This is a genomic window from Gluconobacter aidae, assembly GCF_009547075.1.
In the GTDB taxonomy this organism is placed as follows: domain Bacteria; phylum Pseudomonadota; class Alphaproteobacteria; order Acetobacterales; family Acetobacteraceae; genus Gluconobacter; species Gluconobacter aidae.
Genome location: NZ_WIPH01000001.1, coordinates 112,328 through 169,998, shown reverse-complemented (window position 1 = coordinate 169,998; position 57,671 = coordinate 112,328). Strand labels below are relative to the sequence as shown.

General features: G+C 60.9%; 48 protein-coding genes and 2 tRNA genes (2 of these 50 running past the window's edge). 13 read left to right on the top strand and 37 right to left on the bottom strand.

The window, feature by feature from the left end:
* On the bottom strand, nt 1-513 hold the 5' portion of the coding sequence (locus GFJ39_RS00825) for a lipid A deacylase LpxR family protein (RefSeq protein WP_153429130.1). It extends 489 nt beyond the left edge of the window; the window shows 513 of its 1,002 coding nt (coding positions 1-513); it begins with the start codon at nt 511-513; its stop codon lies beyond the left edge, outside the window.
* Nucleotides 514-803: 290 nt separating this feature from the next.
* Here GFJ39_RS00825 and GFJ39_RS14475 point away from each other — a divergent pair, with 290 nt between their 5' ends.
* Nucleotides 804-1,490 (top strand): cold-shock protein, encoded by a 687-nt coding sequence (locus GFJ39_RS14475; protein ID WP_011251660.1) that lies wholly within the window; start codon nt 804-806, stop codon nt 1,488-1,490.
* A 145-nt stretch (nt 1,491-1,635) separates the two neighbouring features.
* Here the strand turns inward: GFJ39_RS14475 and smpB are convergent, their stop codons facing one another.
* From smpB to GFJ39_RS00800, 4 genes are read right to left on the bottom strand one after another with little or no spacing between them, the layout of a single operon-like run.
* Complete coding sequence (smpB, locus tag GFJ39_RS00815) at nt 1,636-2,130, bottom strand: SsrA-binding protein SmpB (RefSeq protein ID WP_011251661.1); 495 nt, start codon at nt 2,128-2,130, stop codon at nt 1,636-1,638.
* Between the two features lie 8 nt (nt 2,131-2,138).
* Entirely contained in the window at nt 2,139-3,032 is an 894-nt protein-coding gene (gene dapA / locus GFJ39_RS00810) for a 4-hydroxy-tetrahydrodipicolinate synthase (RefSeq protein ID WP_153429129.1), read from the bottom strand.
* 38 nt (nt 3,033-3,070) lie between these two features.
* Complete coding sequence (locus GFJ39_RS00805; protein ID WP_153429128.1) at nt 3,071-3,904, bottom strand: prephenate dehydratase; 834 nt, start codon at nt 3,902-3,904, stop codon at nt 3,071-3,073.
* On the bottom strand, nt 3,904-4,629 hold the full coding sequence (locus tag GFJ39_RS00800) for a 3-deoxy-manno-octulosonate cytidylyltransferase (RefSeq protein WP_194285250.1): 726 nt from the start codon (nt 4,627-4,629) through the stop codon (nt 3,904-3,906). Before GFJ39_RS00800 ends, GFJ39_RS00805 begins: the two co-directional genes overlap by 1 nt.
* 75 nt (nt 4,630-4,704) lie before the next feature.
* Here GFJ39_RS00800 and GFJ39_RS00795 point away from each other — a divergent pair, with 75 nt between their 5' ends.
* The 3 genes from GFJ39_RS00795 (at nt 4,705) to GFJ39_RS00785 (ending at nt 8,437) form a co-directional block, all read left to right on the top strand.
* The gene (locus GFJ39_RS00795) at nt 4,705-5,493 is read left to right on the top strand and encodes an inositol monophosphatase family protein (protein WP_153429127.1); all 789 of its coding nucleotides are present in this window, start codon (nt 4,705-4,707) and stop codon (nt 5,491-5,493) included.
* A 140-nt stretch (nt 5,494-5,633) separates the two neighbouring features.
* Complete coding sequence (gene serA / locus GFJ39_RS00790; RefSeq protein ID WP_153429126.1) at nt 5,634-6,884, top strand: phosphoglycerate dehydrogenase; 1,251 nt, start codon at nt 5,634-5,636, stop codon at nt 6,882-6,884.
* Between the two features lie 50 nt (nt 6,885-6,934).
* Nucleotides 6,935-8,437 carry a YifB family Mg chelatase-like AAA ATPase gene (locus GFJ39_RS00785; protein ID WP_153429125.1) on the top strand — a complete coding sequence of 501 codons (1,503 nt, stop codon included), beginning with the start codon at nt 6,935-6,937 and terminating at the stop codon, nt 8,435-8,437.
* A gap of 4 nt (nt 8,438-8,441) precedes the next feature.
* On the opposite strand, the gene metC is transcribed toward GFJ39_RS00785, so the two are convergent.
* Complete coding sequence (gene metC, locus GFJ39_RS00780) at nt 8,442-9,653, bottom strand: cystathionine beta-lyase (protein ID WP_153429124.1); 1,212 nt, start codon at nt 9,651-9,653, stop codon at nt 8,442-8,444.
* 2 nt (nt 9,654-9,655) lie between these two features.
* Nucleotides 9,656-10,492, bottom strand: a complete 837-nt coding sequence (locus tag GFJ39_RS00775) for a sulfurtransferase (RefSeq protein WP_153429123.1) — start codon at nt 10,490-10,492, stop codon at nt 9,656-9,658.
* 129 nt (nt 10,493-10,621) lie between these two features.
* Between GFJ39_RS00775 and GFJ39_RS00770 the strand changes: the two genes are divergently transcribed.
* Entirely contained in the window at nt 10,622-11,701 is a 1,080-nt protein-coding gene (locus GFJ39_RS00770; RefSeq protein WP_153429122.1) for an AI-2E family transporter, read from the top strand.
* Nucleotides 11,698-12,324 carry an endonuclease/exonuclease/phosphatase family protein gene (locus tag GFJ39_RS00765; protein WP_153429121.1) on the top strand — a complete coding sequence of 209 codons (627 nt, stop codon included), beginning with the start codon at nt 11,698-11,700 and terminating at the stop codon, nt 12,322-12,324. Before GFJ39_RS00770 ends, GFJ39_RS00765 begins: the two co-directional genes overlap by 4 nt.
* 4 nt (nt 12,325-12,328) lie before the next feature.
* Here GFJ39_RS00765 and cls read toward each other — a convergent pair whose 3' ends face one another.
* Complete coding sequence (gene cls, locus GFJ39_RS00760) at nt 12,329-13,741, bottom strand: cardiolipin synthase (RefSeq protein WP_153429120.1); 1,413 nt, start codon at nt 13,739-13,741, stop codon at nt 12,329-12,331.
* A gap of 155 nt (nt 13,742-13,896) precedes the next feature.
* Between cls and GFJ39_RS00755 the strand changes: the two genes are divergently transcribed.
* Nucleotides 13,897-14,619: an arginyltransferase gene (locus GFJ39_RS00755; RefSeq protein WP_153429119.1), complete on the top strand. Its 723-nt coding sequence runs from the start codon at nt 13,897-13,899 to the stop codon at nt 14,617-14,619.
* A gap of 19 nt (nt 14,620-14,638) precedes the next feature.
* On the opposite strand, the gene parC is transcribed toward GFJ39_RS00755, so the two are convergent.
* On the bottom strand, nt 14,639-16,846 hold the full coding sequence (gene parC / locus GFJ39_RS00750) for a DNA topoisomerase IV subunit A (RefSeq protein ID WP_153429118.1): 2,208 nt from the start codon (nt 16,844-16,846) through the stop codon (nt 14,639-14,641).
* On the opposite strand from parC, the gene GFJ39_RS00745 reads away from it, so the two are divergent.
* Nucleotides 16,823-17,299: a hypothetical protein gene (locus GFJ39_RS00745; RefSeq protein WP_153429117.1), complete on the top strand. Its 477-nt coding sequence runs from the start codon at nt 16,823-16,825 to the stop codon at nt 17,297-17,299. The two genes, parC and GFJ39_RS00745, sit on opposite strands and share 24 nt — an antisense overlap.
* Here the strand turns inward: GFJ39_RS00745 and recO are convergent.
* The 18 genes from recO to GFJ39_RS00655 all read right to left on the bottom strand — a co-directional run bounded on the left by recO (nt 17,293) and on the right by GFJ39_RS00655 (nt 38,808).
* The gene (gene recO, locus GFJ39_RS00740; RefSeq protein ID WP_153429116.1) at nt 17,293-18,060 is read right to left on the bottom strand and encodes a DNA repair protein RecO; all 768 of its coding nucleotides are present in this window, start codon (nt 18,058-18,060) and stop codon (nt 17,293-17,295) included. The genes GFJ39_RS00745 and recO overlap by 7 nt on opposite strands.
* Before the next feature lie 132 nt (nt 18,061-18,192).
* A complete protein-coding gene (gene tsf, locus GFJ39_RS00735) occupies nt 18,193-19,101 on the bottom strand; it encodes a translation elongation factor Ts (RefSeq protein WP_153429115.1) in 909 nt (302 codons plus the stop codon).
* A 101-nt stretch (nt 19,102-19,202) separates the two neighbouring features.
* On the bottom strand, nt 19,203-20,000 hold the full coding sequence (gene rpsB, locus GFJ39_RS00730; protein ID WP_041110487.1) for a 30S ribosomal protein S2: 798 nt from the start codon (nt 19,998-20,000) through the stop codon (nt 19,203-19,205).
* Nucleotides 20,001-20,194: 194 nt separating this feature from the next.
* Nucleotides 20,195-23,617 carry a DNA polymerase III subunit alpha gene (dnaE, locus tag GFJ39_RS00725; protein ID WP_153429114.1) on the bottom strand — a complete coding sequence of 1,141 codons (3,423 nt, stop codon included), beginning with the start codon at nt 23,615-23,617 and terminating at the stop codon, nt 20,195-20,197.
* A 68-nt stretch (nt 23,618-23,685) separates the two neighbouring features.
* Complete coding sequence (locus GFJ39_RS00720; RefSeq protein WP_153429113.1) at nt 23,686-24,381, bottom strand: ABC transporter ATP-binding protein; 696 nt, start codon at nt 24,379-24,381, stop codon at nt 23,686-23,688.
* Nucleotides 24,374-25,624: a lipoprotein-releasing ABC transporter permease subunit gene (locus tag GFJ39_RS00715; RefSeq protein ID WP_153429112.1), complete on the bottom strand. Its 1,251-nt coding sequence runs from the start codon at nt 25,622-25,624 to the stop codon at nt 24,374-24,376. Before GFJ39_RS00715 ends, GFJ39_RS00720 begins: the two co-directional genes overlap by 8 nt.
* A complete protein-coding gene (proS, locus tag GFJ39_RS00710) occupies nt 25,624-26,940 on the bottom strand; it encodes a proline--tRNA ligase (protein WP_153429111.1) in 1,317 nt (438 codons plus the stop codon). Before proS ends, GFJ39_RS00715 begins: the two co-directional genes overlap by 1 nt.
* A gap of 12 nt (nt 26,941-26,952) precedes the next feature.
* Complete coding sequence (locus GFJ39_RS00705; protein ID WP_153429110.1) at nt 26,953-28,611, bottom strand: ribonuclease J; 1,659 nt, start codon at nt 28,609-28,611, stop codon at nt 26,953-26,955.
* Between the two features lie 40 nt (nt 28,612-28,651).
* The gene (locus tag GFJ39_RS00700) at nt 28,652-29,464 is read right to left on the bottom strand and encodes a type III pantothenate kinase (RefSeq protein ID WP_325062759.1); all 813 of its coding nucleotides are present in this window, start codon (nt 29,462-29,464) and stop codon (nt 28,652-28,654) included.
* 16 nt (nt 29,465-29,480) lie between these two features.
* Nucleotides 29,481-30,212, bottom strand: a complete 732-nt coding sequence (locus GFJ39_RS00695) for a biotin--[acetyl-CoA-carboxylase] ligase (protein ID WP_153429109.1) — start codon at nt 30,210-30,212, stop codon at nt 29,481-29,483.
* 19 nt (nt 30,213-30,231) lie between these two features.
* Nucleotides 30,232-30,306, bottom strand: a tRNA-Val gene (locus GFJ39_RS00690).
* Between the two features lie 75 nt (nt 30,307-30,381).
* Nucleotides 30,382-30,666: an HU family DNA-binding protein gene (locus GFJ39_RS00685; protein ID WP_011251684.1), complete on the bottom strand. Its 285-nt coding sequence runs from the start codon at nt 30,664-30,666 to the stop codon at nt 30,382-30,384.
* A 141-nt stretch (nt 30,667-30,807) separates the two neighbouring features.
* A complete protein-coding gene (gene lon / locus GFJ39_RS00680; protein ID WP_153429108.1) occupies nt 30,808-33,372 on the bottom strand; it encodes an endopeptidase La in 2,565 nt (854 codons plus the stop codon).
* Nucleotides 33,373-33,524: 152 nt separating this feature from the next.
* The gene (clpX, locus tag GFJ39_RS00675) at nt 33,525-34,790 is read right to left on the bottom strand and encodes an ATP-dependent Clp protease ATP-binding subunit ClpX (protein WP_024717294.1); all 1,266 of its coding nucleotides are present in this window, start codon (nt 34,788-34,790) and stop codon (nt 33,525-33,527) included.
* A 194-nt stretch (nt 34,791-34,984) separates the two neighbouring features.
* The gene (locus GFJ39_RS00670; protein WP_011251687.1) at nt 34,985-35,632 is read right to left on the bottom strand and encodes an ATP-dependent Clp protease proteolytic subunit; all 648 of its coding nucleotides are present in this window, start codon (nt 35,630-35,632) and stop codon (nt 34,985-34,987) included.
* Between the two features lie 134 nt (nt 35,633-35,766).
* Complete coding sequence (tig, locus tag GFJ39_RS00665; protein ID WP_153429107.1) at nt 35,767-37,098, bottom strand: trigger factor; 1,332 nt, start codon at nt 37,096-37,098, stop codon at nt 35,767-35,769.
* Nucleotides 37,099-37,158: 60 nt separating this feature from the next.
* A tRNA-Leu gene (locus GFJ39_RS00660) sits at nt 37,159-37,243 on the bottom strand.
* Nucleotides 37,244-37,311: 68 nt separating this feature from the next.
* The gene (locus tag GFJ39_RS00655; RefSeq protein ID WP_228391724.1) at nt 37,312-38,808 is read right to left on the bottom strand and encodes an NAD(P)H-hydrate dehydratase; all 1,497 of its coding nucleotides are present in this window, start codon (nt 38,806-38,808) and stop codon (nt 37,312-37,314) included.
* Nucleotides 38,809-39,001: 193 nt separating this feature from the next.
* On the opposite strand from GFJ39_RS00655, the gene GFJ39_RS00650 reads away from it, so the two are divergent.
* From GFJ39_RS00650 to GFJ39_RS00640, 3 genes are all read left to right on the top strand, one after another.
* Nucleotides 39,002-39,454, top strand: a complete 453-nt coding sequence (locus tag GFJ39_RS00650; RefSeq protein WP_153429106.1) for a hypothetical protein — start codon at nt 39,002-39,004, stop codon at nt 39,452-39,454.
* A 186-nt stretch (nt 39,455-39,640) separates the two neighbouring features.
* On the top strand, nt 39,641-41,956 hold the full coding sequence (locus GFJ39_RS00645) for a DEAD/DEAH box helicase (RefSeq protein WP_228391723.1): 2,316 nt from the start codon (nt 39,641-39,643) through the stop codon (nt 41,954-41,956).
* Nucleotides 41,931-43,274: a class I SAM-dependent RNA methyltransferase gene (locus GFJ39_RS00640; protein ID WP_153429190.1), complete on the top strand. Its 1,344-nt coding sequence runs from the start codon at nt 41,931-41,933 to the stop codon at nt 43,272-43,274. The genes GFJ39_RS00645 and GFJ39_RS00640 overlap by 26 nt, the downstream gene beginning before the upstream one ends.
* Here the strand turns inward: GFJ39_RS00640 and GFJ39_RS00635 are convergent.
* The 8 genes from GFJ39_RS00635 to GFJ39_RS00600 form a co-directional block, all read right to left on the bottom strand.
* Entirely contained in the window at nt 43,219-43,575 is a 357-nt protein-coding gene (locus GFJ39_RS00635; protein WP_153429104.1) for a HesB/IscA family protein, read from the bottom strand. The two genes, GFJ39_RS00640 and GFJ39_RS00635, sit on opposite strands and share 56 nt — an antisense overlap.
* 16 nt (nt 43,576-43,591) lie before the next feature.
* Entirely contained in the window at nt 43,592-43,948 is a 357-nt protein-coding gene (locus tag GFJ39_RS00630; protein ID WP_228391722.1) for an SUF system Fe-S cluster assembly protein, read from the bottom strand.
* A gap of 8 nt (nt 43,949-43,956) precedes the next feature.
* Entirely contained in the window at nt 43,957-45,198 is a 1,242-nt protein-coding gene (locus GFJ39_RS00625) for a cysteine desulfurase (protein WP_325062758.1), read from the bottom strand.
* Complete coding sequence (sufD, locus tag GFJ39_RS00620) at nt 45,195-46,373, bottom strand: Fe-S cluster assembly protein SufD (protein WP_325062757.1); 1,179 nt, start codon at nt 46,371-46,373, stop codon at nt 45,195-45,197. The genes GFJ39_RS00625 and sufD overlap by 4 nt, the downstream gene beginning before the upstream one ends.
* A 14-nt stretch (nt 46,374-46,387) precedes the next feature.
* Nucleotides 46,388-47,158: a Fe-S cluster assembly ATPase SufC gene (gene sufC / locus GFJ39_RS00615; RefSeq protein WP_153429102.1), complete on the bottom strand. Its 771-nt coding sequence runs from the start codon at nt 47,156-47,158 to the stop codon at nt 46,388-46,390.
* Between the two features lies 1 nt (nt 47,159).
* Nucleotides 47,160-48,641: a Fe-S cluster assembly protein SufB gene (gene sufB, locus GFJ39_RS00610; RefSeq protein ID WP_153429101.1), complete on the bottom strand. Its 1,482-nt coding sequence runs from the start codon at nt 48,639-48,641 to the stop codon at nt 47,160-47,162.
* A gap of 12 nt (nt 48,642-48,653) precedes the next feature.
* Nucleotides 48,654-49,136 (bottom strand): SUF system Fe-S cluster assembly regulator, encoded by a 483-nt coding sequence (locus GFJ39_RS00605; protein ID WP_011251698.1) that lies wholly within the window; start codon nt 49,134-49,136, stop codon nt 48,654-48,656.
* Nucleotides 49,137-49,255: 119 nt separating this feature from the next.
* On the bottom strand, nt 49,256-50,479 hold the full coding sequence (locus GFJ39_RS00600; protein WP_228391721.1) for a DUF445 domain-containing protein: 1,224 nt from the start codon (nt 50,477-50,479) through the stop codon (nt 49,256-49,258).
* Nucleotides 50,480-50,673: 194 nt separating this feature from the next.
* On the opposite strand from GFJ39_RS00600, the gene GFJ39_RS00595 reads away from it, so the two are divergent.
* On the top strand, nt 50,674-53,451 hold the full coding sequence (locus tag GFJ39_RS00595) for a phosphoenolpyruvate carboxylase (protein ID WP_194285243.1): 2,778 nt from the start codon (nt 50,674-50,676) through the stop codon (nt 53,449-53,451).
* Between the two features lie 89 nt (nt 53,452-53,540).
* Nucleotides 53,541-55,124 (top strand): S10 family peptidase, encoded by a 1,584-nt coding sequence (locus tag GFJ39_RS00590; protein WP_153429098.1) that lies wholly within the window; start codon nt 53,541-53,543, stop codon nt 55,122-55,124.
* A gap of 168 nt (nt 55,125-55,292) precedes the next feature.
* Here GFJ39_RS00590 and fusA read toward each other — a convergent pair whose 3' ends face one another.
* Entirely contained in the window at nt 55,293-57,395 is a 2,103-nt protein-coding gene (gene fusA, locus GFJ39_RS00585; protein WP_325062756.1) for an elongation factor G, read from the bottom strand.
* 169 nt (nt 57,396-57,564) lie between these two features.
* Nucleotides 57,565-57,671, bottom strand: the 3' portion of a protein-coding gene (gene rpmB / locus GFJ39_RS00580; protein WP_146860249.1) for a 50S ribosomal protein L28. 196 nt of this gene lie beyond the right edge of the window; the window shows 107 of its 303 coding nt (coding positions 197-303); its start codon lies off the right edge, out of view — the gene reads right to left on this strand; its stop codon occupies nt 57,565-57,567.

The window sequence follows — 57,671 nt, the reverse complement described above, 5'->3', positions numbered from 1 at the left end:
CGCGAGCTGGTGTGACCAGCCCGTGCTCGGCGTATCGCTGATGGCCTTGTGAAAGCCGTTCTGGACCTGCCGCCCGAGTCCCGACGGACCAAGCATGCCGAACTGGATTCCCATTACGGTCCGGGAAAGATCCGTATCGTTGATGAGGTTCACGGTTCCCAGCAGCAGTCCGGCATAAGGGCGGTCACCCTGCGGCGGATTATCAGCCTGGGTGTCACGTGGCGTATCGATGATCTGCTGCAGGCCAATGCTGATACGCTGTACGCCATCACCCATCAGGATGTGGTTCAGCTTCGCGATAGGCCGCGGAAGATTGTCCGTTCCCGATGTCCAGTTGATGCGCAGACCAGACGTATAATACTGATCCGACGTCCCTTTCAGCGTGGAGATCGCGTCATTCTCACCCTGGACGGTCCAGGTTCCGTACGGATCCTGCAACGGCGTGGCCATGGCGGTGGAAGACAGCGCCAGCACGGCAGTGGCTCCAATGGAAAAAGTCAGTCGGCTTCGCATGGGCACCTCTGTTACGCGCTGGGTCGGGAACCACCAAATACTGGGTCCAAATACTGGGTAACGTGTGTATGTCATTTTCACGACCGGAATCAAAGTGTCGACGGGTCTCATCCCAATCTTAAAATTAGCGCGAGTTATGTTTCAGCCCCATATTCCCTGTGGCAGAGAAGGAAAAAAGCGTGCTAGGAATTACCACAGGAGAGAAACAGCGTCGTTTTTTTCCAAATTTTTGAAATTACGTCACGGCAGGGCCCGCCCTATCATGACACCCCAGTCTCGGGATTAGACCGTTGAGAAACAACAGAACCGACCGCAGCAGCTTCAACTCACCTCGCCGCGGCGGGTTTGACGACACATACTCGTCCCAGCCGTCCTATGGCGACCGTGGAGGCTTTGGTGGTGGAAATGGTGGTGGCGGCTACGGCGCGCCCCGTCGTAACAGCTTCGTCGCAGCTTCAGGCCCGGAAATCAGCTCCCGCGTGAAGTGGTTCAACACCGAGAAGGGTTTCGGTTTCGTTGAACTGTCCGATGGCTCGGGCGACATCTTCCTGCACGCCAACGCCCTCACCAATGCTGGTGTCAGCAACGTGAACCCGGGCGCGACCGTTGTGGTCCGCATCGGCCAGGGTCCGAAGGGCCGTCAGGTCGCTGAAGTCCTCTCCGTTGACGAGAGCACGGCAGAAGCACCGCGTCCCCGCGCTGCTTTCGGTGACCAGCCCCGCTTCGGTGGTGCACGTCCGGGCCGTCCGGCTCCGGACCTGTCCCGCGCTGAAGACATGCGTGGCACGGTCAAGTGGTACAACGCCACGAAGGGCTTCGGCTTCATCACGCCGGAATCCGGTGGCAAGGACATCTTCGTTCACGCCTCCGCTCTCGAGCGTTCGGGCCTGCCGACGCTTGACGAAGGCCAGACGATCAACGTCAAGGTTGTTCAGGGCCAGAAGGGTCCGGAAGCTGCTGAAATCAGCGCTGACTGAATGACCCGGACTTCGGTCTGAGTAGAAAAAGCCGCTGCCAGCTTCTGCTGCAGCGGCTTTTTTCATGCCGGCATTTCGGCCCCGGACAATAAAAAAGGCCGGAAGAATCCGACCTTTTCAATCCTCATTCCCAGAGCACACCGGCTCAGTAGTCCTTGCCACTGCTCCGGACCAGTCGCGCCTTGTCCCGCTTCCAGTCACGCTCGGCAATGGCATGCCGCTTGTCTTCCTTGCGGCGTCCCTGGCCGAGGCCCAGCGTCACTTTCGCCATGCCACGGGCGTTGAAATGAATATCAAGCGGCACCAGACTGGCGCCCGCACGGCTGACAGCACCCAGAAAATGCGCGATCTGCTTGCGATGCATCAGCAGCTTGCGCGGAGCACGTGGCTCAAACCGGGAGAGAACGCCTCCCTGATATTCCGGAATATAGGAGTTGAAGAGCCAGATCTCGCCGTCCCGCTCGGCAGCATAGGCTTCCGTAATCGTCGCCCGACCGAGGCGCAGGCTTTTCACTTCCGGCCCTTTCAGGACGATTCCGGCTTCGGTCGTTTCCAGAATCGTATAGTCAAACCGGCCCTTGCGGTTCTGTGCGGCCATGCCATGGGAAATCATGCCGCTCTTGGTTTTCTTTCCGGCCATAGCTGTGATCAGTCCAGAAGTTCAAGCGAGCGCAGGGCCGCATCGATGGCCCGACGCGTCTCTTCCTGCGGCTCTACGAGGGGCAGTCGCAACGTCGGATTGCATAGCCCAAGTCTGGACAGAGCGTATTTTACCGGACCAGGGTTGCTTTCCAGGAACATGGCGTCATGCAGCGGTGTCAGGTGATCCTGAATGGCGATTGCATCCTCGACCCGCCCTTCCTGCCAGGCCAGATGCATGTCCGCGCACAGATGCGGCACAACATTGGACGTCACGCCGATACATCCGTCGCCACCTGCGGCAAGAAAGGACAGGACACTGTTATCGTCACCGGAAAGCTGGTTGAACGGCTTGTCCACGGCACGACGCACCGCGATCGGGCGGGCCATATTGGCAGTAGCATCCTTGGTACCGACGATATTGGGGTGTTCGCACAGACGCGCCATGGTCGCTATCGAGATGTCCACGACTGAGCGGCCGGGGATGCAGTACAGGAACATCGGCAGAGGTGTCGCATCCGCAATCGTCATGAAATGGCGGTACAGCCCTTCCTGCGACGGCTTGTTGTAATACGGCACAACCACGAGCAAACTGTCTGCCCCGACGGAATGGGCATGCTTTGCCATAAGAACGGCTTCAGACGTGCTGTTGGAACCCGCACCCGCCATGACGCGCACGCGACCATTCGCCGTCTCGACACAATGCGCCACAACGCGACCATGTTCTTCATGCGACAGCGTCGGGCTTTCGCCTGTTGTGCCGGCCGGGATCAGTGCCGTAGTGCCCGCTTCGATCTGACGCTCGATCAGCTTTGCCGAAACGTCGAAATCGATCCGTCCGTCCGTATGCATCGGAGTGACCAGAGCCGTCAGCGACCCCTGATACATGCTCGTGTCAGCCATTGTTCCGCCTTCTGTCATGGGCTCTGCCTGTCCTGCCCTCACGCCCGGCGTGAGAGACTGCTTGGGTAAACACCCAGAATTCTCAGATCGTCGCTGACCTGCTCCAGTTCCGCGAGCGCCGCCGCCAGAGCGGCCTGTTCCGGATGTCCCTCGACATCCATCAGGAACTGCGTCGCCGTAAACGAGCCGTCCAGCATATAGCTTTCGATCCGCGTCATGTTGATACCATGCCGGGAAAATCCACCCAATGCCGCATAGAGCGCACCCGGACAGTTCCCGACCCGCATCAGCAGCGTCGTCAGCACATCTGTGCGCTCGGGCGAGGGAATGCAAGGCTTGCGGGCCACGCGATAAAAGCGCGTCGTGTTGTGCGAGGCGTCCTCGACATTGCTCCGCAGCACCGTCAGCCCGTTCAGCTCGGCCGCCAGGGAAGACGCAATCGCCGCATCTTCCCTGCGTCCCCACTGCGCCACCATCTCGGCCGCACCGGCGGTATCGAACTGCGTTACTGGCTCCACACCCAGTTGGCTGGTCAGTTTACGAACCTGTCCCAACGCAACGGGATGCGTGTGAATCCGGCGGATATCTTCGATCTTCGCACCTGGCACCCCCAGAAGGCAGTGCTCGACGCGCTGGAAATATTCCCCGACGATGTGAAGCCCGGCATCCGGCAGAAGCGAATGAATGTCCGGCACACGGCCGGCCAGCGTATTCTCGCACGCCAGAAGCGCCTCATCCGCCCGGCCGTCATGCACGGCGTCGATCGCATCGGCAAATGTCGGACAGGGCAGCGTGGTCCAGCCCGGCCGCGCCTGACGGCAGGCCAGATCGGAATAGGCGCCCGGGCGGCCCTGAAATGCAATGACCGGCATCAGACCAACCCTCTCACATGCTCAAGATCAGCAGGCGTATCCACGCCCTGAGGCGCATGGTCAATCCTCGCACAGCCAATCGTCATGCCGGCTTCCAGAGCCCGCAACTGTTCAAGGCTTTCCCGCCGCTCCAGAACTGAGGGGGCAAGAGCCACAAAATGCTCCAGCGCGGTCCGACGCCAGGCATATACACCCACATGATGCCAGTACGGCCCGGCACCCCATGGAATGGGCTGGCGCGAGAAATACAGCGCCCGCGTCACATCCGACCCTTCAAAATCACACGCAATCTTGACGACCTGCGAGGCATCGCGCTCGGCATCGCTCGTAACCGGAGCGGCCAGTGTTCCGATATCGACCGCTGGATCAACCAGTGGTTTCAGAACGGCAGTCAGGCTGGAGGGCGCAATCAGGGGCAGATCGCCCTGAAGGTTGATGACCACATCATGAGCGCCACCAGGATCCACATCTGTCAAAGCTGCATGGACACGATCGGAACCACTTGCCAGCTCCGAGTCGGTCAGCACACCTCTTACGCCGGGTATCCCTTTGACGGCCTCCAGAATTTCATCATCTGCCGCTGCCACGACCACCGGGCCGATCTGTGCGGCCAGAGCCTGACGGACAACCCGGACGATCATGGGCACGCCACCAATATCAGCGAGGGGCTTGCGCGGCAGGCGGGTCGAAGCAAGTCTGGAGGGGATAACGATGATCGGATGCATGGCCCCTCTGATGCCGCCCCCCGGAACGGGCGTCAATCTCATGCAGGGTCCACAGGACGGGAATAGACACAAATCATGAATGAAACCGTAGTGCAGACTGCTATTGTTGCCGCAACAGCCTGTGCGGATATCGCCCGCAGGACCGTCCTGCCCCATTTCCGGACATCCCTGCGCGCCGATGCAAAACCCGATGACAGCCCCGTCACCATCGCGGACCGTCAGGCGGAACAGGCCATGCGCGACATTCTTGCGGAATACCTGCCGGAACATGCCATTCTCGGGGAGGAAAACGGCATGAGCGGCGCGAATGGCGACTGGCTCTGGGTTCTCGATCCCATTGATGGCACCCGCGCCTTCCTGACCGGCCGCCCCACTTTCGGCACTCTCATTTCGCTCTTTCACCAAGGTCGTCCTGTACTCGGACTGATCGACCAGCCCGTGACCGAGGAACGCTGGATTGGTGTTTCGGGACGACCCACGCAGTTCCTGTCCGACCGGCTGCCCGGAATTATCGGCACGCGCCCGTGCCCGGAAGCGGCCGAAGCGGAACTGTCCTGCACGGCCCCCGAAATCATGACCGCGGAGCACGCCCCGCGCTTTGCCAACCTGCAAAAACACACCCGTCGCACGTCCTGGGGCGGAGACTGCTATGCGTACGGCCTTCTCGCTCTTGGTCAGATCGACGTCATTGCGGAGTGCACCATGAAACCCTGGGACTGGGGTGCACTCGTTCCGGTGGTGGAAGGCGCGGGAGGCCGCATCACGGACTGGCAGGGTCAGAGACTGACTCTCGAAAGCGATGGCACCGTTCTGGCCTGCGGAGACGCAACCCTGCTTCCCGAACTCGTCCGCCACCTTTCCTGAAACCCGCTGATCGGCTAGGGAGGAGGCCCCGGCGAACGTGGCGGCAGACATGAGCCGGGACCGGTCTGGTCACGGCCAGACCTGATGGAAGCAGTTTGAATTGAAACCGGAGCCTTCCGGTTCATGACCGGGACGGATTTATGGAAACGCAGTTCTCTCTCCCCAAGAACAAGATCCGCATTCTTCTTCTGGAAGGCATTCACGAAAGCGCCGCCTCCCATTTCGCCGCAGAGGGCTACACCGAAGTCACGCGCGTCAAGGGTGCGCTCGAAGGTGATGCGCTGAAGGAAGCCCTTCAGGGTGTGCACATGGTCGGTATCCGCAGCCGGACCCAGCTCACACGCGAAATCCTTGAATCCGCAGACCGCCTCATGGCCATCGGCTGCTTTTGCATCGGCACCAATCAGGTCGATCTGAACACTGCCCGCATGCTCGGCATTCCCGTGTTCAACGCGCCCTTCAGTAATACCCGTTCCGTGGCCGAACTGGTCATGGGCGAGATCGTCATGCTGCTGCGCCGCATCCCGTCGCGCTCGGAAGCCTGCCACAGGGGCGGCTGGGACAAATCCGCCACCAACGCCTGGGAAGTCCGCGGCAAGACGCTCGGTATCGTCGGCTATGGCTCCATCGGCTCGCAGCTTTCCGTACTCGCCGAGGCGTTCGGCATGCGTGTCCTGTATTTCGACGTGATGCCCCGTCTGCCGCACGGCAATGCCATCGCCGTTCCGACCCTGCATGACCTGCTGGCCGAGTCCGACATCATCAGCCTTCACGTCCCGCAAACGCCGGAAACCGATCTGCTGATCGGAGAAACGGAAATCCGGGCCATGAAGCCCAACTCCATCCTGCTCAACAATGCACGCGGCAACGTCGTGGATCTTGAAGCCCTCGCTGCTGCTCTGAAGGACGGCCATCTGATGGGCGCGGGCGTGGACGTGTTCCCCGTCGAACCCAAGAAAGCCGGCGAAGAGTTCAAATCCCCGCTTCAGGGCCTGGAGAATGTCATTCTCACGCCGCATATCGGCGGCTCCACCATGGAAGCGCAGGAGCGCATCGGCGTCGAAGTCGCACGCAAGCTGGTCGATTATTCGGACGTGGGCTCCACGATCGGGTCGGTCAACTTTCCAAGCGTCCAGCTCCCCGAACGCCCACGCGGCACGCGCTTCATGCACGTCCATGCCAACCGCCCCGGCATCATGCGCCAGATCAACGATCTGTTCGCGGCACAGAACTGCAACGTGACCGCCCAATATCTTCAGACGGATGGCGAAGTGGGCTACGTCGTTGTCGAAGCCGAGTCGGAGGGCCCTGACATGGATACGAAGCTGCTGGACGGTCTCAAGGCCCTCGATGGCACACTGCGTGCCCGCCTGCTGTACCAGCGTGCCTGAGACTCTTTCCGTTAACCAACGGTAAATAATTTCGGGCTAGGATTTGTCTCATGACGAGTCCCAGCCCGCATACACCTGCCCTCGCCCGCATCCAGAGCTTCGCCTTCTCGGGCATCGAAGCCGTTCCGGTCACGGTCGAGGTCCAGGTCTCCAGCGGCCTTCCGGCATTTCTGGTCGTAGGACTGGCAGACAAATCCGTCGGTGAAGCCCGCGAACGTGTCCGCGCGGCCCTGACAGCGATGGGGCTGGCCCTTCCACCCAAACGCATCCTCGTCAACCTCGTGCCAGCCGATCTTCTCAAGGAAGGCGCGCATTTCGATCTTCCCATCGCGCTCGGCCTGCTTTGCGCGATGGGCATCCTCTCCTTCGAGGCCGTTTCGGTCTATGCCGCTGTCGGTGAACTGTCACTGGACGGACGCATCAATCCCGTCGCAGGTGTTCTGTCCGCTGCCATCGGTGCCGTCGAGGGTAAGCTCGGACTGATCTGCCCGGCAGCCCAGGCGCTTGAAGCACGCTGGGGCAATGACAGCACGGACGTTCTCGGCGCCCCCACACTCGCAGCCCTTGTTTCCCATTTTCAGGGACAGCAGATCCTGTCTCCGGCCCCGCTCCCGACCAAACATGTCATTGAATACGGGCCCGATCTTGCGGACGTCAAAGGGATGGCAATCGGACGGCGCGCTCTGGAAATTGCCGCAGCAGGCGCTCATTCGATGCTCATGAGCGGGCCACCGGGTGCTGGAAAATCCATGCTCGCCAGTCGTCTGCCCGGTATTTTGCCCAACCTGACACGGGAAGAAGCTCTCGAAACAAGCCGGATTCACAGCGTCTCCGGCATTCTGCAGAATGGCAGACTGGTCGTCCGACCGCCCTATCGCGCCCCGCATCACAGCGCGAGCCTTCCTGCCATTGTGGGAGGCGGTGCAAAAGCCCGGCCCGGCGAAGTCAGCCTTGCCAATAACGGCGTCCTGTTCCTCGACGAGCTACCCGAATTTTCACGATCCTGTCTGGAATCCCTGCGCCAGCCCATCGAAACCGGCAGTATTTCCATCGCCCGCGCGGCCCATCACACGACCTATCCCGCACGCTTCCAGTTCATTGCCGCCATGAACCCGTGTCGTTGCGGCTATCTGGGCGATCTGGAGCGGAGTTGCCGCAAGGCTCCGCGCTGCGGCGAGGACTATACGGCCAAAATTTCCGGACCGATGCTCGACCGCATGGATCTTTGCGTGCAGATCGAGCCCCTCTCTCCGATCGACATCAGCCGCGCGCCCAAGGGTGAATGCAGCGCCGCCGTTCGTTCCCGTGTGGAAATCGCCCGCAAACGCCAGATCGACCGTCAGGGCGTTCCCAATTCGCAGGTCTCTCCGGACCAGCTCGATATGGACGACGATGCCCGCTCTCTGGCTGAGCAGGCTGCTGAAAAGCTTCGCCTGTCCAATCGGGGCATCACGCGCCTGATCCGGGTCTCCCGGACCATCGCCGATCTGGAAGGCACCCTGAGCATCCAGCGCCATCACGTCGCCGAAGCCCTGACCTTCCGCCGGCGATAGCAGTTCAGAACTGAAGGCTGTCCAGCCCGCGGGCCAGATCGGTCTTCAGGTCCTCCACATCTTCCAGCCCGATATGCAGACGGAATGTCGCGGATGTCGGGCCACCCTCACCCGTCACGCGCCGGATATGCCCCGTGGTCGGCAGAACCAGACTTTCATAGCCGCCCCAGGAGGCTCCGATCCCGAACAGGCTCAGTCCGTCGATCATGCGTTCGGTCGTCTCAACGGAAATTCCCGGCTGAAGCTCCACCCCGAACAGACCGCACGCTCCGGTAAAGTCGCGCTTCCAGAACTCATGCCCCGGACAGTCTTCCAGCGCGGGATGCAGAACCCGCGCCACTTCGGGGCGTGTCTTAAGCCACTGCGCGATTTCCAGTGCCGAGCGCGACTGATGTGCCAGCCGCACACCCATCGTCCGCAGCCCCCGCAGCGTCAGCCAGCAGTCATCCGGCCCGGCGCACAGTCCAAGCTGGATTGCGGCATCCCGCACTGTCTTCCAGCACGCGTCATCATTGACCGTGACCGATCCCATGATGACATCGGAATGTCCGGCGGGATATTTCGACAGCGCCTGGATCGACACGTCCACACCATGGGTAAAGGGCTGGAACACGCCGATCCCCCAGGTGTTGTCCAGCATCAGGAGCGCTCCGGCCTCATGCGCGATTTCGGCCAGCATGGGCACGTCCTGCACCTCGAAAGTGTGACTGCCGGGACTTTCCGCGAACAGCACCTTCGTCTCCGGTCGCATGAGCGCCAGAACTTCGTCATGGGATGCCGTGGGAGGATAATAGGTCGTCGTCACGCCCATGCGCTGAAGCATCGTGCCGGCGAAACGCCGCGTCGGTCCATAGACCGAGTCGGGAAGCAGAAGATGGTCTCCGCAGCCCAGAAACGCCAGAAGCGGCAATGCGCAGGCGGCGAGCCCTGAGCCGACGACCTGTGTATGGGTCCCACCCTCGATCCGGCTGAGCATTTCTTCAAGCTGGTGCTGGATCGGCGAACCCATGGCCCCGTAAACCACCTTATGGGCATGGCTGCGACCGTCCGTCCGGTTCATGGCTTCCAGCGACGGGAACAGGACCGTCGATCCCCGGCTGACCGGCGCATTCACGAATGTTCCCGATTCCGGAATCTCGTGTGGCCGTCCCTCACGCACCAGCATGGAGCCCATCCGGCTCCACCCCGCGCTCACCTGCTTTTCCAGATCGCTCATGCTCACGCCTCTCCCGTTACAACCGGGGCATCGGGATCACTGCCCCATTCCGTCCAGGACCCATCATACAAGGCCGCATCGCCATATCCCGCGATCGCCAAAGCCGCTACAATTGTCGCGGCTGTCAGCCCGGAGCCACAGGTCGCGATCACCGATTGCCCTTTTGCAGCGGCCAGAATCTGCTTCAGTTCTGATGCAGGCAGAAAACAGCCGCTTTCATCCACAAGACGCGTCCAGTCCATGCTCATTGCACCGGGCATGTGGCCACTCCGCACACCGGGACGCGGCTCCGGAACTGTCGCAGCGAAGCGTCCTGCACTCCGGGCATCGAGAACGAGACTATCCTCCCGCTCCAGCGCAAGCCGCACATCCCCCGAACCCGCCAGAAGCCCGTAGCGGGGACGGGTCCGAAAAAGGGCTGGCTCCTTTGTGGACGCTGCGCCCTCTTCCACCGGGCCGCCGGCCTTCAGCCAGGCTTCCAGCCCCCCATCGAGTATCCGCGCATTCCGGTGCCCGAACAGCCGCGCCAGCCACCAGCCCCGGCAGGCACCGACACTTCCGCGTCCGTCATAAAACACGACCGGCACATCCTCGCTCACTCCGAGCGCCCCCATCAGTCGGGCGAAGCGCGCGGCTCCGGGAACCGTGTGCGGAAGCGGGCTGTCCGGGTCTGCAAAGACATCGATATCAAATCGTCGTGCATCGAGCAGATGACGCTGTGTAAACGCAGCATCGGGGTCGCCTTTCTGCCCCGGCAAAAGCACGCTGGCATCAAGGGGAATGAAGCGGCCAACCTCGGAGATCAGGGTCGCGGCATCAACAAGTGGCGAGATCGTCATACCCGCACCATAGGTCGAGGGATGCGTCCGACGCCAGAGCGTGCCAATGTGTCACTCCATGAACACGCAGCCCACAGAGTCATGCCGGTCCGGGCACCCGTCCGGCTCCAGCCAGGAGAACGGCACCGCATGACGACCGAGCGGATTCTCCTTGGCCTCATCCTGGCCGGAATCGCCTATGGATGCGGGATCATCCTGTGGCCCTTCCTCTCGGCCATCCTGTGGGCCGCGATCCTCGCCTTCACGACCTGGCCGATCTACCGGCGTATGCGCAGGCACGTCCGCCCCGTGCTCGCCGCCCTCGCCATGATGGCCCTGAGCGCCTTGTTCATCGTCGTCCCCCTGGCCGTTCTGACCAGCGCGGGGATCAGTGACATCCCTGGCACGATTTCGGAAATCGACGCCCTGATCCTGCATGTCACCAGCGCAAACCCGCCTCCCGGCTGGCTGAACCGCATCCCGATGGCAGGTCCCCATCTCGTGGAGGCCTGGCATCATTTCAGCCATGACATTGGCGCCTTCGCGACCGAAGTGCTGCGTCCCTATGCCGGGCAGATCGCCCATCTCACGCTGACGGTCCTGCTTCGTCTCGCAGGGGGACTCGCCGAACTCATCATGGCGCTGTTCGTGGCCTTCTTTCTGTGGCTCAACGGCGATACGCTCGGCAACACCATCACGGCCCTGATCGACCGCATCGCCGGCCCCCACACCACGCCGCGCCTCATCAACATCATCGGCCGCACGGTCCGAGGCACGGTCTACGGCATCCTCGGCACCGCCCTGATCCAGGGTGTACTGACCGGCATCGGCCTGATGCTGGCGGGTGTTCCTTCGCCGGTTCTTCTGGCGGGCATTACCGCGTTCGTCGCGGTCTTCCCTATCGGCGCCCCGCTGGTCTGGGTCCCGGCCGCCATCTGGCTGGGCATGACACACCATTTCGGACACGGGCTGTTCCTGGCCATTTACGGCATTCTCATCATCTCTGGCGCCGATCACGTCATCCGCCCGGCCTTCATCGCCCGCGGCGCCCAACTGCCCTATCTCCTGACTGTCCTCGGCGTTCTCGGCGGCATCGTGACCTTTGGCGGCGTAGGCATTTTCCTCGGCCCCGTTCTGCTGGCTGTCGGCTATACCCTGACCAGCGAGTTCGCCGCTGGTCCCCATCACCGCGAACGCAATCCCCTCTATCTGCCGGAGTCTCCGAAATGACGATGTCCCTTCTGTCCGGAGCCTCTTTCAAGATCCTGAGCTGGAATCTCTACCGCTGGGACGGTGCCTCGCTCGAAGACGTGCTAACCGTCATCCGCACGGAAGATCCCGACATCGTCGTCATGCAGGAGGCGCAGACAGCGGTGGACGAACTCCCCGAAATCCTTGGCGGTTACTACGATCGCATCCCGCTTCCCGGCAGACCGCACGGGACCGCCTGCTGGAGCCGTCTGCCGTTTACACGGCCACCCTCATTCTGCCGCCTGCCGCGTGGTCTTCTGGTCAGGCGCACGGCGCAACTGATTGATTTTGGAAGTTTCTCCCTCGCCAACGTGCATCTGTCTCACGGGCAGATCCTCAATCGACGCCAGCTTCGCAGCATCAGCGCCAACATGCGCCACCGCGCCGTCATCATGGGCGATTTCAACCTTGTCGGCCCCGTCCTGCTCCCGGGCTTTCTGGACGTCGGCCCAAAGGAAAAGACACACCGGATGCTGAACCATGTTCCACTGAGGCTGGACCGCTGCCTCGTACGGGGCCTGTCCCGTCTGGAAGCGCGCGCCCTGCCACGCTTCGGCTCCGATCACCGCCCCATCTCCGTCACGCTGCGACTGGGCGCGTAAACCCTTACAGATAGGGCAGCAGCAGCCTGATCGCCGAATTGCGCATCCGGATCAGGAACGGCAGGCTGTCCAGATCATGATGCGTCATCCGGTTGCGGCGATGCGTCTGCATGAAAGTGGACAGGTCCTTCGCCACACCGGCGTCATAGATTTCCAGATTGATCTCGAAATTCAGCCGCAGGGAGCGCATGTCGATATTCGCACTCCCCACGAAGCTCCATTCATCATCCACCACCATCAGCTTGGAGTGATTGAACGGCGGATCGGCCATCCACACCCGGCAGCCCGCATCCAGAAACGGCCGCAGATTGGCATCCCGCGCATGGTCGATCAGGGCGTGATTGCTGCTCTTCGGTACGACGATATCGATCACCACGCCCCGAAGCGCGGCAAGAACAAGCTCCGTCGAGATACGGTCATCCGGCAGAAAATATGGTGTCATGACCCAGATATGCCTCCGGGCCAGCGCGAAAGCCTGCAACATCCCGTATTCGATCTTCTCCAGATCCATATCCGGCCCGGACGTCACGATCCGCATCGGTACATCACCCACCGGGGATGGCTCGGGCAGATAACGCTCGCCTTCGAGTTCCTCACCCGTCGTGAACGACCAGTCCCAGGCAAACGCCACGGCAAGCTGATGCACGACCGGTCCCTGAAGGCGGAAATGCGTATCCGCCACAGGGAGCTTCGTCCGCAGCCGGAGCATGTTCTCCTCACCGATGTTCAGGCCACCCATGAAACCGATGGTCCCATCCACCACGAGGATCTTGCGGTGATTGCGCAGATTGATGAACGGCATGCGCCAGGGCCAGACCGAGTGCATGAAGCGTGCGCAGGCCACACCCTCACGCCGCAGCCGGCGCTCGATTCCGCAGCGGAAATATCCGCTTCCGATCCCGTCCACCAGCACACGGACCTCGACCCCGCGCCGCTTCGCCGCCACCAGTGCCTCGGCAAAACGCTGCCCGACTTCATCATCACGAAAGATATACGAACACAGGATAACTGACGTTCTGGCCTGCCCGATCGCCTCCAGCATCACCGGATAGGCATTGTCCCCGTCATGAAGGCAGGTGATTGAATTGCCCCGCATCAGGGGCCGTTCCGTCAGACGCCCCAGCATCTTTGAAAGCGGCGCCAGATCGCCATCCACGGTCTGGCGATACTGCGCCAGCGGGTCGCGTCCTTCCCACAGATGCCGGTTGACCATTTTCTGCGCCCGGCGTCGGACACGATTGATCCCGAACATCAGATACAGCACCGTCCCCAGGAGGGGCGCAATCCAGCAGATGCCGATCCAGCCCGTGCAGGACGCCGTATCGCGCTTGTGCACCAGCGCATGGACCGTAACGAGCAGGGGCAGCGTCCAGCGCAGGGTCTGCATGAGAATGTGGAAAACGGTCCAGTGCGTCATAAGTCTCCCTGCGGCGGCCATCCTGTGCCGCAAACAGCACATCAGCCCCCGGATCTTCTCCCTTCATCCTTTCGCAAAGATGGAGGATGCGCCAGCCCCCGTCCTTGCGATAGGATCATCTTCCGGCCCCGTCTTTCGAAAAAGGAGAGCGTTCCATGCAACATCGCCCACAGCTCTTCTACACGACGGCTCCGGCCCCGTGCCCCTACCTGCCCGACCGGACCGAACGCAAGGTCCTGACCGAACTCGCGGGCCCTGACGCCGTAGCCCTGCACAACCGCCTGTCCCAGGCCGGCTTCCGCCGCAGCCATGCGATCGCCTACGCCCCCGTCTGCGTCGGCTGCCGCGCCTGCACGCCCATGCGTATCCCGGCCGCGACCTTCACGCCAACCCGCACCCAGAAGAAAATCCGCGGCCGCCACGCGGACCTTGTGGTGAACATCGCACCCCCGGTCCCCACGGACGAACAGTTCCGCCTGTTCGAAATGTATCAGACCGTCCGCCATCCCGATGGCGACATGGCCCATATGTGCTGGCGCGACTATGCGGAGCTGATCGCCAATACGCCGGTCGAGACGTTCCTGGCCGAGTTTCGCCGCCCCGATGGCACGCTTGTCTGCGTCAGCCTGATCGATCGTCTTTCGGACGGCCTGTCCGCCGTCTACACGTTCTATGATGTCAACGACCTGACGGCCTCATGGGGCACGTTCTCGATCCTGTGGCTGATCGAAGAGACCGCCCGCATGGGGCTGGAACACCTGTATCTGGGCTATTATGTCCCCGGAAGCCCAAAGATGGCCTATAAAGCCGCCTTCGGACCTGCGGAAGTTTTTCGTGATGGTCACTGGAATCTGTTGGCGGCATTATCCCCCGCCTGAATGGGGAGATAATCCCGCTTCAGTTCTTGCGGAGCATCCACTGCGGTGCCGCACGCCCCACGGCACCGCGGCGCCCCTCAAGCGGGAGCAGATCCGCCGTCGCGCGGACACGCTGGCCTTCCTGCCACAACAGACCTTCAGACAGGGTGAGCGTCCGGATATCGCGCAGCGTGCTATCGCCCAGCTTCTGGAACGCGACACCGCCGCCGCGCGTCATTTCCGGCACCTGCTCCAGCGGGAAGATCAGCGCGCGCTTGTTCTGCCCCAGGGTCAGAACATGCGTGCCGCCAACAGGAATGCAGGCAAAGACCTCGTCACCGTCCTTGACGTTGAAGACCTGCTTGCCCGTCCGCTTTTCCGCCACAAGCCCGGCTTCGGACACGATCATCCCGCGCCCCGATGCGGAAGCAATCAGGCGACGTCCTTCGTCCGAAACCGGAAACAGCGTCACAACCCGGTCTTCCTGCGGCACATCCACCATGGTCCGGAACGGCTGCCCGAACCCACGCCCGCGCGGCAGATCGGCAGCCTTGATGGTATAGGCCTTCCCGCTGCTGGAGATCAGGCACAGCCGATCCGTGCTCTGGCACTCCACCGACAGCCAGCCCTCGTCACCTTCCTTGAAGCGATGCCCCTGCGGATCGAGCCCGTGGCCCTTCATGGCCCGGATCCAGCCTTCGCGGGATAGCAGAATGGTCAGCGGTTCGCGGTCGATTTCCAGCGCTGCTGAAATATCAACCGGCTCCGGCGCAGCAGCGATCAGCGTGCGCCGGTCTCCGAGCAGGCCCGATCCGAACTTTTTGATCGTGCCGTCCAGATCCTTGCAGATCCGCGTCCAGCGCCGACGCTCCGAACCCAGCAGGGTTTCGAGCGCCTTCTGTTCGTCGGCGAGCTTGTCCCGCTCGCGCCGGATTTCCATTTCCTCCAGCCGCCGCAGAGAGCGCAGCCGCATGTTCAGCACCGCCTCGGCCTGCACATCCGTCAGGCTGAACGTCTCCATCAGGCTGGCTTTGGGCTCATCTTCCTCGCGGATGATGCGGATCACCTCATCAAGGTTCAGATAGACCGCAAGAAAGCCCTCAAGGATTTCCAGCCGCCGCAGCACCGCCGCCAGACGATGGTTCGAGCGCCGCACCAGCACTTCATGCACATGGTCCAGCCATGCGCGCAGAACCTGTTTCAGCGACAGCACACCCGGAACACGGTCTCCGCCCAGAACATTCATGTTCAGGCTGAACCGGTTCTCAAGCGCCGTGTTGCGGAACAGCGTCTCCATCAGGACTTCAGGCTCGACCCCTTTGGTCTTGGGCTCCAGCACGAGGCGGATATCAGTCGTGCTCTCGTCGCGCACATCGCCCAGAAGCGGCAGTTTGCGCTGTTCCATCAGGTCGGCGATCTGCTCGATCAGACGGGATTTCTGTACCTGATACGGGATCTCGGTGACGATGATGACCCAGGTGCCAAACCGCCCCTGCTCGACTTCCCAACGGGCCCGCGTCCGGAAACTGCCACGGCCGGTTTCATAGGAGCGGATGATGGAGTCGCGCTCTTCCACCAGAATGCCGCCCGTCGGGAAATCCGGCCCGGGCATCAGATCCACCAGTTCGGCGATCGTCACATCCGGCTTTTCGATCAGAAGCTTGGCGGCCCGACAGATCTCGGCGGCATTATGCGGCGGGATGCTCGTCGCCATGCCTACGGCAATACCTGCCGCTCCGTTCGCCAGCAGATTCGGGAACGTGCCGGGCAGCACGACGGGCTCATGATCTTCATTGTCGTAGGTCGCGCGGAAATCGACAGCGTCGTCCTGAATCCCGTCCAGCAGCGCCTGCGCCACTTCCGTCAGGCGGCTCTCGGTGTATCGCATGGCGGCCGCGCCATCGCCGTCGATGGACCCGAAATTGCCCTGCCCTTCGACCAGCGGATAACGGACCGCGAAATCCTGCGCCAGACGTACCAACGCCTCGTACACGGAGGCATCGCCATGTGGATGGAACTTACCGATCACATCACCGACGACACGTGCACACTTTTTAAACCCTGATGTGGGATCAAGGCGGAGCTGCTGCATCGCATAAAGGAGGCGGCGGTGTACCGGCTTCAGGCCATCACGCACGTCCGGAAGGGACCGCGACATGATTGTCGACATCGCATACGCAATATATCGCTCGCTCAGAGCCTCAGCGAGCTTGGTATCCTCGATATGACCCGCCAGATCCGTTCCCATGCATCTCCCCTCTTTCGTGCAGGACTTAGACACTGGCATGCCATCCTGTCCAGCGCTCTCCTCATCGGCACGACTGCCTGCTCACCCTATCGGCCCGTGCAGAAAGCGGAAGTATCCTTCGCCCTGGCCGGGTTCAGAGCGCACCCTGCCGATACGACCGCACGCTGGGCGATGATGAACCTGTTGCCCCCCAACACTCTGACCTACCGCATGCAGAACGGGCAGCCGGTCCTGCTCTATGCCGATCCCATCGCGTGCGGCTGCGTCTATATGGGCGACAAGATGGCCTATGCTGCCTACAAGGCCAGTCATCCGATCGATGGCGCGCAGGAACAGCGCATGACGGCCGAAATCAACCAGCATCCCGGCTGGGACTGGTCCGTCTGGGACAGCACGGCTGATGTGGACGTCGTCAACGGCCTACGCCCCGGCCCCAGCCACGTTTTCTACTGAGTGGAGTCCCCTGCCTTATCCGGGGGAGCGACCTGAAGCCGCTGCACATAATCGACCAGCCTTTCCCGCGCTGCCGGCAGAGGCTGATGTCGCACACCGAATACCCAGCGCGACAGGAAATGCCCTGTCAGCGCAAGGCCGTTTTTCCAGTCTTCAGGCGTCCCGTCCTCCGCCTCACTCATCATCAACGCGGGCATGGGCAACAGACGGTCCCGCCACTCTCCCGCGCCCTTCTGGCTCACGGCATGGCCAGAACGGGGAGAAACATACGCCAGATCTTCCCGCGAACCCGTCACAGCGCAGTCCGAAAGATCAAGCCCATAGCCCAATCCGGCCAGAAGCTGGCTTTCCCAACGCAGATAAGCACCCATCGGGGCTGGATCCGGGGCCACACTGATCAGCGTCAGAAGACGGACCAGCCGCATGAAAAGCTCCGGATGCGGCTCGCCCTGCGGTAACGCCCCATCGACCAGCGCGCAGGCACTGCTCACCATCTCAAGCTGCAACGGTGCATCCAGAATACGCCCCGCCACGCACTGAACCGGCTCAGCCGTCAGGGTTCCGAGCTGATCCGCGAGCCGCGCCCGCCAGCGCGCCATGACCAGATTGCCGGTCTGCCACAGGGAAGCCTGACGACGGGACGCTCCCCCGCGCGCCATGCCATGCGAGACTCCGTGTTCCTCGCTGAACAGGTGGACCAGCGCACTGCCTTCGCCATAAGGCCGGACCGACAGAACCAGCGCCGCCGCTTCCCATTCCATCGTCCATCCTCCCCGATCCATGCGCCAAAATGCAAAAAGCCCCCGCGCGCCGGAGCGCACAGGGGCCTTTCTACAGATTTTCGAGCACGACCTGAACCGGGCAGAGCCGGATCAGGTCAGAAACGGAAAACCTTACTTGGTGCCGGCGGCAGCGGCGACTTCAGCAGCAAAGTCGCTCTCTTCCTTCTCGATGCCTTCACCGAGCTGGAAGCGCTCGAAACCGACCAGCTTCGCGCCAGCTTCCTTGACGACCTTGACCACGCGGCTTTCGCCATCCAGAACCCACACCTGCTCCAGAAGAACGACTTCTTCATAGAACTTGCGGATACGGCCTTCGACCATCTTCTCAATGATGGCTTCCGGCTTGCCGGACTCACGAGCCTGCTCGATCAGAACAGCGCGCTCACGCTCCAGGGACTCCGGATCAACGCTGGCAACGTCCAGGGCAGCCGGACGGGTTGCGGCAACATGCATGCCGATCTGACGACCCAGCGTCAGCAGAGCGTCGGACTCGGACGGAGCTTCCAGAGCGGCCAGAACGCCGATCTTGCCAATGCCCGGACGCAGAGCGCTGTGGACGTAGCTGGCAACAACGCCGGACTCGACCGACAGGACCTTGGCGCGACGGATGGCCATGTTCTCGCCGATCGTGGCGATCAGGTGCGTCAGCTCGTCAGCGACCGTACGACCCGACGGAACCTTGCCAGCCTTGATGGCGTCCAGATCGTCGCCGACTTCCAGAGCAACGTGAGCGACCTGCTCGACGAATGCCTGGAATGCCTCGTTACGGCCCACGAAGTCGGTCTCGGCGTTCACTTCGACCATGGCAGCGCGGTTCTTGGCGGACGCAACACCGACCAGACCTTCAGCCGTCGTACGGCCGGACTTCTTCGCAGCCTGGGACAGACCCTTCGTACGCAGCCAGTCGATGGCGGCTTCCATGTCGCCGGCAGCTTCCGTCAGGGCCTTCTTGCAATCCATCATGCCTGCGCCGGTGGCTTCGCGCAGTTCGCGAACCAGGGCTGCTGTGATTTCTGCCATTTATCTCATCCCTCAAAAAAGATCATGCGGCCGGACGAACTCGCCCGGCCGCATGCCATGTTTCAGTTGCCGTTTTCCATGACCGGACCCCGGCAGTCTGTTCAGCCGGCGGAAGCGGGAGCTTCTGCGCCTTCAGCAGCGGCGGCTTCCAGAACAGCCGTCTCAGCCGGCAGTTCTTCAGCAGCACCGATGTCCTGCCCCGAAGCAGCCAGCTCGGCGGAAATACCGTCGAGAACCGCGCCGGAGACCAGGTCGCAATACAGGGTGATGGCGCGGATGGCGTCATCATTGCCTGGGATCGGATAGGTCACGCCAGCAGGGTTGGAGTTGCTGTCCAGAACGCCGATGACCGGAATACCCAGCTTCGTGGCTTCTTCGATCGCCAGCTTTTCCTTGTTCGTGTCGATCACGAACAGCAGATCAGGCAGGCCGCCCATTTCCTTGATGCCACCGAGGGAGCGCTCGAGCTTCTCGCGGTCACGCGTGATGTCGAGAACTTCCTTCTTCGTCAGACCCGTCGTGTCACCCGACAGCATCTCGTCGATCTGGCGCAGACGCTTGATGGAACCCGTGATGGTCTTCCAGTTGGTCAGCATGCCGCCGAGCCAGCGGTGGTTGACGTAGTACTGGCCGCAACGCTGTGCAGCTTCAGCAACATGGTCAGCTGCGGCACGCTTGGTGCCGACAAACAGGACGCGACCACCATTGGCGACCGTATCACGGACAACCTTCAGGGCGCGATCCAGCATCGGAACCGTCTGCTGCAGGTCGATGATGTGAACCTGGTTACGCACACCGAACAGGTACGGCGCCATGGCCGGGTTCCAGCGACGGGTGTGGTGACCGAAATGAACGCCGGCTTCAAGGAGCTGGCGCATGGTGAAATCAGGCATTGCCATGATTCGAAAATTCCTTGCGTCTGGTTGAACCTCCGCATGGCAACGTCCTGAGATCAGGACACCAGAAAACCCAGAGCCATGCGTGCGGATTGCTCTCATCGGGAGGAAACTCCTTAGAAGAACGGTCGCGATATGGCGGAAAATGCCCACAGACGCAAGACCTGTCAGCAGAGTTTCACACAATACTGGCCTCGTCAGACCTGTAAGGCCTTCTCAACCCCCCGCAATGTCCGCAGCCGCTCCGCAAGACGTGGCGTCACCCGGTAATGCCCCGGAAGGGAGATTTCGACATCCTGCGTTTCCTCAACGGAAGGCAGTAGTTTCACACGCCCGAAGCCACCCTGAACCTCTTCCAGCAGGGAGGCCAGATCCGGCAGGGACGCATCCTCCTTCAGCCAGACGCGGATTTCCGAACGCTCGGCCGCAGCCGCGACCTCCAGATCCATGACATTCTGCGCCGTGATCCGCAGCGCATCGCCATCCACCTTGAGTTCCGCCGTCACCAGAATGGCCTGTCCCGCCACCAGCAGATCCCGGCAGGATGTCAGCGTCTCGGAAAACAGCGTAACCTCACATCCACCACCGCTATCGGACAGATTGACCCAGGCCATTTTCTTGCCGGTCCGTGTCGGCCGTTCCTTGCGATCCACGACACAGCCTGCGATTTTGACGCGCGTAGTCCCTGTTTTTGCAACATTTTCCAGCGCATTGGATGGAGTTACTCCCAGTCGCCTCAGAACGCTGCGATACGCATCCAGAGGATGCGCGCTCATATGGAACCCGATAGCCGAAGCTTCCAGCGAGAGACGTTCAAAGTCGGGCCAGGGCCGACCTTCGTTCAGACGCAGAATCTCACGTTCCTGACCCGCACCTCCGAACAGTCCGGCCTGGCCCATCTGCTGCTCCTGCGCCCGCGCCTGAGCCCGGCGCAACAGAATGTCGGCACTCGAAAAAACAATATGCCGCTCCTTGAGAAGACTGTCGAAAGCCCCTGCTTTTGCAAGACTTTCCAGCTGGATCTTGTTCAGGCTCTTCGGGTCACAGCGCTCCGCAAAATCCGTAAGATCCTGAAACGGTCTGTCCCCACGGGACGCCACGACACTCTGCATCGCGGCCGCGCCCACACGTTTGATGGCCGACAGCGCATAACGGATCCCCTGACGCCCATCTTCCAGTGTTTCGATGGAAAAATCTGCCAGAGATTTATTAATATCAACGGGTAACACGGGAATCTTCATTCGCCGTGCTTCCTGACACAGAGCCGCCAGCTTGTCCGTCTTTTCCCGTGCCAGAGACATGCAGCCCGCGAGGAACGCGACCGGATGGTTCGCCTTCATCCAGGCCGTCTGATAGGACACCAGCGCATAGGCTGCGGCATGCGATTTGTTAAAGCCGTAATCCGCAAAACGAGCCATAAGATCAAAAACTTCGACTGCTTTTTCCTGAGGAATGCCACGCGCGGTCGCCCCCTCAGTGAAGATTGCGCGCTGCTTCTCCATTTCCGCTGCGATCTTCTTACCCATCGCACGCCGCAGCAGATCCGCGCCACCCAGACTGTAGCCCGCCATCTTCTGGGCGATCTGCATGACCTGCTCCTGATAGACCATGATCCCATAGGTCTCTTCAAGAATATCGCGGATTTCCTCGTGCGGTGGCTCCCATGGCTCGCCATGCTTGCGTCGGCAGTAATCCGGAATGTTTGCCATCGGTCCCGGACGATACAGCGACACGCCCGCAATCAGATCCTCCAGCCGACTGGCCGCCATCTGCTTGAGCATGTCCCGCATGCCCGCACCTTCGAACTGGAACACGCCGGCCGTATCGCCCTTGGCCAGCATCTCGAACGTCTTCGCATCATCCAGTGGAATACGTGAGAGATCGACCGTAATTCCCTGTTCTTTAAGGAAATCCAGGCCCCGCTTGAGAATTGTGAGCGTTGTCAGGCCAAGGAAGTCGAACTTCACCAGACCGGCCTGCTCGACATATTTCATGTTGTACTGCGTCACGAGCATGTCGCTCTTCGGATCGCGATACAGCGGCACCAGTTCCACCAGTTCGCGATCACCGATCACCACGCCGGCCGCATGGGTGGAGGCATGACGGTACAGGCCTTCGAGCTGCAACGCGATTTCCATGAGCCTTTTGAGCGACTCATCGCTGTCCCGCATTTCCTGAAGGCGGGGCTCACCCTCAATCGCATCCGACAGCGAAACAGGCTTGGCCGGATTGTTCGGGATCAGCTCGGCGACGCGGTTGACCATCCCATAGGGCAGTCCCAGCACACGGCCGACGTCCCGCACAGCCGCCTTGGCCTGAAGTTTTCCGAACGTGATGATCTGCGCGACACGGCTCCCGCCATATTCCTCGCGCACATATCGGATCACTTCATCGCGGCGATCCTGACAGAAATCGATATCGAAATCCGGCATGGAAACACGTTCGGGATTCAGAAAGCGCTCGAACAGCAGTCCGAATGGAATGGGATCGATATCCGTAATCGTCAGCGCGTATGCCACCAGCGAACCTGCGCCCGATCCACGCCCTGGACCCACCGGAATATCATGCGCCTTGGCCCACTGGATGAAGTCGGCAACGATCAGGAAGTAGCCCGGAAAGCCCATCCGCGCGATGATATCCAGCTCAACCTGAAGGCGCTCCGAGTAAAGCTTACGCTTGTCCTCATCCGCGCTGATCGCTTCAAGGCGCTTTTCCAGACCTTCCCAGGCCATGGCCCGCAGTGTTTCCTCTTCCGTCGAGCCTTCCCGGACCTTGGGACAGATCGGCAGAAGCGGCTTGCGCGTGCAGGCCGCCACCGCACATTTCTGCGCAATAATCAGCGTGTTGTCACAGGCTTCCGGAAGATCATGAAAGACGGCCCGCATTTCCGCAGGCGTCTTGAACCAGGCTTGCGAAGACACATGCCAGCGGTCTTCTTCCGCAATAGTCCGCCCCTGCGCGATACACAGCAGCGCATCATGCGCCTCATGCATTTCCGGCTTCGGAAAGAAGCATTCATTGGTCGCCACAAGCGGAATATCCATCCGATCCGCCATTGGGATCAGGACACTTTCGACTTCCTGCTCCCCCGCCTCGCCAAGCCGGTTCAGTTCGACCGCGATATTTCCCCGGAAGGCTTCTTCCAGACGGCTCAGAAGCGCCTGCGCTTCAGATTTCTGTTCCTCAAGGATCAGCCTGTTGATCGGTCCGCGATTGCCACCCGTCAGCAGAAACAGCCCTGCCGCATGCTGACACAGAAAGTCGATCGCAACCGAGGGATCGGCAGGATCGCCGTTCAGAAAGCCCTCGGATGACAGGATCTGGAGATTTGCCAGTCCTTCCTCGTTCCGTGCGAGAACCACCAATGGCTCGGACATCGCTCCTGGCTTTGTGCTGCGCGGAGGAAGCGAAATCTGGCAGCCGACTATCGGCTGGACACCGTTGCTGCGACAGTAAAGCGAGAACTCAAGCGCACCGAACAGGTTGCCGCTATCTGTCAGGGCGACGGCCGGCATGCCATTCCTGACTGTCAGATTCACGAGTTCCGGGATCCGGATCGCGCCCTGACTCAGGGAGTACGCGGAATGATTTCTGAGATGAACAAAATCGGCATGAGACATGCCCGCAGTCTATCAGGGACGGACAATGGATGCAGAAGATTTTGATACCCCCTGCTCCACATCATGCCTCAGAACGGAACGAGCTTTCCATTCCGCAGCGTCACGGTTCGGTCCATACGCGAGGCCAATTCGTCATTATGCGTCGCAATCAGCGCCGCCGCGCCCTCTTCCCGCACCACGCGCAAAAGTTCGCCAAACACATGATCGGCCGTGCCGATATCCAGATTGCCGGTTGGTTCGTCAGCAAGAAGCAGCTTGGGCCGATTGGCGAGCGCACGTGCAATCGCCGTCCGCTGCTGCTCGCCACCCGACAGACGTCCTGGTAGCGAATCAAGACGGTGCGAAAGCCCGAACCGGCCCAACAGATCCCTCGCCCGCTCCCGGGCCTTGCGCGATGCCACACCGGCAATGAGCTGAGGGAGCATGACATTCTCACACGCTGTGAACTCGCCCAGCAAATGATGGAACTGGTATACAAATCCGATCTGATCGCGTCGGATTGCCGTCCGGACCGTATCGCTTAGCCCACTGCCCGGACGATCTGCCACAAAGACCGTGCCTTCCGAAGGTGCTTCCAGCAGACCCGCCAGATGCAGAAGCGTGGACTTCCCGGTACCGCTTGGCGCTACGAGGGCAACGATCTCGCCGGCCCGAAGTTCGAACTCCGCACCACTGAGGATCTCCAGCGTTTCCTCGCCGGAGCGGAAACGGCGTGTCAGACCTTCAAGGCGCAGGGAACTCGCCCCGACTGATACTTCACTCATGACGCAGCGCCTCGATCGGATCGGTTCTCGCCGCCCGCCAGGACGGATACAGCGTCGCCAGCAGCGACAGGATCAGCGACATCCCAATCACTTCCCAGACCTGCGACCACACCAGCTTCGCCGGCAGGCGCTCCAGAAAATAGACTTCCGGATTGAACAGATTCGTCCCCGTGAGCGACTGAAGCCACTGGCGGATCCGCTCGATGTTCAGGGCAAACGCAATTCCCAGCACTGAGCCCGCCACAGTCCCCACAATCCCTACGGATGCACCGCACATAAGGAAAATCCGCATGATCGCACCGCGGCTTGCACCAAGCGTTCGCAGCACGGCGATATCCCGTGTCTTGTCCTTGACCATCATGATGAGCGAGGAAATCACGTTGAATGCTGCCACGAGAATAATCAGTGTGAGGATAAGGAACATCACGTTCTGTTCGACCGTCACGGCGCCCAGAAAACCATTGGCGCTCTGCGTCCAGTCCAGCACCCGCAGACGCGGATCTTCGAGACGCGTGGCGATGGCCTTGCGCGTCGGCTGGACGTTGGACGGATCATCCGTCGAAACCTGAATGAGCGAAACGGCAGACGTGCCTAGCATCAGAAACTTCTGCGCTGCGGGCAGAGGCATCAGAACGATGCTGGAATTATAGTCGTTCCAGTTGGCGTCGAAAATGACCGCGACATGATAGGTCTTGACCCTTGGCATCGTTCCGAACGGCGTTGCCTGCCCGTCCGGAGAGAGTAGCGTGATCGGAGACCCGATCGTCAGCCCGGCCCGGTCCGCCATTGTCGTGCCGATCGCCACCGCGTTATCACCGGTAAAATCGTTCAGACTTCCAGCAATGATGCCGCTGCTCAGCGCCTTCCAGTCCCGAAACGACTGCTGGGATACACCCTGCATTTCCGCGCCCGAAGAGAAGCGCCCCGCTTCCACCAGCACAGTCCCCTGAGCCATTGGAATGACGGATTTTACGCCGGGAACCTGGCGGATCGCAGCGACGTCGTTTTCGTAAGCTTCGATGGGGCGCCCGTAGCCGTACACGGTCAAATCACCGTGCAGCCCGAGAATACGTCCCATCAGATCGGCCTTGAAGCCGTTCATCACCGACATGACGATGATGAGCGTCGCCACTCCGAGCGCGATCCCGATCAGGGAGAAAATGGCGATGATCGAGGCGAAACGTTCGCCACGGCGGGCACGGAGATACCGTCCCGCCACCATGCGCTCGAAGCGACCGAACATTAGGCGGCTCCGATTTTGGCCAGAGCATCCTCGACTGACAGTTCGAACCGCTCTCCCGTGGCGCGCTGCTTGAGTTCGACCTTGTCTTCCTTGGCCCCTCGTGGCCCAACGATGATCTGCCAGGGATGTCCCATTAGATCCGCGTCGTTGAACTTCACACCGGCACGGTCTGAGCGGTCATCATACAGCAGGTTTTCGGGATCGGTGCCGTAGATACTCTCACAGATCGCATCGCAGGCTTCATCACCCTGACGCAGGTTCAGGATTGCCGCACGATATGGCGCGACCGATGCGGGCCAGATGATGCCAGCCTCATCATGCGACGCCTCGATGATTGCGCCAACCAGACGCGACACGCCAATACCGTAAGACCCCATCTGCGGATGGAACGACGCCCCATCAGAGCCGATCACTTCAATGCCCATCGATTCCGTGTACTTCGTACCGAAATAGAAGATGTGACCGACTTCGATCCCCCGGCCTTCGCGCTTGCGCTCCTCCGGGACCTTGGCCCATTCGGCCTCGTCGTGCTTCTCATCCGTAGCAGCGTAATGATCGGTCACGGTTGAGAAGAATGTGGCGAGACTCTCATGATCGTCACAATCGACCGGACGGCCCAGCCAGTCCTGCTCTTCGAGTGCGGCATCAAAGAAGACGCCGCTTTCACCCGTCGGGGCAAGAACGAGGAATTCGTGGCTCAGATCGCCGCCGATCGGTCCCGTATCGGCAACCATCGGGACGGCCCGAACACCCAGACGCTGGAAGATACGCAGATAGGACAACATCATCCGACGGTAGCTGGCGACGGCATCTTCGTATGTCACATCGAAGGAATAGGCATCCTTCATCAGGAACTCACGCCCACGCATCACGCCGAAGCGGGGACGCACCTCATCACGGAACTTCCACTGGATGTGATAGAGCGCCTTGGGCAGATCCTTATAGGACTTCACGGACGCTCCGAAGATGTCCGTGATCATTTCCTCGTTCGTCGGCCCGTACAGCAGATCACGGCCATGACGATCCTGAATCCGGAGCATTTCCGGACCATAAGCGTCATAACGCCCAGAGCGGCGCCACAGATCAGCGGACTGAAGCGTCGGCATCAGGACTTCCTGCGCGCCGATGGCATCCTGTTCTTCACGGACGATCTGCTCGATATTGCGCAGAACCCGCAGACCTGCCGGTAGCCAAGCATAGATACCCGAAGAGGTTTGGCGCACAAGGCCAGCCCGCAGCATCAGACGGTGAGACGCGATCTGCGCCTCGGCCGGAACTTCCTTCAGCGTCGGCTGAAAGGCTTTCGTCAAACGCATGGATTACTTCTTTCAGACGCGCAGCAGATGGACATCGACAAGCGGACGCTTCTGAAGCTTGCGCCCCAGAGCACGGCGCAGGGCCGTTTTGGCCGCATCACGGAAGGCCACATCGTCCTGACGCAGTTCGTCCGGGATCTGGTCGATGGAGTCAGCAAATTCCTCCTGGATCCGGATGCTTTCCGGATCATCCGATTCCAACAGACCCGGCGCACTGATCTTCGGCTCACCGATGACATAACCTTCGTCATCGACGGCGAAACTCGCCAGCACGATGCCGTTGAACAGCATCTTGCGACGGGCCGCGAGAACACCGCCCGTCATCGGAAGCAGACGGCCACCATCCAGTGCCAGACGGCCCGTCGGCGCCGTATCGACAACCTTCACCTCACCCGGAGAGAGGTTGAGGATGTCTCCATCTTCCAGCAGGATCGGCTCGGAACCCATTTCATGCGCCAGTGCGGCATGGGCCGTCAGATGACGCCACTCGCCATGGGTCGGAATGCTGTATTTCGGACGGACAACCCGATAGAGCGTACGGATATCTTCGCTGGTTGCATGACCGGACGTATGAACCTTGGCATCCTTATCCGTCAGGACCGTCACACCACGACGCGACAGATTGTCCTGCACGGCCATGACAGCCTGTTCATTGCCCGGGATCATCCGCGAGCTATAGATCACCGTATCGCCTTCGCCGAGAGCGATGTTCGGATGCGTGTCGGACGCAATGCGCGACAGGGCCGAGCGCGGCTCCCCCTGACTGCCCGTAATAATCATCAATAGGCTGTCATCGTCCACGTCCCGCGCGTCCTGCTCGGTCAGGAACGGCGGCAGGTCCTGAAAATAGCCGCATTCGCGCGCAGCTGTCTCAAGATTACGAAGCGAACGCCCGACGATCATGACCACACGCCCGGATGCCTGAGCCGCCTTGGCGATGCTCTCGACGCGGGCCACGTTACTGGCGAAGCAGGTGACGGCAATGCGGCCTTCCAGCCCCATGATCAGATCCGTCAAGCCCTTGCGCACATCCGCTTCGGATTCCGACTTGCCCGGCTTAAGCACATTGGTGCTGTCGCCGACCATAGCCAGGACACCCTCGTCGCCCAGCTTGCCGAACGTTTCGAGATCTGTCACCGGACCGACCAGCGGGTTCTCGTCCAGCTTCCAGTCGCCCGTATGCACGATCAGGCCATGCGGCGTTCGCAGTGCCACGGCCTGCGCCTCGGCAACGGAATGCGTGACGGAGACAAACTGAAGATCGAACGGCCCCACCTCGAAACGTGAAGCCGGACGGATGACGTGGATTTTCACCTGATTATTCAGATGCGCTTCCTGCAACTTACGCCGCAAAACGGCGGCCGCGAATGGCGTGGCATAGACGGGGCAGCGCAGATACGGCCACAGATGCGCCACCGCGCCCAGATGATCTTCATGCGCATGCGTGATCACCAGACCGCACAGGTCCCGCGCACGATCGGCGATGAAGGTCGGATCCGGCATGAGCACTTCGGCTTCAGGCGTATCGTTGCCCGAAAACCCGATGCCGCAGTCAATGGCAAGCCAGGTGTCGTGACCGTTCTTCGTCAGGCAGTAGAGGTTGAAATTCATGCCGATCTCGCCCGTCCCGCCCAAAGGCAGGAAAGACAGACCGTCCTGTTTTTCTGTCATGATTGTTCCTTGCAGATATGATGCATAATCAGAGTGATATTCATTGCCCGATGCCCTGTGAGCGCTCGGGGGAATAGGAAAGCGGCGGCCCCGTATTGCGGTCCGCCAGAAGGCGCAGGCCATCCAGCGTCAGATCGGGCGCCAGCACATCAAAAAGCGGCGTTCCCTCAGAGAACAGTGGGGCCAGACCGCCTGTTGCGATCACAGTCGGCTTTGCGTCCATTTCATCGGAAATTCGGTGGATCAACCCCTCGACGAGACCGACATAGCCCCAGAACAGACCCGAACGCATCGCCACGCTCGTATTGCGGCCAATCGCCGCCGTAGGGCGGCCGATGCTCATGCGCGGCAGGCGCGCGGCTGCACGATGTAGCGCATCGATCGACAGGTTCACACCCGGAGCAATCGCGCCACCACAGAACTGTCCTGCACTGTTTACGACATCAAAGGTCGTCGCGGTCCCGAAATCGACCACGATCAGCGGTGCGCCAAAAAGCTCGCGCCCCGCCAGGCCGTTCAGGCGACGGTCCGCGCCAAGTTCATTGGGATTGTCGACAAGAACGTCGATGCCCCAGTCCAGCCTTGCATTGGCGACCAGCGGCACCACATCCAGCCATTCACGGCAGAACCGGCGCAGTTCGTAAAGCGCGACCGGCACGACCGTCCCGATAATGGCCCGCGTGATGGTTTTTGGATTCACACCCACCCGTTCGAAGAGTGTCAGAAGCCAGGCCGCATATTCATCCGCCGTCCGTGCTTCATTCGTCGAAATACGCCATTGCCCCAGCCACGACTCTCCATCGTGTACAGCAAACACGATGTTGGTGTTTCCAGCATCAATGACGAGAAGCACGTTGCGGTCCGGTCCTTCAGTCCAGCAGGATATCGCCGGTTACAACCGGAATGGTTTCACCGTGGGGCAAGGCAAGCAGCAGGCGTCCCTGCGCATCGAGCCCCGAAAACGAACCTGTAATATAGGTTTCACAACGCTGAACCGCAAGCGGTGTGCCAACCGGGTGAGCCCGCGCCAGCCACGCGGCCCGAACCGGCGCGAACCCTTCTCGCTCCCGGATGGTGGTCCAGCGTTCGATCTGTGCCACCAGTACCTTTCCGAAAACTTCGGCAGACGGTGGATCAGTCGCTTCGGCGAGCGCCGCCAGACGACGACCTGGAATCTCGGGCGACTGCCGCAGATTGGCCCCGATTCCCACGACGACCCAGGGACCTCCCTGCGGACCACCCGTCTCGATCAGTACGCCCGCCATCTTTCGCCCGTCCATCAGAAGATCGTTGGGCCATTTGAGCATGAAGCGGGACGGCCCCGTCACAGCCGGACAGAAATGCGTTGCCGCCTCGAAGAGGGCTATGGCGACAACGAACGGAAGAGCCGCGATGAAAGCAGCCGGGTCAGCCGGACGAAACAGCAGCGAAATGGCAAGATTACCACCCGGATCGGTCCATGTCCGTCCGCGCGTGCCGCGTCCTGATGTCTGGGAAAAAGCCTGAACGGCAAGATGTTCGGGTTCACCGGCTTCGGCTCTGGTTTTGCACAGATCGGAAGTGGACCCGAGCGTTTCATGGTATTCGAAACGCCAGCTCATGGCTGCATGATGTTCTTTATGGTGGGCGATGACGGGATTGAACCGCCGACCCTCTCGGTGTAAACGAGACGCTCTACCGCTGAGCTAATCGCCCTCAGACTGTGTATGCGGTCTATATACACGGTTCCGGATGGCGGTAAAGCCACCCGGAACCGTTTTGGGAGCTTTCTCAGCTCACGGCGTCCTTCAGCCCCTTGCCCGGCTTGAAGCGGACAGAGGTGGATGCCGGAATGTCGATCTCTTCGCCCGTACGCGGGTTGCGGCCCTTGGCGGCCTTACGCGTTGCGGTCACGAAGCTGCCGAAGCCGACGAGACGGACTTCCTGCTTCTTGGCAAGCGTCGCTTCGATCGTGCTGAACACCGCATCGACAACTTCGCTGGCCTTGGCCTTCGGAAGATCGGCAGCGTCTGCAACGGCGGCGATCAGTTCCTGCTTGTTGAGGGGCTTCTCCATGATGTGCCTTTCTGGTGTTAGAGCGCCTGAGCCGGGCTCTGGTGAGTCCCTTCTGGCTCAGGCGCCTTGTTCGATCTGCGGCCGCACTATGAAGCGGATTTTGCCCGCGTCAACTGCTAGAATCGCAGAAGCGTGTCCGTGTCAGTGCGGAAGTGCCTGCGGAGCCGTCTTATCCACCGTTATTTCACCCACCGGGTCGACATTTTCATCCCATTCGATGGCTTCCGGCATACGAGTCAGGGCAATCTTGAGCACCTCATCCACATGGCTTACGGGAATGATCTTGAGAGCGTGGCGGACATTGTCCGGCACCTCCGCGAGATCCTTCTCGTTGTCCTTGGGGATCAGGACCGTCTTGATACCGGCCCGCAGAGCCGCCAGCAGCTTCTCCTTGAGCCCCCCGATCTCCAGAACGCGACCACGCAGGGTAATCTCGCCCGTCATGGCCACATCCTTGCGGATGGGAATCTGGGTCATGATGCTGACCAGAGAGGTTGCAAGCGCGATACCGGCGGACGGACCATCCTTGGGCGTCGCCCCTTCGGGAAGATGGATATGGATGTCCCGCTTCTCGAACAGCGGCGGACGAATCCCGAAGTCCTGCGCCCGTGAGCGGACATAGGACAGCGCGGCCGAGATGCTCTCCTGCATGACTTCGCCGAGCTTGCCGGTCTGCTTGACCTGCCCCTTGCCCGGAACCATCACGCTCTCGATCGTCAGGATCTCACCACCGACCGTAGTCCAGGCAAGCCCTGTTACCACGCCGATCATGTCCTCCTTCTCGGTCTCGCCATGACGGTAGCGACGGACACCCGCATATTTCTCTAGGTTTTCGGGCGTGATCTCGACATGCTTGACGCCGGTCGTGATGATTTCCTTGACCGTCTTGCGGGCGAGCTTGGCCAGTTCGCGCTCAAGGTTTCGGACGCCGGCCTCACGGGTATAGGAGCGGATCAGTTCGCGGATCGTCTCATCCGTGACTGTCCATTCATCCGGCTTGAGATTATGCGCCTCAGCCTGCTTGCCCAGAAGATGACGGCGCGCGATCTGCACCTTCTCGTTTTCCGTATAGCCGGACAAGTTGATGATCTCCATGCGGTCCAGCAGCGGCTGGGGCATGTTCAGGCTGTTGGCCGTCGTGACGAACATCACATCCGAAAGATCGTAATCCACTTCCAGATAATGATCGGCAAACGTGGCGTTCTGTTCCGGATCCAGCACTTCCAGCAGCGCGGATGACGGATCGCCGCGCCAGTCGGCACCCAGCTTGTCGATTTCGTCGAGCAGGAACAACGGATTGGACGTCCGTGCCTTTTTCATGCCCTGGATGATCTTGCCTGGCATGGAGCCGATATAGGTCCGGCGATGGCCGCGGATCTCGGATTCATCGCGCACACCCCCCAGCGACATGCGGATGTAGTTCCGCCCCGTCGCCTTGGCGATCGAACGCGCCAGAGAGGTCTTGCCCACACCCGGCGGTCCGACGAGGCACAGGATCGGTCCCTTGAGCTTCTGCGAGCGCGTCTGCACCGCCAGATACTCGAGAATCCGCTCCTTGACCTTCTCCAGACCGTAATGCTCGGCTTCGAGAACGTCCTCGGCGTGCTGGAACTCCCGCGTGATCTTGGAACGCTTCTTCCAGGGAATCCCCAGCAGCCAGTCGAGATAGTTGCGCACAACCGTGCTCTCGGCCGACATCGGGCTCATGCCGCGCAGTTTCTTCAGCTCGGCATGGGCCTTTTCCTTGGCCTCACGGCTCAGACGGGTCTTGTTGATCTTCTCTTCAAGCTCGGAGTTCTCGTCCTTGCCATCTTCGCCTTCACCGAGTTCCTTCTGGATCGCCTTGAGCTGCTCGTTCAGGTAGTACTCGCGCTGGGTCTTCTCCATCTGCCGCTTGACGCGGTTGCGGATGCGCTTTTCGACCTGAAGGACACCGATTTCGGTCTCGATATGCGCGAAAACCTGTTCCAGACGACGCGCAGCCGAGGCCGTCTCCAGAATTTCCTGCTTTTCGGAAATCTTGAGATTCAGGTGGCTTGCAATCGTATCCGCGAGCTTGGAAATGCCCTCGATCTGATTGATCGAAACCATGACCTCCGGCGGGATTTTTTTGTTGAGCTTGATATACTGCTCAAACTGCGAAACCGTCGAACGGCTCAGCGCCTCGATCTCACTGCCCGGTGCGGCATCCACGGCTTCTTCCGGGACTTCCTCGATTTCAGCCTCGAAATGCCCGTCTACATCGAACAGACGCGTGATGTGTACACGCCGCGTCCCCTCGACCAGAACCTTCACGGTCCCGTCCGGCAGTTTCAGAAGCTGAAGAATCGTCGAAACCGTACCATAGCGATAGATGTCATCGACGGACGGATCGTCCAGCGAGACATCCTTCTGCGCCACAAGCAGGATCTGCTTGCTCTCGCGCGTTACGGTCTCCAGCGCCTTTACCGACTTCTCGCGCCCGACAAACAACGGCACGATCATGTGCGGGAACACGACAATGTTGCGAAGCGGCAGAACCGCCATCACGTCATGGCGTACGGGCTGCTGTACCACAGGGGCCTCAGCTTCGGGCTCTGACTTGCGCGCCGCGGCACGTGGCTTGCGCGTTACCTTCTTCGGAGCCGCAGCAGCTTTTTCGGAAACGGCCACATCGTCTGTCTTCTTTGGGCGGCGGCGGGTTTTCGGCTTGGTATCGTCAGTCATTCACTTGATCTCCAGAGGGACGATCTTGCGACACCGGCCTGCCATGCAGCGCCGGTATCGCATTTCTTTCATGCGCAAGCGGCATGAATTCGGACAACCTCAGTCAGTTATGTCGAAAGCCGATGGGGCCAGAACAAGAGCCGGAACCATTTTTACGCAGACTGCTCGGCGGGTTCGGACTTGCCCTTCCCGTAGACATAGACTGGCTGGGCTTTGTTTTCCGCAACATCCCGGTTGATGACGACTTCTTCGACGCCTTCAAGTCCGGGAAGGTCGAACATCGTACCAAGCAGGATGCTTTCCAGAATCGAGCGCAGGCCACGAGCACCGGTCTTGCGCTCTATGGCGCGTTTGGCGATCGCTGCCAGAGCATCTTCCGTAAAGGTCAGCTTGACGCCTTCCATCTCGAAAAGGCGGCCATACTGCTTGATCAGCGCATTTTTGGGCTTGCTCAGGATCTGGATCAGTGCGGATTCATCCAGATCGTTCAGCGCAGCGATAACCGGCAGACGACCGATAAATTCGGGGATGAGACCGAACTTCAGCAGGTCTTCCGGCTCCACGCTCTGCAGGATCGCGCCAAGACGACGCTCGTCATCAGACCGCACATCCGCACCAAAGCCAATGCCCGATCCCTTGCCGCGCGCCGAAATGATCTTGTCCAGACCGGCAAAGGCGCCACCGCAGATGAAAAGCATGTTGGTCGTGTCGACCTGCAGGAACTCCTGCTGCGGATGTTTGCGGCCACCCTGCGGCGGCACGGAGGCCACGGTGCCTTCCATGAGCTTCAGCAGGGCCTGCTGCACGCCCTCGCCCGAGACATCACGCGTGATGGACGGGTTGTCGGACTTGCGGGAAATCTTGTCGATCTCGTCGATATAGACGATGCCGCGCTGCGCCCGATCGACATTGTAGTCGGCGGACTGAAGCAGCTTGAGGATGATGTTCTCCACGTCCTCGCCGACATAGCCGGCTTCGGTCAGGGTCGTGGCATCGGCCATCGTGAAGGGAACGTCCAGGATACGTGCCAGCGTCTGGGCGAGAAGGGTCTTGCCCGAACCCGTCGGACCGATCAGCAGAATGTTGGACTTCGCAATCTCGATGTCGCTGCTCTTCGCGGCATGGGCGAGGCGCTTGTAGTGGTTGTGAACCGCCACGGAGAGCGCACGCTTGGCCTCGAACTGACCGATCACGTAATCGTCAAGAACCTTGCAGATTTCCTTGGGGGTCGGAACACCGTCACGGGACTTCACGAGATGGGTCTTGTGCTCTTCACGGATGATATCCATGCAGAGCTCGACGCATTCATCGCATATGAAAACCGTGGGACCAGCAATCAGTTTGCGGACTTCGTGCTGGGATTTCCCACAGAACGAGCAATACAGGGTGTTCTTGGAATCGCCGGATTTGTTGCTCATTGCTGTTCCCTTTCCCTTACGCACGACCTGACCACATTCACGCAGCAGACATGCGAAAGAACTTTAACTTTAGGCCGAGGTCAGAGCCTTCGGCAACCCCGGAGCCCGAATGCCCAAGACACGAAAAGCGGCATATCGGAATGCCGCTTTTCTATTCCGGGAGGAGCATGGAACTCCTCCGGTCGGGAAACGTGTCAGCTCGGGTCGGGCGTGGTCTCATGCGGATTACGTTCAACGACCTTGTCGATCAGGCCGAATTCGCGGGCCTCATTGGCCGAGAGGTAGCTGTCACGTTCGAGCTTCTGCTCGATCTGCTCCAGCGTCTGACCGGTATGTTCGCGATAGATCTCGTTCAGCCGCTGACGGATGATGAGGATTTCGCGGGCCTGGATCTCGATGTCCGAAGCCTGACCCTGCGCACCGCCGGAAGGCTGGTGAACCATCACGCGGGCATTCGGAAGGGCATAACGATGCCCCTTCTCGCCACCTGCCAGAAGCAGGGAGCCCATGGATGCGGCCTGACCGATGCAGACCGTGCTCACGGGGCAGCGAATGTACTGCATGGTGTCATAGATCGCGAGACCGGCGGAAACGACACCACCCGGGCTGTTGATGTAGAACGAGATTTCCTTGGTGGGATTCACGCTCTCCAGATAGAGGAGCTGCGCGCAGATCAGGGACGAAACCTGATCGTAGACGGGTCCGGTCAGGAAGATAATGCGCTCCTGAAGGAGACGCGAAAAGATGTCGAAAGAGCGCTCTCCGCGGGCAGTCTGCTCGACCACCATCGGCACCAGAGAGTTGCTGAACACTTCGAGGGGATCACGATCCCGAATGGTCATGCTGTCTGTTCCTCAATGCCCGATGGGCTTTCTTCTGCACCCTAACATGGACCCGACATGTCGTTCCGTCAAAGGGAGCAGGCAGGAAAAAACGGGCACCCCGAAGAGTGCCCGCTGGTTCCCGCGCCGAAAGATCAGAGTTCGGCGGGCGGGATTTCGGCCAGTTCTTCCGGCGTCACGTCCTTGTCGGTGACGTCGGCCAGCTCGATCAGGTAATCGACGACCTTGTTTTCCAGGATCGGGCCACGGAGCCCTTCAACGGCCTGCGGGTTCTTGGAGAAGAACTCGAAAACCATCTGTTCCTGCCCCGGATAACGACGGGCTTCCTGCTGCATCGCACCAAGGAGTTCCTCGCGGGAAACCTGGATGTCCTGCTTGCGGCCGATTTCAGCCAGCAGCAGACCCAGCTTCACGCGACGCTCTGCGATGCGACGGTAGTCAGCCTTGAGGGTCTCTTCGTCCTTGCCGGCATCTTCCTCATCCAGACGGCCGGCCTTGCGGTCTTCCTCGACGCGGGCCCAGATCTGGTTGAACTCGGCGTCAACCATGCTGGACGGAGCTTCGAAGTCCGTCTTCTCGGACAGGGCATCCAGAAGGTCGCGCTTGATGCGCAGACGCGAGAGCTGCTGGTATTCGCCCTCAGCCTGCTCGGTGATGATCTTGCGGATCTGCTCGAGGTTCTCGAAACCGATCGTCTTGGCAAGTTCGTCATCGATCGCCGGATCAACGGCCTTCTTAAGGGACTTCGCCTTGATGTCGAAGGTCACGGCCTTGCCGGCCAGCTCTTCAGCCTGATAGTCTGCGGGGAACGTCACGTTGATGACACGCTCTTCGCCAGCCTTCATGCCTTCCATCTGCTCGGCAAAGCCGGGGATGAAGCCTTCGCCACCGATTTCGACATTCACGTCGTCAGCCGTGCCGCCATCGAACGGCGTGCCGTCCAGCTTGCCCACGAAGTCAACACAGACGACATCACCCTGAGCGGCCGGACGGTCTTCTTCGATCGTCTCGAACTTGCGGCTGCGACGGGCGACGTCGTTCAGGGCCTTCTCGACGGTCTCTTCGCTGACCTTGGCGCCAAGGCGCGTCAGCTTCAGGCCGGACAGGTCGGGAACTTCGATTTCCGGGAGAACTTCGGTCTCAACCTTGAATTCGAGATCCTTGCCGTCTTCGATGGCGGAAACCACCTCGACCTTCGGCTGCATGGCCGGACGGATCTTCTGCTCTTCGAACAGCTTGGCGGTCGCGTCGTTGACGGCTTCCTCAAGCAGTTCGGCGTTCACGGACTCGCCATAGCGCTGCTTGACGAGAGAGGCCGGCACCTTGCCCGGACGGAACCCCGGAAGCTTGATCGTCCTGGCGACTTCGGCGAGTCGTGTATCGCGGCGGGCCTGCAGGTCGGCAGACGGGACAACGACGGTGAAGGCGCGCTTAAGTCCTTCGTTGAGCGTGGGCGTAACCTGCATGAGCCAGGCGATCCTCTCGGTCGGTAGGTTGGTCAAATCTCTTTCTCGGGAAGCCGGGCTTGGTGCGGGCGGAGGGACTTGAACCCCCACGACTTGCGCCACCAGAACCTAAATCTGGCGTGTCTACCAATTTCACCACGCCCGCGGCGCTCGGCTTCCAGGCTCGTGTCACCGAACCTCGGAAGCGCGGCCTTTAGCGCATGAAACGCGACTTCACAACAGGGAGCCGGTCGCCTTTTTGTCTCCTGCCTCCCGCGCCAGACGCGTGGCGGCCGCCCGTGCCGGCCCCAGAGGCAGATCCAGATCCTCAGCCAGAGGCCAGCCGCCATGAGCTTCTCCGGCCTTGATTCCAGCTTCCCCGTGCAGCCAGACGCCCGCGCAGCAGCCTTCCCAGACGTCCATCCCCGCCGCCAGCAGGGCTGCGATCACACCCGTGAGGGTATCCCCCGAACCCGCCGTCGCCAGGGCGGACGACGCATGCGTATTGATGGCAAGACGACCATCCGGAGCGGCGATGATCGTGTCAGGCCCCTTCATGACCACAACAGCGTTGATGCGCTTTGCAGCCGCCAGCGCGGCATCCAGACGGCTGCCTTCAACGGGCCCGAAGAGTTTGCGGAACTCTCCGATATGGGGCGTGACGGCTGCGACCCCTTTCAGCCGCCCCAGATCCCGCGATCCCCACGCCAGCGCACCGGCATCCGCCAGTACGATCCGGTCAGCCTTGAGAAGCTGCGGAAGGGTCGCAGCAACTTCATCCTCAGTCAGACCGGGACCACATATCCAGACCTTGCGGCGCACATCGTCCAGAAGTTCGGAAAGCGGAGCGTCGTCCACGATCAGACCGGGATCGCCGAGTCGGTAGGCCGGAGCTCCCTCGCCCGCCGAGATCCGCACAAGACCGGCTCCGCTGCGGCGCGCCCCGCGAGCCGAGAGCCGGGTCGCGCCAGGCATTTCAGCCCCACCACACAGACTGACGACACCACGGCGGTATTTATAGTCCCCCTCACCCGAGACCGGCAGGCTCCACAGTCCGGGTTCGTTATGCTTCACCAGCGGCACGATGCCCTCCCATGCCGCATCGGGCATGCCGATATCTGCGCAGATCACCTCGCCGCACAGACCGGCGCCGGGTTGCAGGACATGCCCGGGACGCGGACGGACAAAGGTGACCGTAAGCGCACAGGCCCGGGCCTTGCCAAGGATTTCACCCGACGCTCCGGCCACACCGCTCGGCATGTCGATGGCAACGATCTCCCGGGCGGCCGCAAGAACAGCCGCCACGTCATCCGCAACAGGACGCTTCAGTCCCGAACCGAAAACCGCATCCACGACCAGATCGGCCTTCGCCAGTTCCTCAGCCGTGAACGGCACCATGGGACCGGTCCAGCAGGCAGCCATTTCAGCGGCGGGCGTTCCGGGTTTTGGTGCCGCGAGCGCGGCAACGCGGACAGACCATCCCCAGCGCGCGAGATTGCGGGCCACGACATAACCGTCCCCACCGTTGTTTCCCGGCCCACAGGCAACCGTGACACGACGCGGCGAAAAACGGTTACGGATGACCCGCGCCACGGCCCATCCGGCATTTTCCATCAGGCGCGTGGATGGGAGGAGGGCTGCGGCCGCACGATCCATGCGGTCGCTCTCCTCGGGAAGCAGCAGCGTGAAAGGATCGCGGAACGTAGAACAGGATATTTCAGGGCTGGACATCTCGGGCGTTCTCCTGCTGGGCTCATGACGGCAAGCATGACCGGCTGTTGCGTTGCCTCTTTCGGACTTCCTCAATTCCGCCTTCCCCGATCTCTCTTCCCTCTGGCGCGGATGGGGGCGAGTCAGGTATTCAGGGAATTGCTTTGGGAATGTTCTTCCCCCTTTTTTCCATTTTCAACCATGACGAGGATCAATGACAGGGTCGATCATCTGGAGCCTCGTGCTCGCAATCCATCTGCTGTGCATGACCTACTGGGTCGGCGGCTCGATCTATTCGACGCTCGTTGTCCGCTCCACGGTCGGGCTACTGGATCCGGGACCACGCAACTCCGTTCTGTTGCAGGGATACACGCGCTTTTTCCGGGGTCTGTACCAGGTGGTGCCGTTCTCGCTGCTGAGCGGCTGGGGGCTGGTTTTCCATGAAGGCGGATTTGCCGCCGTACCCTGGCCCGTCAATGCGATGCAGCTTCTGGGCCTCGCCATGGCGGTCATTTTCATCCTGACCGTCCAGGGCCCTTTCCGCCGGGCCCGTCGCGCCATGCGCCCCCAACCCGACCTGTTCGATACCCTGCGCAGCCGCACGGCCATGATGGCAGGGCTTGGCGTGCTGACCATTCTTGTCGCCTCAATGGCACGCGGCATCTGAAATCGTATGCGATACGTCTGTTTTATGGCCGTATCGCTTGCCATTTCCATCATTTGCCGATAACGCACCAGTTATAGCTGCGGGCAATTGCCCCGCCCTCAACTCCGGCCCTCATCCATTCGGGTGCGCGCCGTCAACGAGAGTCTCGAGAGTCATTTGAGCGCGAAAACGACCTCCGGTCCTTCCATGCCCCGTACGCCTGCCACGTCCAGGCGCGGACGCCCCCCGGCTTCGCGTGCTGCCGCAGCCGCAACTTCCCCGACGGTTGCCGATAAAGGCGAAACGTCTCCGGTAACAGAAACTCCTGCTGCCAAGGTACCGCGTACGCGCCTCACGAAGGCTGCGGCTCTGGCGACGGAAAAGACAGCAGAAGTGAAAGCTCCCGCACGCCGGCCACGCAAGGCGGCCACACCTGCAGCCGAATCCGCGACTGAAAGCGAAGCCCCCGCGCCGAAAACGACAGGACGCCGGAAGAAGGCTGTTACAGAACCGGAAGCCGTGACCGAACCTGCCGAGGCGGCTGCCGCCACGCCTGCCCCGCGTCGTCGTCGCTCCACAAAAGCAGCCGAAACCGTGACGGAAACGGTCGAATCAGCTCCCAGACGCCGTGGCCGTCCGCGCAAGACGCCGGTTGTGGAACAGCCCGCCGCTGAAGCCGTAACGAAAGAAACAGCGGAAGCTCCTGCCGCGCCACGTCGTCGTGGCCGTCCCCGCAAGGTGGATGTCGCAGCCGCAGAGGCCCCGGTAGAAGCACCCGTCGAAAAGAAGGCGCGTCCGTCCCGTCGCAAGGCCTCCGCCCCTGTCGTGGAAGCTCCGGAACCCGCTGCCGAAGAAACCCCTGCCGTTCAGGCCGAGCCCACGAAGAGTGAAAAACCTGCGCGTCGTCGCCGCACCAAAGCAGCCGCTGTAACGCCCGCCGTCGTTGAGGACCCCGTTGAATCGCCGGCAGTCGCTGAGACTGTCGTGATTGCCAAAGACGTTTTCGACAGGCCGCGCTTTGCCGATCTGGGACTGGGCGAACCGATCATGCGGGCCATCGAGGAGCTGGGTTACGAACACCCCACTCCCATTCAGGCCCAGGCCATTCCCGAAGTCCTGAAGGGCCATGATGTTCTGGGTGTCGCCCAGACCGGGACCGGCAAGACGGCCTCTTTCACGCTGCCGATGCTCCAGAAGCTGGCTGGCTCACGTGCCCGGGCCCGGATGCCGCGCTCGCTGATTCTGGAACCCACGCGTGAACTGGCATTGCAGGTTGCCGAGAACTTCAAGCTCTATGGCAAGTATCTGCGTCTGACCCATGCGCTTCTGATCGGTGGGGAGAGCATGGCCGAACAGCGCGACGTGCTGAACCGCGGCGTGGATGTTCTGATCGCGACTCCGGGTCGTCTGCTCGATCTGTTCGGACGTGGTGGCCTGCTGCTCACGCAGACCAGCACGCTCGTGATTGACGAAGCCGACCGCATGCTGGACATGGGTTTCATCCCCGATATCGAAAAAATCGTGGCACTGCTGCCCGCCCATCGCCAGACCCTGTTCTTCTCCGCCACGATGGCGCCGGAAATCCGCCGTCTGGCCGATGCTTTTCTCCGACACCCGGTGGAAATCACGGTGTCGCGTCAGTCTTCCGTGGCCACGACGATCGAGGAAGCCCTGGTCATCGTGCCGGAGGACGAGAAGCGTCGCACGCTCAAGAAGCTGCTGCGCCGTGAGAACGTCCAGAGCGCAATCGTGTTCTGCAATCGCAAGCGCGATGTGGACATGATCCAGCAGTATCTGACCAAGCATGGCATCGAAGCCGGCCATCTTCACGGAGATCTGGCCCAGTCCCTGCGCTTCTCGACGCTGGAGCGTTTCCGCTCCGGGGATCTGAAGTTTCTGGTCTGTTCGGATGTGGCAGCGCGCGGAATCGACATTGGCGGCCTGTCGCATGTCTTCAACTATGATCTGCCGTTCAACGCGGAAGATTATGTGCATCGCATCGGACGGACCGGTCGTGCGGGTAACGAAGGCCACGCCTTCAGTCTGGCGTCCCCACGCGATCGCAGACTGCTGGAAGCCATCGAGACACTGACAGGCAAGGTGATTGCCCGTCCGGATCTTGAGGGCATCACGACCGTTGACTGGGCATCGGAAGACGGTGAACGCCGGCCTGCCGAGACAGCACCTTCTGCTCCGCAGGATGGAACGGAAGAAGGAGACCCGCGCACGCGCAAGCGTCGCCGTGGCGGTCGCAAACGCAATCGTGGTGATCGCGAAGATAGCGAAACCATTCAGCAGACGCCTTCTGCCGCCACGGCTTCTCTCGCAGTGATCGAGGTGCCGGTCAGCCATCGGTCAGTTGAACTGGCCCCCGCTTTCGAGAACGATGGGCCGAAAATGGGCTTTGGGGGCGATACGCCGGCTTTCATGCTGGTTCCACGCCGTAAGAAAGTCGCAGTTTCCAACAGTCCCGATCCTGCCGCTCCTGTTCAGCATGATGGGCGCCATTACGGTAATGAATGAGACCTTGACCGGAGTTGCAGAACTCCGGATTGAAGGACTGGGTGCGGCAGGCGACGGCGTTGCGCATGTTGATGGTCAGAGCGTTTTTATTCCGGGTGCACTGCCCGGTGAAGACGTTCGGGCCCGCCTTGTTCCCGGCCATCCTGAACTGATCGAAATCGTTCATCCTTCCCTCGAGCGTGTGACGCCTCCGTGCAGCCTGTTTGGTGAGTGCGGAGGCTGTGCATTACAGCATCTTTCCCTTCCGGCTCTGCTGGACTGGAAAGCGCAGCGCGTCGTGCGCGCCCTGACGGCGGCAGGATTTACGGATCTTCCTCCGGCTACGCTGTATCAGACGAAGCCGCTGACGCGGCGACGCATGGACTTTGCGGTCCAGCGCGTACCGGGCGGTGTGGTGATCGGACTGCATCGCCGGAATGGTGATCCGGTGGACATGACGGAATGTCATGTCCTGCATCCCGATCTTTTTGCACTTCTGCAGCCTCTGCGTGAGGTTCTGGGAAGTCTGGGCGCACTGACGGGCCGCGGAAGCCTGATGGTCAACCTGCTCGATAGTGGACCGGACCTCACGCTTCAGACCCCTGCTCCACTAACGAGTGCCGACCACATCAAGCTGGCGGCCTTTGCCCGCGAGCATGATCTGTCGCGGATTTCCTGGCAGGATCCGAAAGATCTGGGCATTGAAACAGTGGCCCAGTCCGGAGCCGTCCGGGAAGATTTTGGTGGAGTGATCGTCTCCCCGCCCCCGTCCGCCTTTCTTCAGGCGACCGCTGATGCCGAGAAGGCCATTGTCACCGCTGTTGTGGACGGATTGCCGTCACTCAACAAAAAAGACGTAACGGTCGAACTGTTTGCGGGATGTGGCACCCTGACCTTTCCGATGTCCGAAAAAGGCCGGGTCATGGCCTATGAAGGCAATCTGGCGGCCGCAAACTGCCTGAAGGCCGCCTCCGGCGGACGCCGCGTGGATGGGTTTCATCGGGACCTGGGGCGTCAGCCGCTTCTGCCGCATGATCTGAAATCGACGCGGGCCGTGGTTCTGGACCCGCCCTATGCCGGCGCAGGCGCGCAGACCATGCCTCTGGCGAAATCGGCCGTGCCAGATATCGTTTATGTGAGCTGTAATCCGGCCGCGCTTGAAAAAGACGGCAAGGCTCTGTGGAATGCAGGTTTCTCGGTCATCGGCCTGACGATCGTGGACCAGTTTCTGTGGTCCACGGAAGTCGAGGCCGTGGTCGTGCTGTCACGGGACGTGAAGCGGATCAGACGTGAAAACTCTCGCCGCAGCCGCAGCGACCTTTCTCGTTCGGATTCCTGAACGTAAAACCGGATTCGAGGTCCTTGACCTCGTAATCCATGACAGTACCGGTCAGGAACAGGGTCGCCTTGCGATCCACCAGCAGGGTCACGCCCTGATCCTCGACCCACTCATCAGACGGCTCCGGAGCCGTCACGAAGTTCATTTCGTAAGACAGTCCCGAGCACCCGCGCGTTCCCACGCTGATACGCAGGAGCTGGCCCTGATGGGAGCCTGCGTAAAGAGCTTTCAGGCGCCTGGCCGCCTGATCGGACAGGGTCATGAGAGCAGGCAGCGGGCGGCGCGTCGCGACGTCGGACATGAAAGTTTTTTCCGGATCAGAACATGTTGAGGGCAAGACGGGCATCGTCGCTCATGCGGCTCATATCCCAGGGCGGATCCCAGACGATTTCCACCGTGGCCTGGGTGACACCCGGAACATGGGAGACAGCATCACGCACCATCTCCGGCAGTTCCTGCGCACTGGGACAGTTGGGCGCCGTCAGCGTCATCTCGATATGCACACGGCCGTCATCATGCAGATCGATCGCGTAGATCAGGCCGAGTTCATAGATATTGACCGGAATCTCCGGGTCATACACCGTCGCGATCGCCGCGATCACCGCTTCCTGATCGGGCGCTGTTCCCGTCACAGGAACGGTGGCTGTGTCTTCACTGGTTGTGATATCGGTCATGGCTTCACTCATGTGAGCATCATCCGGGCCCGTTCAAGGCCTTGGATCAGCGCATCGATCTCTTCAGTAGTGGTGTAGATACCAAAACTGGCACGCGCGGTGGCATGAACGCCAAGACGACGCACCAGAGGTTCGGCACAATGCTGCCCGGCACGGATGGCGATTCCAAGCTGATCCAGCAGTGTTGCCAGATCATGCGGGTGCGCACCGTCCATGACGAAGGAGATCACGCCCCCGCGCTCTTCCGGTTCGCCCAGAATGCGCAGACTGTTGATCCCGCGCATCTTTTCCAGTGCATAAGCGGTCAGCTCGGCTTCATGGCGTGAAATGACGTCATAGCCGATCTCTTCCACAAAGCGGACAGCCGCCCCAAGGCCGATCGTCTCCAGAATGGCGGGCGTACCGGCCTCGAACTTGTGCGGAACATGCGCCCAGGTAGCACGCTCGAAAGACACGTTCTTGATCATGTCCCCGCCCCCCATGAAAGGCGGCATGATGTCCAGCAGCTCCATCTTTCCCCAGAGCGCCCCGATCCCCGTAGGGCCATAGAGCTTGTGACCGGTGAAGGTGAAGAAATCCGCTCCGAGGGCCTGCACATCGATCTTGCGGTGAACCACCGACTGCGAGCCGTCCAGCAGAATGCGCGCGCCGTAAGCGTGGGCGATTTCCGTCAATGTCCTGGCCGGCGTGATGGTTCCAAGCACATTGGACATGTGCGTGACGGCAACAAGCGCCACCCTGCCATCCGAAAGAAGCGCTTCGTAAGCGTCCAGATCGATATCGCCGGCGTCATTGATGGGGGCGACACGCAACTCGATGCCGGCACGGTCCCGCAGCATGAGCCAGGGCACGATATTGGCGTGATGCTCAAGCTCGGAAATCAGGACCGCCTGCCCCGGCTTCAGCATGCTGCCAAAACTATGGGCCACCAAGTTGATAGCCTCGGTGCTGTTACGGGTGAAGACGATTTCCCGATGATCGGGCGCATTCAGAAGACGGGCCACATCATGACGGGCGCGCTCATAGGCTTCCGTCGTGCGCTCGCTCATCCAGTGCAGACCACGATGGATATTGGCATACTGGTGATACGCCGCGTCCCGCATGGCCTCGATCACGACATCCGGTTTCTGGGACGAAGCCGCGCTGTCGAGAAAGACCAGAGGCCGACCATGAACGGTTTCGTTCAGGATCGGGAAATGGGAGCGGATTTCCGACATATCCATCCCGATACGGCGGTCAGCGAGGGTCATGACATCATGCTCCGCAACAGCAGATCACGCAGACCTTCATCGAAAACCAGATCCAGCGCATCGATCAGGAAGGCACGCACAAGCATGTCCCGCGCATCCGCTTCCGCAATACCACGGGAACGCAGATAGAAGAGCTGCTCGTCATCAAGCGCGCCGACAGTGGCGCCGTGGCTGCACTTGACGTCATCGGCGTAGATTTCCAGCTCGGGCTTGCTGTTGATCTGCGCCCGCTCGGACAGCAGCAGCGCCTGGTTCATCTGATAGCCGTCGGTTTTCTGGGCCACGCGATCCACAAGGATCTTGCCCTGGAAAACACCCTGCCCGGCGTCGGACAGAACCGTCTTGACGGTCTGGCGCGAGCTGCCGTCAGGGGCGGCATGATGGATCATGGACGTCAGGTCGTTCAGACGCTGACCGTCAACGATCTGCACACCATTCACATGCGCCATGGCGTGAGGCGCGCCCAGTGTCACGACAGCTTCGTGACGCGCAAGGCTGCTGCCCTGGTTCAGGGTGAAGCTGTCATATTCGCCCTTCTCCGCCACATCGGCCGAGACAATAGCGAGATGCGTACCGGTCAGGCTTTCGCGCTGCACCTTGACGTGACGCAGGGTCGCTCCCTTGCCTACGACGATATCGAAACGCGGATTGGCGATATAACGCCCCTCACCTGCGCTGACATCATACAGTGTCAGAGACGCGCCGTCTTCCAGTACGATGCGGTGCTGAAGATGCGTCGAAACATCCTGCCCATCGGACAGGCTGACGAGCGTCAGAAGACCGGCATCCGTTCCAGCGGGAACACGAATGTCGAGACCTCTTTCACCGAGCGCCGTGTTCAGCGTCGCGGAAAACACTCCCTTAAGCGGAGAGACATTTTCCGAAGCCTGCCGAACGGCTTCCGGAAGAGCCGACAAGGCGTTCAGAAGCTGGCCATTGCCATAGACCACGCGCGCGCCCGTTTCAGGCAGAACCAGGCGGTCCAGCAGCGCAGTGGCGGTTTCGGTCGTCAGGGGCACAGCCTTCTGCCACGCCGTATCTGCGATCGAACGCAGCGGCGTATAACGCCAGGCTTCGACGCGACGCGTCGGCAGTCCCGTTTCGGCCAGAGCCGCACCCTGCCCGGCGGCACGCGCAACGAACGCCTCCAGAGCCGGAGCAGCGTTCTGCGTCACGGTTGGCGCTCCGCTCACGCTGCCGCCTCGAGGAACTGGGTATAACCCTGCTTCTCAAGCGTCTTGGCGATATCGGGACCGCCGCTATGGATGATACGGCCATGCGCCATGACATGCACACGATCCGGCACGATATAGTCGAGCAGACGCTGATGATGCGTGATGACCAGAGCCGAGAAATCCGGGCTACGCAGGGAGTTCACGCCTTCGGCCACGATGCGCAGAGCGTCGATGTCCAGACCGCTATCGGTCTCGTCAAGGATAGCAAAAGACGGCTGGAGCAGGCGCATCTGGAGCACTTCGTTGCGCTTCTTCTCACCACCCGAGAAACCGACATTGACCGCACGCTTGAGCATGTCATCGGACATGGACAGGTGTTTGGTCTCGGCACGGACAGCCTTGAGGAAAGCCACGGCATCCAGCTCGGCTTCACCACGCGCCCGGCGAACGGCGTTCACGGCCGTACGCAGGAAATTCGCGTTGTTCACACCCGGCAGTTCGACCGGCGACTGAAACGCCAGGAACAGGCCAAGCGCGGTACGCTCTTCAGGTTCAAGCGCCAGCAGGTCCTGCCCCTTGAACGTGACGGAACCGCCCGTCACTTCGTAGTCGTCACGACCGGCGAGCACGTAGGACAGCGTGGATTTACCCGAGCCGTTCGGCCCCATGATGGCGTGGACTTCGCCTTTGGGGACTTCGAGATCGAGCCCCTTGAGAATGTCCTTGGGCGTGCCGTCGGCGTCGATGCGGGCCTGAAGACCCTGAATTTTCAGAAAATCGCTCATATTAACCCACACTTCCTTCGAGGCTGATCTGCAGAAGCTTCTGCGCCTCGACCGCGAATTCCATCGGCAGCTCCTTGAGCACCTCGCGGCAGAAACCATTGACGATCAGACCGACTGCATCTTCTTCCGACAGGCCGCGCGAACGGCAGTAGAAGAGCTGGTCTTCGGAGATTTTGGACGTGGTCGCTTCATGCTCCACGCGCGCCGTCATATTGCGGCTTTCGATATAGGGCACCGTATGCGCGCCGCACTGATCGCCGATCAGGAGACTGTCGCACTGCGTGAAGTTGCGTGCGTTGCGCGCTTTCGGCTGCATGCGGACCAGACCGCGATAGGTACTGTCGGAGTGGCCGGCGGAAATGGTCTTGGCAATGATCGTCGAGCGCGTATTCGGCGCCAGATGGATCATCTTCGTGCCGGTATCGGCCTGCTGGTGATTATTGGTCACCGCAACCGAGTAGAACTCGCCAACCGATCCCTCACCGGCGAGCACACAGGACGGATATTTCCACGTAATGGCAGAACCGGTCTCAACCTGCGTCCAGGAAATCTTGGAGCGCGCACCACGGCAGATGCCACGCTTGGTGACGAAATTGTAGATGCCGCCACGGCCTTCATCATCGCCCGGATACCAGTTCTGGACGGTGGAATATTTGATCGAGGCGTCTTCCATCGCGACAAGCTCGACCACGGCCGCATGAAGCTGGTTTTCGTCACGCTGTGGCGCCGTGCAGCCTTCCAGATAGGAGACGGTGGCGCGATCTTCCGCGATGATAAGCGTACGCTCGAACTGCCCCGTATTGCGCGCATTGATGCGGAAATAGGTGGACAGTTCCATCGGGCAGCGCACACCCTCTGGAATGTAGACGAAAGAGCCATCCGTGAAGACGGCGGAGTTCAGGGCCGCAAAGAAGTTATCCGCCACCGGAACCACCGTGCCCAGATATTTCTGGACCAGTTCGGGATGCTCACGGATAGCATCGGAGATCGGGCAGAAGATCACCCCGGCTTCGGCAAGCGTCTTGCGGAAGGTCGTCGCGACGGAGACGCTGTCAAAGACAGCATCCACGGCAACGGGAAGACGCTCTTCTGCGCCTTCGACACCTGCAAGCAAAGCCTGCTCATGCAGGGGAATACCCAGCTTGGCGTAAGTTTTGAGCAGCTCGGGATCGACTTCGTCGAGGCTCCTGGGGCCGGGTTTCTTCTTGGGCTGCGCGAAATAATGCGCGTCCTGGTAGTCGATCGGCGGATGGTGGATATGGGCCCAGGTCGGCTCTTCCATTTCCAGCCACGCGCGAAAAGCCTTCAGGCGCCAGTCCAGCATCCACTGCGGCTCACCCTTGCGCTCGGAGATCAGGCGCACCGTCTCCTCGTTGAGGCCCTTGGGCGCGATATCCATCTCGATATCGGTTTCGAAACCCCATTCGTAGCTGGATTTCGCGAGCTTTTCGACTGTCTCGCGGGTTTCCGTCACGGCTGGCATGGTGTGTTGTCCTTAACTGACCGCGTCGGTCACGGAAGAAGTCTCCGCTCCGGCGGGGGCGACAGGTGCAGACGCGGGGCTGCGCCGTGGCAGGCGCTCCGCGTGACGGCCCATATCTGCCAGTGTGATGCTGTTGAGCGTTTTGAGGATGGCGTCATTTACGACATCCCACTGTCCGGACAGGCCGCACAGCGAACTGTGCTCGCACTCGCGTCCGTCACAGCAGGCCGTGATGGCGATCGGACCATCCACAGCCGCAATAACGGTTGCGACCGTCACGGTTTCAAGTTCGCTGGAAAGACGGTATCCGCCCCGGGCGCCACGATGGGACAGGACCAGACCACTGGATGCCAGGCCCTTGAGAAGCTTGGCGACGGTCGGTTCGGGAACGCCGGTTTCCACTGCAAGGGCTGCTGCCGTTGCCAGTCCTTCATGACGACCGAGATGGACCAGAAGGACAGTGGCGTAATCGGCCAATTTTGACAGCCTTAGCATGCTTGCACACTCACATCTTGTTCTAATTCAAGACTTGCTAAGTCCTGATTTGTTCCAAATGGCCCAAACTCGGGCAAAGGTCAAGGCTTCTGTAGCCGCCTATGTCCGGACATGGAATGTCACACACCAAAAAACAGTCGGGAAACGCCGTCGAGCGCTGCTCCGGCAAGAAAACCAACGACGGTGCCATTGATGCGGATATAGGCCAGATCACGACCAACCCGCGACTCCAGTCTGGCTGCCAGATCATTTCCGTCCCAGCCCGCCATGACAGCCGCGATGAATCCTGAAAGCTTCTCACGCAGGCCGGGCAGGATCCGCTGGACCGTACTCTCAACGGCCTGATTGACCTTCAGGCGCAGGGCCTCGTTGGAACGCAGGGCACTGGCGAGCTGGACAATGGCCGCGTCGACGACGGTGGCGCTCCAGCCGTCCTCGCGTCCGCTGTCTTCCTCGACCATGCGGCGCAGACGTTCCCACAGTTCCGAACTCCATCCCTTGAGGCTGGTATGCGTCAGAACGGATGTGATGGTATCCGCCATGTCCTTGCGCCGGGCAGGATCGTTTTCAATGCGATCGATTTCACCCCGGACCCAGGTGGTGAACCCGTGCCGCAGTTCCGAATCCATCGGATCGATCCGCTCAAACTCGGCATGAAGCGCCATGAGGACACGACTGGCGACAGACCCTCCAATAGCCCAGCCCAGAAAACGTCCCCCCTGCTCCCGCACGCGTTCTTCCACGAAATGACGCAGATCGGACTCACGGGAGGTCACGGTCGTCTTGATGCGCTCCAGCAGGAAAGACAACACTTCCTGATGCATCTCGCTGTCCACCATGGCCCGCATGCCCCGCGAAACGAGGGGAGCCATTTCCTCACCATTCAGCAGAACCGGAAGCGCGCGCGAAATAGCGGCCTTGGCGCGCCCGTCTTCCATCCGGTCGAACATCAGCGGAATGGCGGAACGCATGCTGGTCACGAGCGTCTGGCGGTTCGCCGGGTCGCTCAGCATGTCGGCAATCAGGCCGGAGAGGTCGATTTTCGACAGGGCGCGGCGGACATCGTCCTCAGTGAAGAACTGGCCGGAAATGAAGCGTCCCAGCGCCTGGCCGAGACGTTCTTTCTGCCGCGGCAGAATGGCCGTATGGGGAATGGGCAGCCCCAGCGGATGACGGAACAGGGCCGTAACCGCGAACCAGTCGGCAAGACCACCAACAACGCCTGCCCGCGAGCCTGCACGCAGCAGACTGAAGGCAAGACTGCCGTCCCCGATATGACGGGCGGCCGCAAGTGTCGTTCCCGCGGCGAGAACACCCATGCCGACGAGCAGGCCGCCGGCCATGAACCTGGGCGAGAAACCTGTGGGGCTGGATTTCCGGGAAACGGGTGGGGTCGTATCCGCGTGCATGAGCGCACCGATAGCATCATCCTGCCGTGCTGTCGCGTCCAGAGCAAGGTTGCGCTTGATGACAGGGCATGAAAAGTATTGCGCCCCGTCTTCGTCCCATTTTTTCCGCAGAAGCGAGACTGCTCCCGATGTCTGACTGCGCCTCCCGGCTCGATCCGTCCCTCCATGACCGTATTGACGTAATGACGTCCCGGCTTCTCCATGAGCGCGATGGCCTCGCAGACCTGATTGCATCCATTGGACAGGGCCTGTCGGACGACGACCGGAGCGACAGCAGGACGCAGCTGGACGAAATCGAGAATGTCGTCCGCGCCCTGCGTGACGAGCATTTCGTGGAACGGGCCGCACATCTGCGATCCTATGTCGGGCTTGATACCGCCGCCCCACAGGGCCGTCTCGAAGCCGTGGCGAAGCGCCTTGTCGATCAGGCCCCGGATGCCGTGTCCCTGACGGTACCACAGATCGCCGCCGTCTTTACCGCCCATCCGACCTTCGCACTGGCGGACGGCGTCTATGAAATCCTGACGCAGCGTGCGGAAAATCCGGAACTGCCGGTGCCCTGCCTGAAGACGCATCGCCGCCCGGCCCCCCCGACACTGGCGCAGGAACAGGCGCTGGCTCTGGCCGCCATCCTGCGGGGACGCGATGCTCTCGACGATCTGACAGAAGCACTGCTGCAGGAAATGTCCCAGCGCTGGTCCGGCGAAGCCGGTCAGGTCGATCCCTCGCCCGTCATCCTTGCAAGCTGGGTCGGGTTCGATACCGATGGACGCAACGACATCGGCTGGTGGGACACGCTGCGGATCCGCCTTGAGCTGAAATCGTCCCAGCTTCATCGCCTCACGGAAGGACTGGAGCGCCTGGGTTTACAGGACAGTGCGCTGGCCATGCGCGCGCGCCGGGCGATCGAGGCGGTCAAGACACAGCACGCCGCCTGCCCGACCGGCAAAGACGCGGCTCCGGAAATCATCAGGGATTTTGCCCAGACACTGATTGCCTGCCGGGACAAGGCACTGCTCGACGCCACCGAGCTTCTGCCGCTGTTCCAGGACGCGGCGGTCGGGCTGGATGATGAAGCAAGACTACACCTGCGGACCATCCGTGCCGGCTTCCTGAACCACGGTCTGGGGATCGCACGGATCCATACAAGGCTGAATGCCGCACAGATCTACAATGTGGCCCGCACCCGGCTTGGCCTGACCGATGATCCCGCCCTGCCCTCGCGTCGGCGCGTTCTGCTGGCCAGGATCGACGAGGCCCTTTCGGACCTGAAACCCCGTGCCGTGGATTTCGGGTCCCTGCTGGTCGAGCCCGCATCAGCCGCGCGGCTGATGATGACGATGGCGCAGATTCTCAAGCACATCGATTCCGGCTCGCCCATCCGTTTCCTCATTGCCGAGACCGAAAGCGGCTATACGCTGCTTGCAACGCTCTGGCTGGCGCGCCTGTTCGGGATCAAGGACCACCAGATCGAGATCTCGCCGCTGTTCGAGACGGAAAGCGCGCTTGAGAACGGCGAGACCATTCTGGAAGAGGCTTTCCGCTCCAACCACTGGCGCGATTACCTGCGGGCGAACGGCCGCCTGTCGCTTCAGTTCGGATATTCCGACTCGGGTCGTTACGTCGGACAGCTTGCAGCCACCAATCTGGTCGAGCGTCTGCGCATGCGGACCCTTTCCCTGCTGGCAGAGCACGGCCTTGAAGACGTGTCCCTGACGCTGTTCGACACGCATGGCGAAAGCATTGGCCGGGGTGCGCATCCGTTCAGCCTGCGCCAGCGTCTGGACTATTTCTCCCCCGCCCGCACGCGCCTTGCCATGCGCGAGGCCGGGATCGGCTGCCGGGTCGAAACCGCATTCCAGGGCGGGGACGGCTACACGCTGTTCGGCACGCAGGCAATTGCGGCCTCCACCATCGCAACGCTGGCGGAACATGTGGCCGATATCCCGCTGGACACGAAAGATCCGGTTTATACGCGGCCTGACTTCGCATCGGATTTCTTTTCCACCATCGCGCTCGACATGGGCGCTCTGGTCGATGATCCGGGCTATGCAGCACTGCTGAGCGCATTCGGTCCGGCCCTGATCGACAAGACGGGCTCCCGTCCCTCCGCGCGTCAGTCGGACGCGGCGACGGTCACGCGCATCACGCATCCGGGACAGCTTCGCGCCATTCCCAACAACGCCATTCTCCAGCAGTTGGGCTGGTGGGCGAATGTGCTGCATGGCCTTGGCAACGCGGCGCAGCGTCATCCCGAAACATTCGAGCAGTTCGCCACCGAATCTTCGCGTTTCCGCGAAGCCATGGATTTCGCCCGTCAGGCCCTGGCCCACTCGGATCTGGACGTACTGCGGACGACGATCCACCAGCTCGATCCCGGAACCTGGCTGGACCGTGCAGCGAAAGCCCGGAGCGATGAAGAACGTCAGAGCCTGCTGTGCATTTCGCACGGCCTGGAACTGCTGCGCTTCTGGGCCAGTGGTCCCGCCATGTTCCGGCGCATCCAGGCGGATCACATCGCCCTGCGTGCAGCCTGGCCGGATGCGCCCCGCATGGAGGCCCGCGAAAAGCTGCTTCATGCCATCCGTTTCGCTCTCATCGACCGGCTGTGGGCGCTTTCAACGCGCATCCCCTATTTCGGGCCGCGTAACAGCCTGACCCGCGAAGCGATCACGAATCTGATCCTCTGTCTCGATGTACCGCGCGCGCTGCATCTGCTGGAAGATCTGTTCCCCGTTACGGCTCCCAGCGTTGCCAATCTCGACTTCGGAGAACCGGGGGACGCCGCTGAAGCCGCTGGTTTCGCGCGCGAGCATGAGGAAATCTTCGCACCTCTGTCACGCTGCTTTGCACTGCTGCGTGAGATCGGCGTGGCGATCATGCATGCCAACCGGGCTTTCGGCTGAGGAATGATCCGCGACCGCAACTCTTGTCCAGTGCGGCCGCCTGCGGTTAGAAAACTCGCGTCATAATCTCCAACGGAAAGTTCCTCTGCATGCTTTGCAAGGCCCTTCTTCTGGGTACAGCCATGATGGCTGTGCCTGCTCTGGCGGCTGGCCCTGCCACACCGGCGCCCAATGCTGACAGCGTGACGAACGGAACCGTAACGGTCAATGGCGCGACCATCCCCTACCGGGCAGTTGCTGGCACCATTCTGGTCCATGGCGCCGACTACAACGATTCCGGCGATATCCTGGCCAAACGTGGCACCAAGCTCGATGGCGGCAAGGATGACGACAGCAAGAACGCGCCCGTCGCCTCCATGTTCTACACCGCCTATTTCAAGGAAGGTGTCCCCGCCGAAAAGCGCCCGATCACCTTCCTCTATAACGGCGGTCCGGGCTCGGCCTCCGTCTGGGTTCACATGGGTACCTTCGGCCCGCGCCGCGTGAACACGCCGGGTGACACCCATCTGCCGGCCGCTCCGTATGCGCTCATCAACAATCCGCAGTCCCTGCTGGACGTCTCGGACGTCGTCTTCATCGACGCACCGGGCACGGGTTTCTCGCGGATTGCCGGCAAGGATGCTGACAAGAAGTTCCTTGGCGTCGATGGTGACGGTGAAGCCTTCACCCATTTCATCTCGAAGTTCCTGGCCAAATATCACCGCTATAACTCGCCCAAATACCTGTTCGGCGAAAGCTATGGCACGATGCGCTCGGCCGTGGTCATCAATGACCTAGAGCAGGACGAAAACCTCGACTTCAACGGCGTGATCCTGCTGTCGCAGATCCTGAACTACGACAACAGCGATGACAGTCCGCAGTTCAATGCCGGCATGGATGATCCGTATGTGCTGGCGCTGCCCACCTACGCCGCGACGGCCTGGTATCATCACTGCCTGCCGGCCGAACATCCGGACCTGAAGGCTTTCCTGCATGAGGTCGAGCATTTCGCAATGACCGACTACACGCTGGCCCTGCGTCAGGGTGCGGATCTGCCGGAAGACCAGCGTCAGGCGATTGCGGCAAAGCTGCATGACTACACGGGCCTGCCGGTCGATTACATTCTGCGGGCGGATCTGCGCGTCAATGGCGGTGAATTCGAGCATGAACTACAGGCGAAGACCGGCATGGCGACAGGTCGTCTGGATACCCGCTATTCGAGCCCGACGATTGATCCGATGAGTCAGGAAGTGGATTACGATCCGCAGTCCAGCGCCATCAGCTCGGCCTATGTCACGGTCTTCAACGACTACGTCCGCAACACGCTCAAATACGGCACGGACGAGGATTATCGCCTCTATAACAGTCAGGGCCAGTGGGACAATCACCACCATCAGCCCGGTCACGGCTACCAGCCCAAGGGCGAACCGAACGTCATGACGGATCTGGCCATGGCGATGAAGACCAATCCGAACCTGCATGTCATGCTCAATGCCGGTTATTACGATCTTGCGACACCGTATTTTGAAGGCGTCTACGAGATGAAGCACCTGCCGATCCCGGCAAACCTGCAAAAGAACATCGAGTATGCCCAGTATCCCTCGGGCCATATGGTCTATGTGGATCCGACAATGCTCCAGAAACTGCACGACAACGTCGCGGCCTTCATCCGCCGGACAGACAATCTACACTGATCCCTGAAGGGGCCAGAAACAGCGGCGGAGAGAAAAATTTCCGCCGCTGTTTGATGCGCGGCTTAAGCGCAGGTCCCGAAAAACCCGCCTCGCTCAACAAAAATCAGGCACAAAAAACCCCGCCAGACTGCTCTGGCGGGGTTCGATGTTTCAGCAAGGCTGAGGGAATCAGGCAGACTTCGCAATGATTTCGTCGGCCACGTTGCGCGGCACCGGATCGTAGTGATGGAACTGCATGGTGAAGGATGCACGACCCTTCGTGGCAGAACGCAGGTGCGAGATGTAGCCGAACATTTCCTTCAGCGGCACCTGTGCACGGATCATGACGGTCGAACCAGCGGTTTCCTGGTTCTGGATGATGCCGCGACGACGGTTGAGATCGCCCACGACGTCACCGACGTGATCGTTCGGCGTGGTGATTTCCACGTCCATGATCGGCTCGAGGATCACCGGACCGGCGTTCTTCATGCCTTCACGGAAGCAGGCCTTGGCGGCGATTTCGAAGGCCAGAGCCGACGAGTCAACGTCATGGTACTTACCGTCGAGCAGCGTGAACTTGAAGTCCACGGTCGGGAAGCCGGCGAGAACACCCGTGGTGCTCTGCATGCGGATGCCCTTTTCGACAGCCGGAATGTATTCCTTCGGAACCGTACCGCCGACGACCTTGTTTTCGAAGACGATCTCGTCCGGCTTCTCGGAAGGAGCGAACTCGATCTTGACCTCGGCGAACTGACCCGAACCACCAGACTGCTTCTTGTGGGTGTAGGTCTCGACATGCGGCTTCGTGATCGTCTCACGATAGGCCACCTGCGGTGCACCGATATTGGCATCGACGCCGTATTCACGACGCAGACGGTCAACGATGATGTCCAGGTGAAGCTCGCCCATGCCGGACAGGATGGTCTGACCCGTTTCCTGATCGGTCTTGAGGTGCAGGGACGGATCTTCGGCCGTCAGCTTCTGCAGGGCCAGCGTCATCTTCTCGACAGCGTCCTTGGTCTTCGGCTCGACGGAGATGTCGATGACCGGGACCGGGAACTGCATGCGCTCCAGAACCACCGGATCGGCGGCATCCGCAAGCGTGTCACCCGTGACGGTGTCCTTGAGGCCCACGAATGCGGCGATGTCACCGGCACCGACGGACTTCACTTCCTGACGCTTGTCGGCGTGCATCTGGAACATGCGGCCGACGCGTTCCTTGTGACCCTTCGTCGTATTCAGGATGGTGTCACCGGAGTTCAGGACACCACGATAGACGCGAACGAAGGTCAGCGTGCCGTACTTGTCGGAGATGATCTTGAACGCCAGGCCAGCGAACTTGCCGTCCGGATCAACCGGAACGATCGGCAGGAAGTCCTCGTCGACCTCTTCGCCTTCCGGCGGAGCGATGCGGATGCCTTCGACTTCGTCAGGCGCCGGCAGATAGTCGATGACGGCGTCGAGCAGAGGCTGCACGCCCTTGTTCTTGAAGGCCGTACCGCACATGACGGGACGGAATTCGCCGGAGATCGCACCCTTCTTGATGCACTTTTTCAGGGTTGCGACGTCCACGTCACCCTTCTCGAAGTACTCTTCCATGGCAGCGTCGTCCATGGCGAGCGCCGTGTCGAGCAGCGTCTGGCGGGCTTCGGCAGCCTTTTCCTTCAGATCGTCAGGGATCTCTTCGTAGTGGAACTTGGCGCCGAGTTCGCCGCCTTCCCACACGATGGCGCGCATCTCGACCAGGTCGACCACACCGATGAAGTTTTCTTCGGCGCCGATCGGGAGCTGCAGCGGCACGGCCACGATGTCGAGCTTCTCCTTCAGCGTGCTGAAGGCATAGTAGAAGTCCGCACCGGTACGGTCGAGCTTATTGATGAAGATGATGCGCGGAACGTTGTAACGGTCCGCGAGGCGCCAGTTCGTTTCGGACTGCGGCTGCACGCCGGCCACGCCTTCGATCACGAAGATCGCGCCATCGAGCACGCGAAGCGAACGGTTGACTTCGATGTTGAAGTCGATGTGGCCCGGGGTATCGATGATGTTGATGCGGTGGTCGTTCCACTCACACGTCACGGCTGCCGAGGTGATCGTGATGCCACGCTCACGCTCCTGCGCCATGTAGTCGGTGGTGGTGTTGCCTTCGTGGACCTCACCGATCTTGTGAGAGACACCCGTGTAATACAGGATACGCTCGGTCGTCGTGGTCTTACCGGCATCGATATGCGCGGTAATACCGATGTTGCGAATCTTCGAGAGAGCCGACTTGGCTTCCTGAACGCTTTCGGACACGGAGAACCTCCAAAATACAATGAAAGGTGTTTCAGCCTGGACCGAAACACCTCCGCTGCGGCCCTGTGAAAGGACCGAACCTGATTTATCCCAGTGGCGGCTGAATGACGCAGACCGCCATGGTTTTCAAGAGCAATCTTGTTACCAAACAAAGTCCGGCAAAGATTTCTCAGGCGGTCTGGGCAGCCTTGCGTTCCTGAACGCGCAGGATACGGCGCTTGATGACCTGGGCTTCCGTCGGAAGCTTGCGGTTCGGCGTACCCAGCAGGAACGAAT

Coding starts and splice junctions, on each gene's coding strand:
- GFJ39_RS00695 (WP_153429109.1), bottom strand. CDS start 30,212: ATGAGCTGGCGTTTCGAATACCATGAAACGCTCGGGTCCACTTCCGAT.
- GFJ39_RS00600 (WP_228391721.1), bottom strand. CDS start 50,479: ATGGCCGGCGGCCTGCTCGTCGGCATGGGTGTTCTCGCCGCGGGAACG.
- GFJ39_RS00755 (WP_153429119.1), top strand. CDS start 13,897: ATGCAACATCGCCCACAGCTCTTCTACACGACGGCTCCGGCCCCGTGC.
- smpB (WP_011251661.1), bottom strand. CDS start 2,130: ATGGCCGGAAAGAAAACCAAGAGCGGCATGATTTCCCATGGCATGGCC.
- GFJ39_RS00590 (WP_153429098.1), top strand. CDS start 53,541: ATGCTTTGCAAGGCCCTTCTTCTGGGTACAGCCATGATGGCTGTGCCT.
- proS (WP_153429111.1), bottom strand. CDS start 26,940: ATGCGTTTGACGAAAGCCTTTCAGCCGACGCTGAAGGAAGTTCCGGCC.
- tsf (WP_153429115.1), bottom strand. CDS start 19,101: ATGGCAGAAATCACAGCAGCCCTGGTTCGCGAACTGCGCGAAGCCACC.
- GFJ39_RS00640 (WP_153429190.1), top strand. CDS start 41,931: ATGGGCGCCATTACGGTAATGAATGAGACCTTGACCGGAGTTGCAGAA.
- GFJ39_RS00765 (WP_153429121.1), top strand. CDS start 11,698: ATGACGATGTCCCTTCTGTCCGGAGCCTCTTTCAAGATCCTGAGCTGG.
- GFJ39_RS00605 (WP_011251698.1), bottom strand. CDS start 49,136: ATGCTAAGGCTGTCAAAATTGGCCGATTACGCCACTGTCCTTCTGGTC.
- GFJ39_RS00705 (WP_153429110.1), bottom strand. CDS start 28,611: ATGACAGAAAAACAGGACGGTCTGTCTTTCCTGCCTTTGGGCGGGACG.
- GFJ39_RS00635 (WP_153429104.1), bottom strand. CDS start 43,575: ATGTCCGACGTCGCGACGCGCCGCCCGCTGCCTGCTCTCATGACCCTG.
- parC (WP_153429118.1), bottom strand. CDS start 16,846: ATGGGAACGGATCTGGCGGGTCATATCGAGGATACCAAGCTCGCTGAG.
- GFJ39_RS00630 (WP_228391722.1), bottom strand. CDS start 43,948: ATGACCGATATCACAACCAGTGAAGACACAGCCACCGTTCCTGTGACG.
- serA (WP_153429126.1), top strand. CDS start 5,634: ATGGAAACGCAGTTCTCTCTCCCCAAGAACAAGATCCGCATTCTTCTT.
- dapA (WP_153429129.1), bottom strand. CDS start 3,032: ATGGCTGACACGAGCATGTATCAGGGGTCGCTGACGGCTCTGGTCACT.
- sufC (WP_153429102.1), bottom strand. CDS start 47,158: ATGAGCGATTTTCTGAAAATTCAGGGTCTTCAGGCCCGCATCGACGCC.
- GFJ39_RS00785 (WP_153429125.1), top strand. CDS start 6,935: ATGACGAGTCCCAGCCCGCATACACCTGCCCTCGCCCGCATCCAGAGC.
- rpsB (WP_041110487.1), bottom strand. CDS start 20,000: ATGGCAATGCCTGATTTCACCATGCGCCAGCTCCTTGAAGCCGGCGTT.
- tig (WP_153429107.1), bottom strand. CDS start 37,098: ATGCAGGTTACGCCCACGCTCAACGAAGGACTTAAGCGCGCCTTCACC.
- GFJ39_RS00770 (WP_153429122.1), top strand. CDS start 10,622: ATGACGACCGAGCGGATTCTCCTTGGCCTCATCCTGGCCGGAATCGCC.
- GFJ39_RS00645 (WP_228391723.1), top strand. CDS start 39,641: ATGCCCCGTACGCCTGCCACGTCCAGGCGCGGACGCCCCCCGGCTTCG.
- clpX (WP_024717294.1), bottom strand. CDS start 34,790: ATGAGCAACAAATCCGGCGATTCCAAGAACACCCTGTATTGCTCGTTC.
- lon (WP_153429108.1), bottom strand. CDS start 33,372: ATGACTGACGATACCAAGCCGAAAACCCGCCGCCGCCCAAAGAAGACA.
- GFJ39_RS00720 (WP_153429113.1), bottom strand. CDS start 24,381: ATGAGTGAAGTATCAGTCGGGGCGAGTTCCCTGCGCCTTGAAGGTCTG.
- recO (WP_153429116.1), bottom strand. CDS start 18,060: ATGGAATGGGAAGCGGCGGCGCTGGTTCTGTCGGTCCGGCCTTATGGC.
- GFJ39_RS00805 (WP_153429128.1), bottom strand. CDS start 3,904: ATGCCGGTCATTGCATTTCAGGGCCGCCCGGGCGCCTATTCCGATCTG.
- GFJ39_RS00685 (WP_011251684.1), bottom strand. CDS start 30,666: ATGGAGAAGCCCCTCAACAAGCAGGAACTGATCGCCGCCGTTGCAGAC.
- GFJ39_RS00670 (WP_011251687.1), bottom strand. CDS start 35,632: ATGACCATTCGGGATCGTGATCCCCTCGAAGTGTTCAGCAACTCTCTG.
- metC (WP_153429124.1), bottom strand. CDS start 9,653: ATGAGCGATCTGGAAAAGCAGGTGAGCGCGGGGTGGAGCCGGATGGGC.
- GFJ39_RS00625 (WP_325062758.1), bottom strand. CDS start 45,198: ATGACCCTCGCTGACCGCCGTATCGGGATGGATATGTCGGAAATCCGC.
- dnaE (WP_153429114.1), bottom strand. CDS start 23,617: ATGTCTCATGCCGATTTTGTTCATCTCAGAAATCATTCCGCGTACTCC.
- GFJ39_RS00745 (WP_153429117.1), top strand. CDS start 16,823: ATGACCCGCCAGATCCGTTCCCATGCATCTCCCCTCTTTCGTGCAGGA.
- GFJ39_RS00655 (WP_228391724.1), bottom strand. CDS start 38,808: ATGTCCAGCCCTGAAATATCCTGTTCTACGTTCCGCGATCCTTTCACG.
- GFJ39_RS00595 (WP_194285243.1), top strand. CDS start 50,674: ATGTCTGACTGCGCCTCCCGGCTCGATCCGTCCCTCCATGACCGTATT.
- GFJ39_RS00650 (WP_153429106.1), top strand. CDS start 39,002: ATGACAGGGTCGATCATCTGGAGCCTCGTGCTCGCAATCCATCTGCTG.
- GFJ39_RS00795 (WP_153429127.1), top strand. CDS start 4,705: ATGAATGAAACCGTAGTGCAGACTGCTATTGTTGCCGCAACAGCCTGT.
- GFJ39_RS00775 (WP_153429123.1), bottom strand. CDS start 10,492: ATGACGATCTCGCCACTTGTTGATGCCGCGACCCTGATCTCCGAGGTT.
- GFJ39_RS00800 (WP_194285250.1), bottom strand. CDS start 4,629: ATGCATCCGATCATCGTTATCCCCTCCAGACTTGCTTCGACCCGCCTG.
- cls (WP_153429120.1), bottom strand. CDS start 13,741: ATGACGCACTGGACCGTTTTCCACATTCTCATGCAGACCCTGCGCTGG.
- GFJ39_RS00715 (WP_153429112.1), bottom strand. CDS start 25,624: ATGTTCGGTCGCTTCGAGCGCATGGTGGCGGGACGGTATCTCCGTGCC.
- sufB (WP_153429101.1), bottom strand. CDS start 48,641: ATGCCAGCCGTGACGGAAACCCGCGAGACAGTCGAAAAGCTCGCGAAA.